This is a genomic window from Polaromonas sp. CF318, assembly GCF_000282655.1.
GTDB lineage: Bacteria > Pseudomonadota > Gammaproteobacteria > Burkholderiales > Burkholderiaceae_C > Polaromonas.
Map to the genome: position 1 here is coordinate 56,483 of NZ_AKIV01000064.1, position 40,482 is coordinate 96,964.

Below are 40,482 nucleotides of genomic sequence, written 5' to 3' on the forward strand. Positions count from 1 at the left end.
CGCCCACCGGCTGGCACATGATGTTCGGCCTCGGCCTTTTGATGTTCGCGCTTTTCGGCCACCTGTATTTCGGCCCCTTCCGCCGCCTCAAGCAGGCCGTGGCCGCGTCCGACTGGCCCGAAGGCGGGCGCCGTGTCGGGCAGATCGCCACCCTGGCCATGGCCAATCTCGCACTGGGCGCGCTGGCCATCGCCGCCGTCATTTTTCTCGCGTGAAGAAGGCGCGGCCCGAACCCCGAAAAAAAGCCGGCTGGCTGGAGCGCCTGAAGGCGTCGGTGCCGACCCGTGAGGCGCTGGCCGCCCATCCCTGGCTCAGGCCCGTGGCGCACCGCCTGCTGGACCCGCAGCTGTGGCGGCTGCAGCACGAAGCCGTGGCGCGCGGCGCGGCCATAGGCATCTTCTGGGCCTTTGCCCTGCCCTTCGCGCAAATCGTCGCGGCCGCCGCCCACAGCGTCTGGTGGCGCGCCAATATTCCCGTCGCCGTCGGCATCACTTTCATCACCAACCCCTTCACCGTGGGTTTCTGGCTCTGGCTGGCTTACCAGGCCGGCAGCCTGCTGCTGGACGCGCCGCCGCCGGTTCCCATGTCCGAAGGCGCGGGTGTCATCGGCTGGCTGGCTTCGTTTGGCGGGCCTGCCATACTGGGCATGGGCCTGTTCGCGGTGCTGGGCTCCACCACCGGCTACCTGCTGGTCAAGCTGGCCTGGCGTTTGCGCATCTGGTTCAAGCGCCGCCGCCGTTAAGCACCGGACCCTGGACAATCGGGTATTTACGCTTCTTTCTTTTTCTTCCTTCTTTCTTTGCTTCAAGCCACCATGACCACGCTTTCCCCCAGCCTTCCCGACACGCCCTGCTACCTCAACGGCGAATACACCCCCCTCAAGGACGCCAAGATCAGCGTGATGGACCGCGGCTTCATCTTCGGCGACGGCGTGTACGAAGTGGTGCCGGCCTACGGCGGCCGGCTGTTCCGTTTTGAGCAGCACATGGCGCGCCTGGAGCGCAGCCTGGCCGAGCTGCGCATCCCGAACCCGATGACGCGCACCGAGTGGCAGGCCGTGGCCCTGAAGCTGGTCGCGGCCCACGCGCAATCCACCGCCGCGCCGGCCGGCGGCGGCAACCAGCTGGTCTACATCCAGGTCAGCCGCGGCGTCGCCATGCGCGACCATCCCATGCTGCCCGGCCTCGCGCCCACCGTGTTCGTGATGGCCAACACCATGAAGCTGCCCAGCGCGCAGCAGCGCGAAGCCGGCGTGGCCTGTGTGACGGCCGACGACTTCCGCTGGGAAAAAGCCCACATCAAAAGCACCAGCCTGCTGGGCGCGGTGTTCGCGCGCCAGATCAGCGTCGACGCCGGCGCGGTGGAAACCGTGATGTTTCGCGGCGAGCACCTCAGCGAAGCCGCTTCGAGCAACGTCTGGATCGTCAAGGACGGCAAGGTGCTGGGCCCGCCCAAGGACAACCTGGTGCTGGAAGGCATACGCTTCGGCCTGATCGAGGAAATCTGCCGCGCCGCCGGCATCCCCTTTGAGCTGCGCCGCATCACGCGCGCCGAAGTGCTGGCGGCCGACGAGCTTTTGCTGTCCTCGGCCACCAAGGAAGTGCTGCCGGTCACCCTGCTGGACGGGCAGCCCGTGGGCCACGGGCTGGAAAAGGGCAAGCCCGGCCCCATTTATGCCAAGCTGTACGCTCAATACCAGCGCGCCAAACAGGCCTGAAAGGACCCCTTGCCATGACCACATCTCCCGACACCCCGAAAATCATCGGAGTCCCCGGCTCCGGGCCTGCGCGCCAGGAATCGCTGATCGAATACCCGTCACAGTTTCCCATCAAGGTCATGGGCCACAAGGTGGACGGGCTGGTCGCCGCCATCACCTCGGTGGCGCACCAGTTCGACCCGGCTTTCGACGCCTCCACCATAGAGCTGCGTGAAAGCAAGGGCGGCAAATACCTGGGCGTCACCGTCACTGTCACCGCCACCAGCCGCGAACAGCTCGATGAGCTCTACCGCACGCTGTCCACGCATCCCATGGTCAAGGTGGTCCTCTAGGCCACGATAACGCCGCAAATGCAGGCAGAACCACGCCACCTGGGCCGGGTCGACTACCTGCCCACCTACGAAGCCATGCAAGCCTTCACGGCCGCCCGCCACCCGGGCGCCGATGAGGGCGAGGCCGACCAGCTGTGGATTTGCGAGCACCCGCCGGTCTATACCCAGGGCCTGGCGGGCAAGCCCGACCATGTGCTCAATCCCGGTGCCATCCCGGTGGTGCAGACCAACCGCGGCGGCCAGGTGACCTACCACGGCCCCGGCCAGGTCGTGGCCTATCCGCTCATTGACTTGAAGCGCGCCGGCTACTACGTCAAGGAATACGTCTACCGCATCGAGGAATCGGTCATCAAGACCCTGGCGCACTTCGGCGTCACGGGCCACCGCGTGGCCGGCTCGCCCGGCATTTATGTGCGCCTGGACGACCCGGCCTCGCACGCCGCGCTGACCGGCCCGATGCACCCGGCCGACCCGTTTCGCGGCCTGGGCAAGATCGCGGCCCTGGGCATCAAGGTCAGCCGGCACTGCACCTACCACGGCGTGGCGCTCAATGTGGCCATGGACCTGGAACCCTTCTCGCGCATCAACCCTTGCGGCTACGTAGGACTGCAAACCACAGACCTTTCTACAATCGGGGTATCGGCAAGCTGGCAGGACGCCGCGGATGTGCTGGGCCGCAAGCTCGCCACCTACCTGGCGCCTTGAAGTTCCCTGAAGCGCAAAGCCACCCGCCGCCAACACGAAACACACCCATGAGCACACCCGACCCTCTCCAAGCCCTCGCCAACCCCGTGGTCCGCGAGGTCCAGGCCCTGGAAGGCTACAACCCGCTGGCCAAACAAAAGGCCGCGGCCAAGCTCTCGCGCATCCCCGTCAAGGTGGTGCAGGGCGAAATGCTCAAGAAGCCCGACTGGATCCGCGTCAAGGCCGGCAGCCCGACCACGCGTTTTTACGAGATCAAGCAGATCCTGCGCGAGAACAAGCTCAACACCGTCTGCGAGGAAGCCAGCTGCCCCAATATCGGCGAATGCTTCGGCAAGGGCACGGCCACCTTCATGATCATGGGCGACAAGTGCACGCGCCGCTGCCCGTTCTGCGACGTGGGCCACGGCCGGCCGGACCCGCTGGACGTCAACGAGCCGCTGAACCTGGCGAAAACCATCGCGGCCCTGAAGCTCAAATACGTAGTGATCACCAGCGTGGACCGCGACGACCTGCGCGACGGCGGCAGCGGCCATTTTGTCGAATGCATCCAGAAAATCCGCGAGCTCTCGCCCGCCACCACGATTGAAATCCTGGTGCCCGACTTCCGCGGCCGCGACGACCGCGCGCTCGAAATCCTCAAAGCCGCGCCGCCCGACGTGATGAACCACAACCTCGAAACCGCGCCGCGCCTCTATAAAGAAGCGCGCCCCGGCAGCGACTACGCCTTCAGCCTGAACCTGCTCAAGAAGTTCAAGGCCCTGCACCCCGATGTGCCGACCAAGAGCGGCATCATGGTGGGCCTGGGCGAGACCGACGAGGAAATCCTGCAGGTCATGCGCGACATGCGCGCCCACAACATCGACATGCTGACGATCGGCCAGTACCTCGCGCCGTCGACCAGCCACCTGCCGGTGCGCCGCTACGTGCACCCCGACACCTTCAAGATGTTCGAGCAAGAGGCCTACAAGATGGGCTTTACCCACGCCGCCGTGGGCGCCATGGTGCGCAGCAGCTACCACGCCGACCAGCAGGCCCACGCCGCCGGCGTGGCCGACAAGGCCGACGCGGCGGCTGCCGCCCTTTGATCCACGGAACATGAACGCGCCGCAAGGCTCCCTGTCGCTGCGCCGCTACGGCGCCTCGCACGGCAGCCATGCGCACCCGCATTTCCAGATCCTGCTGGGCCTGGACGGCGTGCTCGAACTTGAGGTGCAGGGGCGCGGACGCCGCATCGCGGCCGGCCAGGGCTGTGTGATCGCGCCCGGCGAGCACCATGACTTCGAATCGCGCGAAGGCAGCCGCTGCATCGTGCTGGACACCCCACACGCCGGCTGGGCGCGCTGCGCCGCCGACCCGGCCCATGCCGAACAGGCCCTGGCACTGGGCAACTACCTGGCCCACGCGCTGCAGCAACGCGGCAGTCTGGCCCAGCACTACGGTCCGGCCCTGCTGCTGGAATCGTGGCAGCCGCTGACGCAGCATGCGCCGCGCACCACGCGCTACCGCCGCCCCATCGACTGGGAACAGCTGGCCGCCTGGACGCAGCAGCGCCTGCACGAACCGCTCAGCGTGGCGCAGCTCGCCGCACAGGTATTTTTAAGCCCCACGCAGTTCGCCGCGCGCTGCCGGCGTGAAACCGGCCTCAGCGTGATGCACTGGCTGCGCCGGCAACGCCTGGAACTGGCCTTGCGGCTGCGCGACCGCGGCATGAGCGTGGCCGACACCGCGCTGCACTGCGGCTACCACTCGCCCTCGGCGCTGACGGCCGCGCTCAGGCGGCAGTCGAACGCTTCCCAAGCTCAATAACGATAGGGGTTGTTGGGCCGGCGGTCGTAGCGGTCGCTGACACCGTCGCCGTCACGGTCATAGCGCGGGCCAGGGCCGGGGCCGCCGCGGTAATGCGGCCCGTTGTCGTAAGGCACGGGATAGGCCACGCAGCCCGACAAGGCCAGAAAGCCCACCAGCGAGAGCAGGAGGATGGAAAGCTTTTTCATGAGGGTCTCCTTGAGGCCGCAGGCCTCGGTTTGTTGTCAGAACATCTGCACCTTCATTGAACGCGCCACCCGCACCCGGGAAGTGTCCGGCACACGCCCGCCAGGTGAAACTGGTTACCGGATGTAGGCATTCCTGTAGGACGGCAGGCGCACATGGCTCTGGCGCAGGCCCTTAAACGTCATTGCGCGCTGGAACAGCGTCGTTGCGCGACGATGCCCGGCGCGGCGGCTTTTATCCTCGCCGCATGCCTGCCAATCTTTATGCACTCGGCGCCATCGCCCTCTGGGCCTTGTTGGCCTCGCTCGGCGTGTCGCTCAAGCACGTGCCGCCCTTTTTGCTGACCGGCGCCGCGTTGCTGGTCGGCAGCACACTGGCCCTGCCCTTTGTGCTCAGGGACAGGCGGCAATGGCGCATCCCGCCCGCCACACTGGCCCTGGGCATCTACGGCCTTTTCGGTTTTCACTTCCTGCTCTTTATCGCGCTGCGCCACGCGCCCGCCGTCGAGGCCAACCTGGTCAACTACCTGTGGCCGCTGTTCATGGTGGTGCTGGCGCCGCTGTTTCTTCGCGGCGTGCGACTGCGCGGCGTGCATGTGGCCGCCGCCCTGCTGGGTTTTGCCGGCGCAGCCATCGCCATCCTGGGCGCGGCCGGCGGATCTTCTGCGGGCGGCTGGTCCTGGGGCTACCTGCCGGCGTTGGGCTCGGCCTTTATCTGGGCCAGCTACTCGCTGCTGACCCAGCGCGTGCCGGCTTTTCCCACGGCGGCCATAGGCCTGTTCGGCTTGGTGTCGGGCCTGCTCTCGCTGCTGTGCCACTGGGCGCTGGAGCCGGCGGCGATCCTGTCGGCGCAAGACTGGGGGCTGCTGGCCGTGATGGGCCTGGGCCCGCTGGGCGCGGCCTTTTTCCTCTGGGACAAAGCCCTCAAGCTCGGCGACGCCCGGCAGATAGGCATCCTGAGCTACCTCACGCCGCTGGGCTCCACCGCGCTGCTGATGGGGGTCAGCGGCCGCGCGCTGAGCTGGAGCATAGGCCTGGCCGCGGCGATGATCATAGGCGCGGCGGTGCTGGGCACGCGGGCGCGCTAGGGCGCGCCGCCAGCGCGCGGCTGCCGAGTGCCAGGGCCAGCGCGGCGGCGGCCAGCACGGCCGCGACCGCGAAGCTGATGCGCATGCCGCCGGCCACCGCGTCTGGGCTGGCCGCCGTGATGTCGCTGGCCGCCGAGGCCAACGCGAACACAGCACCCATGACGGAAGCCCCTGTGATCAAGCCCAGGTTGCGCGACAGATTGAGCAGGCCGGAGACCACGCCGCGCCGGTCCGTCGGCACATCCACCATGACCGCCGTGTTGTTGGCGGCCTGGAACAGCTGGTAACCCGGCGTCAGCACGGCGATGGCGGCGAGATAGCCCGCCAGGCCGAACAGCCCCGGCAGCACCGAAAGCGCCGCCGAGCCCGCCACCATGGCGGCCAGCCCCGCGGCCACCATGACCGACGCGCCCAGACGGTCGACCAGCCGGCCCGCCAGCACACCGCTCAGCGCGGAAATCACCGGACCCACCGACAGCACCAGCCCGACCATGGCCGTGCCCAGCCCCAGCGCGCGGGACAAATAGAAAGGCCCGACCACCAGCGTCGCCATCATCACCGTGGCGACCAGCACGTTCATCACGAGGCTCGCGCTCAGCACGCGGTCGCGGAACATCGCCAGCCGCAGCAGCGGCGATGCGACCCGCGACTGGGTGAGCACAAACAGGCCAGCACCCAGGGCCGCCGCCAGCAGCAGCGCGATATTGAGCGGACCGAAACTGCCGCGCCCCAGGGTCACGGCCAGTGCATAGGCCGCGAGCGCCAAAGCCAGCAGCAGCGTGCCCAGCGCATCAAAACCGGCCTTGCCGGTTTTTTTGGCACCGGCCGCGCGGTCCGGCGGCAGGTAGCGCCAGGCCAGGAACAGCGCCAGCAGCCCCAGCGGCAGGTTGACGAAAAACAGCGCCCGCCAGCCCAGGCCGGCGATCAGCACGCCGCCCAGAGAAGGGCCCAGGGCAGTGCCCACCGCCGACATGGTTCCCAGCAGTCCCATGGCGCTGCCGGTCCTGGCCTTGGGCACCGTCTCGCCGACAAAAGCCATGGTCAGCGCCATCATCACGGCGGCACCCAGGCCCTGCAGCGCGCGGGCCGCCACCAGCAGCCCCAGCGTGGGCGCGGCGGCGCACAGCAGCGAAGCCGTTGTGAACAGGCCAATGCCGGCCAGCAGCAGGCGCCGCCGCCCGAGCATGTCGCCCAGCCGCCCGGCGCCCACGATCAGGGTGGTGATGGCCAGCAGGTAGGCCAGCACTATCCACTGCACCTCCTGAAAAGACGCGTTGAAGGCCTGCGCCAGCGTGGGCAGGCCCACATTGGCGATGCTGGTGCCCAGTGCGGACAGCAGCATGGACAGCGACAGGCTGGCCAGCGCCCAGCGGACCGCGGGCGGCATGGGCGGCGATGCCGCGCCGGCACCGGGTTTTGCAGGGATTGGTTTGGACATGGACTCCGCTTTCTTATTTAGACAAGGCCCGAAACAGGGCTGTCCCAAGCGTAGGTTTTTGCCGGACATAGCGGAAGACGCAGCATTTGCACTTTATTCGTGCGTTTGACGCCATGCCAAGCGCAAATGCGCTATGGTGCGGGCATGTCCATGCCTGATTTCAACCTGCTGGTGGTCCTCGACGTGCTGCTCGCCGAAGGCAGCGTGGCCGGCGCGGCCCGGCGTTTGCGGCTCAGTCCCTCGGCCATGAGCCGGGCGCTGGCCCGCCTGCGCGAGACCACGGGCGACCCGCTGCTGGTCAGGGCCGGGCGCGGCCTGGTGCCTACACCCCGGGCCGTGGAACTGCGCGAGCAGGTCGGCCGGCTGGTGCAGGACGCGCAGGCCGTGCTGCGCCCCGCCGAGAAACTCGACCTCCCGCAGCTGGCGCGCACCTTCACCCTGCGCACGCGTGAAGGTTTTGTGGAGAACTTCGGACCCGCGCTGCTTGCCCGCTTGAGCCGGGAAGCGCCCGGCGTGCGCCTGTGTTTTGTGCAAAAACTCGACAAGGACAGCACGCCGCTGCGCGACGGCGACGTCGACCTCGAAACCGGCGTGATCGGCAAGGCCACCGCGCCCGAGCTGCGCGTGCAGGCCTTGTTTCGCGACCGCTTCATAGGCGTGGTGCGCCAGGGCCACCCGCTGGCCGAGGGCGAAATCACACCCGCGCGGTATGCGGCCGCCCGGCACATCGCCGTCTCGCGGCGCGGCCTGGGCGCCGAGCCGGTGGACGAAGCCCTGGCGCCGCTGGGCCTGCAAAGAGAGGTCGCCGCCATCGTCGGCAGTTTTTCGGCGGCGCTGGCCCTGGCCGGTGCATCCGATCTGGTCGCCAGCGTGCCCGAACGCCATACCGGCAAGCTGCGCGCCGGCATGCTGAGCTTTGCCCTGCCGGTGCCCACGCCCGAATTCACCGTGTCCTTGCTGTGGCATCCGCGGCTGGATGCCGACCCGGCGCACCGCTGGCTGCGCGGCTGTGTACGCGAGGTGTGCGCGGGACACGGCGCCGACGCCGAACGGACCCTATGATCAGGCCCATCAAAAACAACGAGTCCCCCATGGAAAAGATCAGCCACGGCGCAGGCCTGTTCACGCTCAAGGAATTCCTGACGTCGCAGGAATGCGCCGCCTACATCGGCGGCAGCGAGGAAACCGGCTATGAAGAGGCCGCCATCCAGACCGCCAATGGATCCGAAATAGCCAGGGAGATCAGGAACAACGACCGGATTGTTTTTGACGATCCGGCGCTCGCACAAACCCTGTTTGAACGCGCGCGGCCTTTCCTTCCGGACGTGCTCGACCAGTGGACCTTGTCAGGGTTCAACGAGCGCTTCCGGTTTTACCGCTATGTCCCCGGCCAGTATTTCAAATGGCACAAGGACGGGTTCTACTTCAAGAGCGACGACGAAGTCAGCTTGCTGACTTTCATCATCTACCTCAATGAGGACTATGAAGGCGGAAACACGGAGTTCCAATGGGAAATCATCAAACCGTCCGCCGGGATGGCGCTCGTCTTTCCCCACGCCATGAGGCACCAGGGTGCGCCGATTGCAAGCGGCACAAAGTACGTCCTGCGTACCGATGTGATGTACAGCAAGAGCAGGCCGCCTGCCGGCTGAGCCGAGGCTAACGCCACAGCACCTGCACCGCCAGCCCCGGCGCCGCATTGCGCACCTCCAGCGTCGCGCCGTGGGCCTGCGCCACCAGCCGGCACAGATACATGCCCAGGCCCACGCCGCCGGTGGCGCGCTGGCGCGCGCCGTCGGTGCGGAAAAAAGGCTCGGTCAGGTGCGCCAGCTGCGCCGGGTCCACGCCGGGGCCGAAGTCGCGCACCTCCAGCACCACACCGCCGCCGTCCCCGGCCTGTAGCGACAAACGCGGCGGCTGCGCCGCGCCGGCGCTGTAGCGCAGCGCGTTGTCCAGCAGGTTGCGCAGCAGCAGGCGAACGCGCATGCGGTCCAGCGCCAGCGCCGGCAAATCCGGCGCCAGGTCCAGCGCCACGGCGGCCGCCTGCGGCATGTCGGCCACCACCTCGCGCGCCAGCGCGGCCAGGTCCACGGTCTCGCGCTGCAGGGCCGCGTGCGGGCTGGCCAGGCGTTCGCTTTCGAGCAGGTCGCTGATCAGGTCGCGCATCTCGCCGAGGTCGCGCAGCAGCGCGTCGCGTTCACGCGGCGCACTGCCTTCGCCCTGCACCGGCAGCAGTTCGGCATTGAGGCGCGCGCGCGTCAGCGGCGAGCGCAGCTCGTGGCTCAGCGCCAGCAGCAGCCCGCGCTTGGCGTCCAGCATGGCCTTGATGTCGTGCGCCATGGTGTTGATGCGCGCGGCCAGGTCTCCGAGCTCATCGCGCCGGCGCAGCGGGATGGGCGTGTCGAACACCCCGCGGCCGAAGCGTTCGGCCCCGGCGCGTATGTCGTCCAGCGGGCGCAGCAGGCGCCGGACATAGGCATAGGCGCCCACCAGCAGGCACAGCAGCAGCGACAGGGTGATCCAGCCGAACATGCCGTGCGAGGGAATGGTGCCGGGGCCGAACACCACCTTGTGGCCGTCGGCGGTGGTACGGCTGAGCCATTCGCTGGCGCGGCCGCCGAAGAACTGCCGGTCCGGGTGCGACTGCCAGTTGACCTGCGGCCCCTCGATGCGTATCGAGATCGGCAGCCGCGCCGCCAGCGCCTGCGCGCGGCCCAGGTCGGGCGGCGAGCCCAGGTCGGCCACCAGCCTGTCCATGTAGTCGCTGACCAGGGGCCTGGCCGCGTCGCGCCAGCCGCTGGAAAACGCGCGCTGCATGCCACTCATGAAAACCGCGCCCATGGCCAGCGCCAACAGCAGGAAGACCGTGATCAGGCGCAGCCGCAGCGAATGCCCCCAGCGGCGGCGCCAGCGCTCGGGCCGCGAAGGGCGGCAGCGGTTTCGCCTCATGGCGCGCCCGGCTTGCCCACCGCCAGCGTGTAGCCGGCGTTGCGCAGCGTCTTGATGCAGTCCAGCGGCTCGAGTTTTTTGCGCAGCCGGCTCACCACGATGTCGACGGCGCGTGTGTACAGCTCGGCCTCGTGGCCGCGCAGGCGGTTGAGGATGTCGTCGCGGTTGAACACCTTGCCCGGGTCGGCCGCCAGCAGCGCCAGCAGTTCGAACTCGGTGCCGGTCAGCTCGACCTTCTCGCCCAGGCGCAGCACCTCGCGTGTCTCCAGGTTGATCGACAGGCCCTCGAATACACGGCGCGGCGCGGCCGGCGGCACGGCGCGCTGGCGCCGCAAAATGGTCTGCACGCGCGCCACCAGTTCGCGCGGCTCAAAAGGCTTGGGCAGGTAGTCGTCGGCGCCCAGCTCCAGGCCGACCACACGGTCCATCACGTCGCCGCGCGCGGTCAGCATGATGACCGGGATGTCGCTTTCCTTGCGGATCTCGCGGCACAGCGCGAAGCCGTCCATCTCGGGCAGCATGACGTCCAGGATGGCCGCGTCATACGCGCCGGCGCGCAGTTTGGCCAGGCCCTCGCCGGGGCGCAGGGCGCTGTCCAGCACAAAGTCAAAACGCGCGAAGTAGGCGGCCAGCGGCGCGGCCAGGTGCTCGTCGTCGTCGATCAGAAGAATGCGGGGCATGCGGCCATCATAGGGAGAAATCGCGGCCGCCCTCAGGCGGCGCGGCGCGCGAAGTACAGCCCCGCCAGCAGCAAGGCGACCAGCGCGAAGTGAAACACCAGGTCGGGTGCAGACTGCGGCCCTATGCCCACGGCGATGGTGAACAGGCCCACCAGCGTACCGAGCAAGGCGAAGGCCTGGCCCAGCAGCGCCAGCTTGCGCGTGCGCGCGGGCCGCACCAGGCTCAGGGCCCAGGCCGCCAGCAGCACGGCCGCAATCACCGCCTCGGCGATGCGGGCCTGGCCGTGGGTATGGCCTTGCAGCAGCAGCCCGGAATGCACCGCCGAGGCCGCGCCCAGCAGGCCAGCCTCCAGCAACAGAAAGCCGCGCAGCATGCGCCAGGCCCGGGCTGCCATCACCACGGGTCCTGCGGCCCCAGCCGGCCCAGGTGGGTATGGGCAAAGCCCGCGCCGTACTTGAGGCCGTAGCCAAGCAAGCGGTCAAAGCCTATGTGCGCGCACCAGACCAGCGCCGCCGCCAGCAGCAGCGGCGAGCCGCCCAGCACGCCCACGGCCAGCAGGCCGACAGCGCCCAGATAGGAATGCGCCGCGTTGTAGGCCAGCGCACCCCAGCGCGGCCCGGCCAGGTAAGCCAGGAAGGACAGGTCGGGCAGCAGGAACAGCGCCGCGAACCAGCCCCAGCCCGCGCCGAACTGGCCATAAGCCGCCACCGAGGCTGCCAGCACCATCAGCCCCTCGGCGCGCAACAGCAGGCGCACGCCGCCATTGGCGCTGCCGGGCGTCGCCGCCGCCTCGCGGCGCACCGGCCGCGCCACGCGGCCGGGCAAAAAGACCAGCGCCTCAGCCACGGTAGCCCCAGCGGCGGCCGCGCTCCATGAAGTCGCGCACTTTTTGCTGCTGCTCGGGGCGCAGGTTGTCGAAGAAATCGGCCGCGGCGGCGATGACCTCGGGGCTGCCGGACTGCAGGGCCGCGGTTTTTTCGTCGATCAGCTTTTTGGCGCCGGCCTGGTCCAGCTTGTTGCCGGCGAACAGGCCGCGAAAGGCCTCGCGCGGCTCGGTGGCGCCGCGCAGGGCGGTGCGCTGGGCCTGCAGCTTGTCGGCCAGCACGGCGAGCTTTTGCTTTTGCGCGGCATCGAGGTCCAGGCGCGAACCGATTTTCTCGACCATGCGGGCACGCGCTTCAGGCGAGCCCATGTCGCCATGCATGCCGGGGCCGCCGTGCGAACAGGCGCCCAGGCTGCCGACAATGAGCGCCCCGCCAAACAGGCCGAGCAGGAGTTTTTTGACGCGGTGTTTCATGAAGAGCCTTTGCGAAAGGTGTTGAGGTTCTTCATGGTGCCCGCGCCGGGCCCGGCGGTGTTTTCGCGCCGGTTGCGGCATGTTTCGCTTTGTTTCGGCCGGGGCGGCCATCCCCTAAGATAGGCAGCGGGAACCAGGGCCCAGGGCCCGGAGGAGGGATAGAACACATGGACCGTCGACAATTTCTGCAGCGCGCCGTCGCACCGGCCGCCGCGCTGGCCACCCTGGGCTGGCCGGCCTTTTCACAACCCTTGCCCGCGGGCGCCGCCGACCCGGCCGCGCGCGCCGCGTCCATCGAAGCCTGGCGGCAACGACTGCAGGCCATGCTCGACAAGGGCCGCCTGCCCATCATCGACATGGAAGCGACCTATGTGGCCGGCACCACCAACATTCCCCAGCTCATGGCCTGGATGGACGAGATCGACGTGGCGCAGATCGCCTTTGCGCCGGCGTTTTCGCCGGATTCCGAGCCCTCGCTTGAATTGCACCGCCAGTACCCCGGCTACTTCATCCCCACGACCAGCAGCGGCGAGTTCCCGCGCTGGTGGAACAACCCCGACGCCTTTGTGAGCAAGGTGGCCGGCGACCTCAGGAGCGGCCGCTACCACCTCATGGGGGAATACGAGTTTCGCCACTACCCCTCCCCCGAACAGGTTGAAGCCCGCAACTTCGCCCGCGACATCACCGTGCCGCTGGATGGGCCCGCGGGCCAGGCGCTGTTCCAGCTCAGCGAGGACACCGGCACGGCCTTCCAGATCCACTACGAGATCGAGGACACCCTGCTCCCGGTGCTGGAAGCCATGCTGGCGCGCTATCCCAAGGCGCAGGTCATCTGGTGCCACCTGGGCATGGTCCGCTACCCTGAGCGCGCCAAAACCTACAACCCCGCTTATGTGGCCTCGCTGATCACACGTTTTCCCGGCCTGCATTTCGACCTGGCGGTGCCGCGCCCCGAGAGCATCTACCGCCCCTCGGGCGCGCGCGACTCCACCCTCTTCCAGGGCGGGCGGCTGGGCAGCGAATGGCAGGCCTTGCTGGAGAAATTTCCCGAGCGCTTTCTGGCGGCCAGCGACTACCGGCCGCCGGTCGAATCCATGTACCGGACCGCCATGGGCCGGCAGCGCAACCTGATCCTGGCGCCGCTCAGCGAAGCCGCCCGCCACAAGATCGCCTATGGCAATGCCTGGCGGCTGGTGACCGGGAAGAACTGGGGCGCCTGAAGAATCAGGCGGACTGCAGCAGCACGGCGGGGTCCTCGCTGGCCAACACCTGTGCGGCCCAGGGCTGCAGCTTGGAGGCGTCGGCGCGCAGGATCTGCTGCTTGACCGCCAGGATTTGCGAGGGGTGCATGGAAAAGCTGCGCAGGCCCAGGCCCAGCAGCAGCCGCGTCATGCCCACGTCGCCGGCCATCTCGCCGCAGACGCTCACACCCTTGCCCTGGGCGTCGCATTCGGCAATGGTGTCGGCGATCAGGCGCAGCACCGCCGGGTGGCAGGGGTCGTACAGGTGCGAGACCGCCTCGTCGGCGCGGTCTATGGCCAGCGTGTACTGGATCAGGTCGTTGGTGCCTATCGACAAAAAGTCGAAGTACTTCAGGAAGAGCTTGAGCGTGAGCGCAGCCGCCGGGATTTCAATCATCGCGCCCAGGCGCACCGGGCCGTAGGGCGTGCCGTTGTTGTCCAGCGTCGCGCGCGCATGGTCTATCAGCGACATGGTCTGGCGGATTTCCGTGGCATGCGCCAGCATGGGCACCAGCAGGTTGACCTGGCCGTGCGCGGCCGCGCGCAGGATGGCGCGCAGCTGCGTGAGGAACATGGGCGGGTCCGCCAGGCTCCAGCGTATGGCGCGCAGGCCCAGCGCCGGGTTCAAATGGGTGTCCTGCGCCTTGGCATGGCGGTCCAGCGGCTTGTCCGAGCCTATGTCCACCGTGCGTATGGTCACCGGCAGGCCGTGCATGCCTTCAATCGCCTTGCGGTAGGCCTGGTACTGCTCTTCCTCGTCGGGCAGCTTGCCGCTGCGCCCCATGAACAGGAATTCGCTGCGGAACAAGCCGACGCCGACCGCGCCGGCCGTCACCGCGCCCAGGGTGTCCTCGGGCATTTCAATATTCGCCAGCAGCTCCACGCGCTGCCCGTCTATGGTCAGCGAGGGCGTGTTTTTCAGCCGGTTCAGGCGCTGGCGCTCAAGCTCGCCCTGGCGCTGCTTGAAGCCGTACTCGGCCAGGATGATGGGCGAGGGATCGACAATCAGCACGCCGGCGTCGCCGTCGATGATGACCCAGTCGTCCTGCTTGATCAGCTGGCTGGCGCTGCGCGCGCCCACCACCGCCGGGATGTCCATGCTGCGCGCCACGATGGCCGTGTGCGAGGTCTTGCCGCCCACGTCGGTGGCGAAACCGGCGAACAGGCTTTGCTTGAACTGCAGCATGTCGGCCGGCGACAGGTCGTGCGCCACCAGCACCAGCGGCACGTCGGTGGTGTCGTCCAGCAGCAGGTCCTGCTGCGAGAGCTTGCGGCCCGCGCCCGCCTGGGCGGCCGGCTGCACCGGCGAGGCCACGCCCTTCATGTGGCGCAGGATGCGCTCGACCACCTGCTCGAGGTCGGCCTTGCGCTCGCGCAGGTACTCGTCCTCCATGTCGTCGAACTGGCGCGCGATGATTTCGTACTGCGTGGTCAGCGCCCACTCGGCGTTGTAGTGGCGGTCGACGATCCAGTGCTTGACGCCGCTGATCAGCTGCTCGTCCTGCAGCAGCATCAGGTGCACGTCCAGCAGCGCGGCCAGCTCGTGCGGCGCGTCCTTGGGCAGGTCCTGCTGCAGGCGCGTAATTTCCTCCATCACCGCGTTGCGTGAAATCCGCACCCGCGTGATCTCGTCGGCCGTCTTGTCGTCCTCGATGAAATAGTGCGCCACGTCGGCGCGGCTGGACGCGACGAGCACGGCACGGCCTATCGCGATGCCTCGCGAAACAGCCAGACCGTGGACTGAGAAAGTCAAGACGTCACTCCCATTTCCCCAAGCGATGCGAAGCGAGCCGGATAAGGCAAGTTCGAGCCGCGGAACCGGCTTTGCCGGGCCGCAGGCGGGCGGCCCCCTCGGGGGGCAGCGCAGTACACGAAGTGACAAGCGTGGGGGCCATTCACTCGCCTTCCCCGAATTTGTCGGCGATGAGGGCCAGGATGGCCTCCATCGCCGCCTGCTCGTCGTTGCCGTTGGTCTCGACCTCGACGGTGCTGCCCAGGCCGGCGGCCAGCATCATGACGCCCATGATGCTTTTGGCATTGACGCGGCGCTCGCCCTTGCTCATCCAGACTTCGCAGCCGAAGCTGCCGGCGAGTTTGGTGAGTTTGGCGGAGGCGCGGGCGTGCAGGCCCAGCTTATTGCTGATGTTCGTGCTGGTCTTGATCATGGTTTCGGCGCACCTGGTTTTGCGGTGCGGTAATGGCGACCTGCATCACGCCCTGCGTGGCCCCGACGAGGGCGCGCGCCACCAGGGCGTCGAGCGACTCGTGCCGGTAGGACACGGTGCGCAGCAGCATGGGCAGGTTGATGCCGGTGATAAGTTTGGAATGAACGCCGTCGACTAACTTTTGCGCCACGTTGCAGGGCGTGGCCCCGAAGACGTCGGCCAGCACCAGCGCGTGCGAGGTGCCCAGCTGGGCCAGCATGATGCGGGCCTGGGCCAGGGTTTCCTCGGGCGGCATGTTCGGCTGCACGTCCAGCGCGGCGACGCCGGGCGCGTTGTCGGGGAACACATGCAGCACGCACTGGCGCAGGGCGGAGGCCAGCGGAGCGTGGGCGATGATGAAGATGCCGTTCATGGGTTTTCGGGTTCCACTGAATTATCGGCGCGCACACTGAGGAAATACCCATATGAGGCGATACAACAACACAATAACACCCCCATGGCCGCCTGGAAGCTTGCCAGCGTGCCCAGGCCCAGGGCGGCGAACACGTCGATCAGCAGGCCTATGCCCCACTGCACGACAAACACGCCGGCAAAAATCATGAGGTTGTAGGCCGACAGCGCCCGCCCCGCCAGCGAGGGCTTGAAGGCCATGCCCACCGCCGGCTGCGCCAGGCCCATCACGCTGCAGCCCATGCAGAACAGCGCCCAGCCCAGCCAGCCGGTGGACGCACCGGCCGCGATGTTGAAGGCCAGCACCGCGATGCTGACCGGCACGCCCCAGGTGATCAGTCGGGTCGCCGACCAGCCCTGGCGCGACAGCCAGGGATTGACCATGCCCCAGCTCCAGAAGGTCAGCAGCATGGTGGCATTGATATAGAAGAGGCCGGTGGCGGCCTCAAGCGGCGTGTAGCCCGCGACCTTGACCATCCAGGGGCCAGCCCACAAGGTCTGCACCGCGACCAGCCCGCCGTAGTTGAAGAAAGCCATGGGCGTCATCTTGCGGAAATAGCGGCTGCGCCAGATGGGCGCGTAGCCGGTCTCGCCTGGTACCGCGGGCGTTGCGGCATGGTTCAGTCTCCACGCCGGCGCCACCCAGGCGATGGCGGCCATAGACAGCACAATCATGGCCGCCAGTATCCAGAACAGCGGCCGCCAGCCCGTGACCGGCATCAGCCACTGCACCGGCAGGGTGGAGGCCAGCATGCCCAGCGAGCCCGTCATCAGCATCCAGGAATTGGCGCGCAAGACCGTGCCCGGCTCGAACCAGCGGCGGTAGCCCGTGAGCGGCGCCATCAGGCAGGCGCTCACGCCCATGCCCACCAGCACACGCGCCGCCAGCAGCCAGGCAAAGCTGGTCGCCAGCGAAAACGCCAGGCAACCCAGCACGGCAATGCTTAAAAAACTCAGGATCACGCGCTTGGGCCCATGGCGATCCAGCCAGGTGCCCAGCGGCAGCTGCGTGGCCGCAAAGCCCAGGAAATAACCGCCGGCCAGCAGGCCCAGGTCGCGCGCATGCAGCGAAAAATCCTGCGTCAGCACCGGCGACAAAGTGGCCGTGATGGCCCGCACCAGCGCCGAACAAAAGTAGGCCGCGGCAAAGGCCAGGAAGACGATGGCGCCGGTCCAGGCATCCAGCCGGCCGGGTTCGGACGGCGCGGCCGATACATTGCGCGCGGCGGACATGGAGGTTTCGGCGCCCGTCATTCGAACTTAAGGCTGGAGAAAAAGGTTTCGGCGAGTTCGGGCGTGATGCGGTCGGCATACAGCACCACCTGGAAGGCCTGCGCGCCCTGGGCAAAGTACGCCGCCTGCCCGCTGACCGCCGTGCCGTCGGCGCGCCGGCCCTGGGCCTTGACCAGGATGGCGGCCGCGCCGGGCATGGTGAGCGGCGAGACCTGCGCGGGCCCGGCCTTCATATTCGCCAGCGTCAGGCTTTGCCACTGCGCGAGCACCGGCCCGGCCTGGGCCGCATCGCCCAGCTGCGCCACCGCCACGGCAAAGGTCGCGCCGCCGGCATCGCAGCCCAGCATGGACAGCGGCGTCGCCGGCCCGCCCAGGGGCACGGTTTTTTGCGCCTTGTCGGGCTTGCAGGGCAGCAGCAGCGCCAGGCGTGTGCCCTCGGGCCGCACTTCGCGCCAGTTCAGGGTGGGGCTGCAGGCCGTCAGCAGGGCCATCGTCGTCAGGAAAAAGGCGGCGGCCAGCCGCGGCAAGAGGCGCGCGGCCCCCCCAAAAGTCATAAGCATGCCTTGGACTTTACAGGGATTCCCGCCTGGAGGCGGCGTTCTGCACCGCTTTGGCGCGCAAAAAGCATCCGGCCTTGCACCGAGCCGGGCACCTTGCTGGCTCATGGTCGGCCTATGCCCGGAACCCGTATCGAAGAAGTTCAGGACTTCGCGCCATGATGCGGCCCTGCCATCACGGCCATCTGAATCGGGCCCCGGCTTGGTAAGCTTGGTCATGGTCTATTTCAGAACACACACATTCATGGCGGCCATGCTGCTATGCGCCGCAAGCCCTGCCTGGGCTTTGGAACTGCAGAATCAAAACTTCAGCGACGATGAAATTTTCTCGGCTGTGGTGAACAGGTTCAAGAAACCGCTTCTGCATCGCTTCAACCCTGCCGCCGAGGGCGAACGAAAACCTTTGCTGGTGCTGGGCCCCGCACTGAAATTCGGCAAAAAAATGCAGTCTCAATCATTTACCCACCTGACGCAGCAGGAGCTGGTTGAGCAGCAACAGGCGGTTTTTATCTTGATAGAAAAATCAGGGCGGGATGCCGAGCGGAACACACTCTATGTGGAGTACGACATACTGAGCAATGCGTCTTATGGCGTGCTGAAGGTTTATCCCAAGGATGGCGTGCTGGTGGCTGAATCCCATGACAGCTACCGCTCATCCTCAGGTGCAAGGGCCACTTACGGCAAGCTCTACAAGGGTGTGGCTTGCCGCGACAACACCGAAATGGCCTATCGCTGGAACTACTACGAACGCAATGGCGCAAGCGGGCGTTGCCCTGAAGCGATGTTCACTGAGTTTACGGATTAGTTAAACCTCAGGCCAGGCTGCCAAGCTGAAGGACAACAAGCATGCCTTTCAAACGCCGTGAGTTTCTCGCCGCGATGTTTCCAGTCGCCACCCAGTTGACCGGGTGCGGGAGCCTGCAGCTTATTGCCGAATCGCCGTCAACAGTTCAGATTCACCCGCCACTGCTTGCCAGCGAAAGCGATTGGTCTTCCCTGCCTGATCGATGCAAAGCGGACCCCGATCTCGACCGTTTCAACGCAGCACTGCTGGCGCGCGCCCGCACCGACATCGCCCTGCCTCCGCTCGAGCACAAACTCGAAAACGGCCGCCTGCTGGGTGTTTCGCGCGAATTCATTCGCCGAAGCCTGCAGTGGGCTTTCGCGTACAGGGTGACAAGGGAGCGGGTTTTCCTGGACCGCGCCCGGCAGGAAATGCTCGCCGTCGCCGCATTCAGCGAATGGCCGGAGCATTATCTGGAGCTTGCCGAGACGATCACGGGCATGGCCATCTCCTACGGCTGGCTTTTCAACGACCTGTCGGCCGATGACCGTGCCGCCCTGCGCGCGGCGATTGTCGGCAAGGGCATTGCCCAGGCGCGTTACGGCCACAGAGCCTTCAGGTCCACCAACAACTGGAGCCAGGTGTGCATCGGCGGCATGGTCCTGGGAGCGCTGGCCGTAGAGGAAGATGAACCCGCACTCGCAGCCGACCTCCTCGCGGCGGCGCGTCAAGGCGTATTCATCGGGCTGAATGCCTACCGGCCGGACGGGGCCTACCCTGAAGGGCCGAACTACTGGAGCTATGGAACCAGCTTTACCGTGCTGCTGGCCGCCGCACTCCGTGGCCGCAAAGGCGGCGACTGGGGCTTGCTGGATGCGCCCGGCTTCAGGCGCAGTGCCGAGTTCTACACACACTCCATCGGCCCGTCCGGGAAGCACTTCGATTTTGCCGACAGCGTCGAGGGCCAGGAATTGCCATGCGCCATCGTCTACCTGGCCCGTGAACTGGACCAGCCCGCACTGTTGACGGCCAAGCGCGAGATGATCCGCAAGCAGCAGGGCCTGTCTGAACGCTTCGCGCCCCTCTCGGTGTTGTGGTGGCCCACAAAAACGGGTGGAAATCCCCTGCCTGCAAGCTTCTCGGCCCAGGGGGCGCAGCCGCTCGCCATCTGGCGCTCATCATGGTCCGATCCCAACGCGTGGTGGTTCGCCATCAAGGCGGGCGGGGCGGCGCACAGCCATGCGCACATGGATGCGGGCAGTTTCGTGCTCGAACTGGATGGCCTGCGCTGGGCCAAGGACCTCGGCATGCAGGACTACGGCAGCCTGGAATCCCGCGGCATTGACCTGTGGAACATGAAGGCGGACTCAACACGCTGGCAGGTCTTCAGGCTGTCTGCCCAGGCGCACAACACACTGACGCTGGACAGCCAGCCACACAGCGTCCGCGGCATGGCCACGCTGCGCATGCTTGCCGAACGCGAGGCCTTGATAGACCTGACCCCCGCGCTGTTGCCGGGCCAGGCCACGCAGGCCACCCGCCGCGCCCGTTTCCTGGATGATGCGGTGCAACTTGACGACGAGCTTCTCGGCGCCCGCGCCGGCAGCACCGTCCGATGGGCGATGGCCACCGAGGCCGAGGTCAGGGTGGAGGGCACGACCGCGTTTCTGACGCAACAGGGCAAACGCCTGGCAGTACAGTTTGAAGGCAGCGCAATCCAGCTGGGCGTGCTGGATATTTCCGCGCCCCGCCAGGACTTCGACCACCCGAATCCCAACGTTCGCCAGCTGGTGGTGTCCGGAAAGCCCGCGGCAGACGGCAGCTGGAAGCTCAGCGCCCGCTTTTCGCGGGGCTAGGCATCATGGGTCGCTCACTGGGCGGCACCAGCTTTGCCCTTGGGCGCCGCCTTACGGCCTTTTTGCACCGCTTTGGCGCACCAAGGGCCGCCACCTTTGCACCAAGCTGGGCACGTTGCTTGCTAATGGGGATGCATGTTCGAAGACGTGTACCTGCCCGCCATGCCGCCCCCGGCCAGGTCCCTGCCGCCCCACCTGCCGGGCGTTCCGGGCCTGCCGGGCACGAACCAGGCCGTCTGGCGCGACAGGCTGTCGCAGTTGCTCGAATCCACCGGCGAAGGCATCTTCGGCATCGACATGGACGGCCGCTGCACCTTTATCAACCGGGCCGGCGCCGAACAGCTGGGCTACGCGCCGGCCGAGGTGCTGGGCCGCAACATGCACGAGCTGGCCCACCACTCGCATGCCGGCGGCGACCACTACCCCGAGCAGCTGTGCCCCATCTTCAACGCCTTCCGCAAGGCCCTGCCCTGCCGCATCGACAGCGAATTGTTCTGGCGCAAGAACGGCAGTGCCTTCGCGGTCGAGTATTCCTCCTACCCCATCGTCGAAGGCGGCGTGGTGCAGGGCGCGGTGGTCACCTTTGTCGACATCTCGGCGCGCCGCCAGGCCGAGGACGCGCTGCGCCAGGCCCATGCGGTGCTGGAGCAGCGCGTGAGCGAGCGCACCCACGCCCTCTCGGAAGCGCTGCAGCACCTGCGCGAACTCACGGCCTACACCCACAGCGTGCGCGAGGAAGAGCGCACGCGCATCGCGCGCGAGGTGCACGACGAGCTCGGCAGCCTGCTGGTGGCGCTCAAGATGGACGTGGGCTGGCTGGACAAGCGCCTGGGCGAGCAGCAGCAGCGCGAGCCCGAAGCCGCCCAGGCCATGCGCGAGACCATGCGCTGCAAATGCCAGAACATGGGCCGGCTGATTGAAAGCGCCGTCGACAACGTCGGCCGCATCATCACCGACCTGCGCCCCAGCATCCTGGACCACCAGGGCCTGTGGGCCGCGCTGGACTGGCAGGCGCATGAGTTCGTGCAGTCGGCCGAGCTGGCGCTCGACTGGCGCATGGACGTGGCCGGCGCCGCGCCGCTGCCCGAGCCTTCGGCGATCGCCGTCTTCCGCATCTTCCAGGAAATGCTCAGCAACGTGGGCCGACACGCCGCGGCCAGCGAGGTCGCCATACACATACAGGCCGACGCGGCCGGCATCAGCATCGCGGTGCGGGACAACGGCCGCGGCGCCGAAGCCGCCGCCTTTGAAGCCGCCGATGCCTACGGCGTGATGGGCATGCGCGAGCGCGCCCGCCACCTGGGCGGCAGCCTGGAGATCAGCAGCGAGCCCGGCCGCGGCTGCCTGTTCCATTTGCGCATCGCGCTGCCGCCGGCAGCAGCCAACCCGCCATGAAGACACTCAGGATCCTGATCGGCGACGACCACCGCATCGTGCGCGAGGGCTTGAAGCAGGTGCTGGCCGACGCGCCCGAGATCGAGGTGGCGGCCGAGGCTGAAACCGGCCCCGAGGTCCTGCAGCGCGTGCAGGCCCTGGACGGCGACAAAGGCCTGGACGCGGTGCTGCTGGACATCGCCCTGCCCGACCGCGACGGCCTGGACGTGCTGCAGGCCCTGAAGAAACAATGGCCGCGCCTGCCGGTGCTGATGCTCAGCACCTACCCCGAAAAACAATACGCCGTGCGCTGCATCAAGCTGGGCGCGGCCGGCTACCTGAACAAAAGCGCGAATCCCGACGACATGATCGCCGCGGTGCGCAAGGTGGCCGGTGGCGGCATCTATGTCTCGGCGATCGCCGCCGAAGCCCTGGCCGGCGCCGTGGGCGGCGGCGCGGCCGGCAGCGGCACCGAATCGCTGTCGCACCGCGAGTACCAGGTGTTCCGCCTGCTCACGGCCGGCAAGTCCGTGGGCGAAATTGGTGCGCAGCTGAGCCTGGCGGCCAACACCGTGAGCACCTACCGCGCGCGCATCCTTGAAAAAACCGGCACCCGCAACGACGTGGAGCTCGCGCTGTACGCCGAGCGCCTGGCCAAAGCGCCGAATTTGTAGGGCTGGCCCTACAGCGCTTAGGGCGGGGCCCGGCGATTTGCGGCAGCGGCCTCACAGACCGCGTCCACAGGCCCGGGCCTTGCATGGAATCCCGCATCTTTGCCACAGGGGTTTCTCATGTCCAACCGTTTCGATGCCTATGATGCCGACCGTCCGCTGATGCTGCGCTGCGCCTGCGGCGAAAACCACGCGCCGGGTGAACACGACGGTGCCGCCGCCAGCCCGCAGCAGCTCTCGCAGGACTTCATGGAAGCCAGCCTGGTGAAAGCGCTGTTCCCGGTCGACAGCGTGCGCCGCGGCTTTCTGCGCGCGGTGGGCGCCAACACGGCGCGCGCGGCGATTGCCTCGGTGCTGCCGCTGGGCGCGCTGCAGGCCATGGCGCAGGAGCGCAGCCCGCTGGAAAAGAAGGCCTCAACGTGCAGCTCAACAAGACCGCCGGCTGGGCGCTGATACGCGACAAGATGATCAACAGGGAGCATGACGCCTCGCACTTCCTGTCGCCCATGCCGCTGGCCATGACCATGGGCCTGGGCTCCAACCAGGTCAACATGAACGTCGCCAGCATCCAGAACACCAACGGCCAGGCCATCACGCTGCACGTCAAGCACAAGGCCAACCGCGACCCGAAAAACTGGAAGGGCTTCAAGTTCGCCATCCCCTTCGAGTACAGCATGCACAACTTCCTGCTGCGCTACTACCTCGCCGAGAACGGCCTGAACCCCGACACCGACGTGCAGCTGCGCGTGGTGCCGCCGCCCGAGATGGTGGCCAACCTGCGCGCCGGCAACATCGACGGCTTCCTGGGCCCCGACCCCTTCAACCAGCGCGCGGTGTACGACGAGGTCGGCTTCATCCACATCCTGTCCAAGGAAATCTGGGACGGCCATCCCTGCTGCGCCTTTGGCGTGAGCGATGAGTTCATCAAGCAGAACCCCAACACCTTCGCGGCGCTGTACCGCGCGGTGCTGGGCGCCTCCTTCATGGCCAGCCAGCCCAAGGACCGCGACCTGATCGCCAAGGTCATCGCGCCCACGCAATACCTGAACCAGCCCGAGGCCGTGCTGCAGCAGGTGCTGACCGGCAAGTTCGCCGACGGCCTGGGCAATATCCGCAACGTGCCCGACCGCGCCAACTTCGACCCCGTGCCCTGGCAGAGCATGGCCGTGTGGATGCTCACGCAGATGAAGCGCTGGGGCTATGTGAAAGGCGAGGTCAACTACAGGCAGATCGCCGAGAAGGTCTTCATGCTGACCGACGCCAAGAAGCAGATGGCGCTGGCCGGCTTCAAGCCGCCCGAAGGCGCTTACAAAAAATTCAAGGTCATGGGCAAGGAGTTTGACCCGGCAAAGCCAGACGAGTACGTAAAAAGTTTTGCGATTAACAAGCTAGCCTGACATGTTCAAGTCCTTGAACCTCAGGGCGGGCCTGGTCTCGCTGCTCATCTTCCTGACCATTCTCGGCATCTGGTATGTGGCCACGCTGCCCGCTCCAGGAACGCCGGCCGCCAGCACGGCCGGCCTGAGCGCCGAGCAGATCGAATACCAGAAGATGATGGGCAAGGACCCGGGCAGCAGCAAGACCACGGGTTTCCCCACGCTGGGCCAGATGGGCACGGCTATCTGGAAGCAGGTCTCCAACCCGCTTTACGACAACGGCCCCAACGACAAGGGCATCCTGATCCAGCTGGGCCATTCGCTGGCGCGTGTGGGTTTAGGCTTTTTGCTGGCCTGCGCGGTCGCCGTGCCGCTGGGTTTTGTGATCGGCATGTCGCCGCTGCTGCGCCGCGCGTTTGACCCCTTTATCCAGGTGCTCAAGCCGATCTCGCCGCTGGCCTGGATGCCGCTGGCGCTTTACACCATCAAGGATTCGTCGATCTCGGGCATTTTTGTGATCTTTATCTGCTCGGTCTGGCCCATGCTGATCAACACCGCCTTTGGCGTGGCCTCGGTCAAACGCGAATGGCTTAATGTGGCCAGCACGCTGGAAGTCAAGCCCCTGCGCAAGGCCTTCCAGGTCATCCTGCCCGCGGCCGCGCCCACGATATTGACCGGCATGCGCATCTCCATGGGCATTGCCTGGCTGGTCATCGTGGCCGCCGAGATGCTGGTGGGCGGCACCGGCATAGGCTATTTCGTCTGGAACGAGTGGAACAACCTCTCGCTCACCAACGTGATCTTCGCCATCCTGGTCATAGGCATCGTCGGCATGCTGCTGGACCTGGCGTTTGCGCAGCTGCAGAAGGCGGTCACTTATGTGGAGTGAACCCATGACGCGTACCCCTGTCGCCACACCATCGAAAGAACACATGCAGGGATTTCTCAAGATCGAAGGGCTCAGCAAGACCTTCACGCCCGGCAGGCCGGTGTTTGCCGATGTGTCCTTCAGCATCAGCAAGGGCGAGTTTGTCTGCATCATCGGCCACTCGGGCTGCGGCAAGACCACCATCCTCAATGTGCTGGCCGGGCTGGACAGCGCGAGCGCCGGCCACGTGTTCATGGACCAGCGCGAGATAGGCGGCCCCAGCCTGGAGCGCGGCGTGGTCTTCCAGAGCCATGCGCTCATGCCCTGGCTCACGGTGCGCAAAAACATCGCCTTTGCCGTGATTTCGCGCTGGCCCGACTGGACTGCCGCGCAGGTCAACGCCCATGTCGAGAAATTCGTTGCCATGGTGGGCCTGTCGGCCGCCATCGACAAAAAGCCTTCGCAGCTTTCAGGCGGCATGAAGCAGCGCGTGGGCATCGCCCGCGCCTTTGCCATCCAGCCCAAGATGCTGCTGCTCGACGAGCCCTTTGGCGCGCTTGACGCGCTGACCCGCGGCACCATACAGGACGAACTCATGGCCATCGTGCGTGAGACGCAGCAGACCGTCTTCATGATCACCCACGACGTGGACGAGGCGATTTTGCTGGCCGACCGCATCCTCCTGATGAGCAACGGCACGGACAACGAGGGCGTTTACGCACCCGGCCGCATTGCCGAGGAAGTCATCAACCCCTTGCCCCGCGAACGCAGCCGCGCCGGCCTGCACCATCTGCCCGGCTACTACGACCTGCGCAACCACATCGTCGACTTCCTGGTCACGCGCGCCAAGGCGCATTGACCTACCGCCCTTTTCATTTCACTTTTCCAAAACCCCCTCAAACACAGGAGCCAAAAACCATGAACCGCAACGACATCACCGAAAAAATCATCACCGTCAAAGTCAGCAAAGGCATCACCTGGGAGTCCGTCGCCAAAAAGGTCGGCCTCAGCAAGGAATGGACCACCGCAGGCTGCCTGGGCCAGATGACCTTCGACGCCAAGCAGGCCAAAGTGATTGGCAAAATTTTTGGCCTCACGGCCGAAGAACAGAAATGGCTGCAAGTCGTGCCCTACAAAGGCTCGCTGCCCACACCCGTCCCCACCGACCCGCTGATCTACCGCTGGTATGAAATCGTGAGCGTCTACGGCACCACCATCAAGGAACTGATCCACGAAGAATTCGGCGACGGCATCATGAGTGCGATTGACTTCAGCATGGACATCGTGCGTGAGCCTGATCCCAAGGGGGACCGGGTCAATGTGGTGTTGTCAGGGAAGTTTTTGCCGTACAAGACTTATTGAGCTACCGACTGAGCCCACGACTTACGCGATATAGCGAGATAGCGAGATAGACGAGAAGGGTTACCTGGCACGGCGCGCCCTCAGCTCGCGCATTGACTGTGAAGCACGTGGATTTAGCGCCCAAGAAGCGTGGAACTCCAGCATTCCGCGCGTGGCGTATAGAGACAACTTGCTCCTGTTGTTCGGCAGAAGTTTTCCTGGAAGCCCCTCGTGCAAGAGTGAAGCTTTGACGTGCGGCGGCGCAATGACTACCCAGAAGTAGAAGCCGTATATCGCGACAAGACGAAGGGTTGCACCTGGAAGGGGATTTTCGGGCATGTCGACTCGAGCGCACCGTATAGAGATTGCTGGAATCTCCTTTACCGTCTCGCTTCCTGGCGACCAGTTTGGGTTCGGTGATGAATGAATTAGTTCGAGTCGAACCTGTATGCCTGTAGGCAATTCACCGCCATTGAGCACGAACTCGACGTGCCTAGAAAGCACCTCAACATCTGACTCGTTCATCCTTGCTGAGTTGTATGAAATTTTAAGGAGCCAACGCAAAAGCACTTCGTAGTCATAGATGAAAGTTCTGGGTTGTCGTCGAATGGCCGGGCGACTGAATTGAGCATCGAACAAGTCGCAGATGTATGCGTCAAGTGCGCTGAGTGGTCCGTTGTTACAAGCAGAACAAACGTCCTTGATCGTAAGTTCGGCGTCAACGAACTTTTCGAGCTTGCCAAGGTAACTTGTATTGATATCTTTAGCGCGCTTGATGATGCCAGCGGGCCAAATATGCTCCCTAGTGAGAGAGCCGGCCTTCTTGCAGTATGCGCAGACGCGCGAGGAGTTCATTTTTTCCTATCCGGCATATTTGGCAGTCAAAGCCGTCAATCTTGCCTCGTGAACCTCAGGCAAGCGCTTAGCGAGCCAGGTTAAGACTTGCCACTGCTTCATTTGCCCTAAGGACCAAACGACAAGTCCGAAACGGTCGTCGCCTTCAAATCGTTTCACGACTGCCTTCGCCTGGGCTACCGTCAGTTCGCGTCCAAGCTTGGCCAATACGTAGCAGTATGAGATGCCGTCAACGCTTTCAAGCTCTCCGACGGTTTCAGGCGCGATTTCCGCTAATCGAAGATATAGACGTGACCGCATCCACCCCTCCGACAAAGCTGGCATAAGGTCCCCTCGCATTGCAAGCAGACGCACTGGCGGAAGTAGCTTAACCAACAGCAATGCAGATTCGGGGTCTCGGTACATCTCCCATGTGGCTAAGAGTAGTTCGATCTGGACCCACCCCACTGCATTGGCCGCCTTGTAACCGCGACGTCGGACTACTACATAGCGGGACGAAAAGAATCCTGCCTGAATCCGCTCCTGCGCCTTGCGGGGCAAAGTTGGATGCAAGGAAGAAAGGCAATAACCAAGACCCTGCCTGGCACGGGAGTCCGCGGACGAAAGGTCCTGCAACAGAGTCTCTGTCAACTGGAGATGTTCCGCACATACCTTGTGTGCGACATCGCGCACGACTTTTTGGAGTAGCGCGTCTCGCAACTTAGAAGACTTTCCCGCCTCGAGACGAAGAAGATCGACAGCCTCATGAGGAGAGAGGCAATTAACACACGCACGGAAGAGGCCAAAATCATCGGTGACTGAAATGGCCACTGCAAGTCCACGCAGATACGAACCACGGCCACCCTGAGTGTTTTCCATACCGGCTACGCTTCCTCGGATACATAAGCGATGAAAGCTTTACCAATCTCCGTGGTGCGCGATTCCACCATGCCATTGCCGGTCATGTTGACGTTGAGAAATTGTCCTTGATGGATCAGTCCTCGCGCCTGAAGGTCACGAACGATTTGCTCGTAGACCTCGCGCCGACCGCGAACAACGGGGAGACAGTGTTCAACAACGGCCGATACGCTACCCATACCCCAACCGGGATACTGCATCTGATGCTGTTCCATCCAGCGAACAGGGCCGTTGAGTATTGCGAGCATTGCTATATGCAACGGGGTAAGTTCGTCAACAAATTGAAGAAACATTAACTGAAGCTGCTCGTCCGGTCCGTCCGGAAGCCCGGCATGAAGAATCGCACCTCTCAACGCACTGATCTTCTCATCTTGATGGTTGCGCAGCGCAATTGTTGTTGCTTGAATAGCAATAGTGATGAAAAGCTCGTTTTGCGATAGGTTTTCGGCAGAAAGGCCCTCCACTCGTTGCTCCAACTGCGAAACTACTTCGGCAAGTTGTTTGAACCATTTCTCTCTTCGCCGTTCGATAGGGGGAGCAAACAACGTCTCAAGTAGCACGGACAGTGGCCCTCCAGCGGTCGGTACGGCGCTCGCAATGCTTTTCACTATCGCATGGACGGTATCGCCTGTCGCTTTTTCTGGAAGTTTTTCCATCCCCACTCCTAAGTTGTCGCGTTGGATAAACCGCGCTGCTTCAGCCGTTAGCGCCTTCTATGCCGATGGCAATCGCCGCTGAGATGGGGCCAGATCTTTCCGAAAATAGGCTTCGCATGGTGTTCTGGTCTTCCGTATCGATGATTTTTCCTTCTTTGCAACCAAGAACCAGATCAGCTACGAAGTAATCAAGACACCAGCCTGCCATATGGCGATTGCGGCCCGCTAGTCCCTGCATATCTTGGAACGATGGAGTAAAAGTTGGTGACTTACCTACCATTTTCTGTGCAACTAGCGCTGCGGGTACCACTCGAGTTCCCGCGTTGCCTGCACCGATCAGCTTAGGCTTTGACGCCATGGGCGTTTGCACTTCGAAAGGAACTGCCCATGGGTTGTAGAACAGATAATGCACCGGAATATTTCGTGTTCTTTCGAACTCGGCAATTGCGCTGGCCTGATGACCCCCGGCCTGCAGAGACTTGTATTTGGATGACGGTGAAAAGCGAAATGTAGTTGGACTGGATAGCGCCACCGTGATCTCATCCGAAGGAAAAAGCCTACCGAATCCTATGTGGTAGTCATCGATGGAATCGGACGCTACCGTGTCACCGCCTAATGGGAAGAGACGCTTGGACTGCAAAAGAGCGACTTTCTTCGCACATACACGGCCACCGATCCGAACAAAGACGAGCAGACCAATATCTGCGACTTCCCATGAATGAAAGTGTCGTCGACCTCCCAAAAAATGAGTGTCGATACGAACAGTCCAGTTCGGGGCCACCAACGCTGGCGACGAGAATGCTGCGAGTTGATCGATAAGCGCCATGTCGAGAGCGGTTTCGTGAACATTCGGCACACGTGCAATTCGACGACTCAATTCTTTGTCGCACGCGCGAAATACCCTGCGAACATATGCGACAACCTCTTGGGGTAGTGGCGGGATCATGCTTTGCACTCTGACGTCAAAGGCAATGGGCACTTTGCGGCGCTGTTGTGCCTCATGTGAAGAACGCTTTCGCCTGCAAATCTCCCACGCGCACTGGTAGCCCTTTTGCTTTCGCCATACTTCTGACCAGACTTCTGTAGTCGCTCTTATTGCCCTTACAGAAAAATTGCACGTGGTTCAGTGCCTCTGAGTAAGCACTAAATATCTGGAGTTTTCCCCTGTTGGCCCCGGTTTCGTAGGGGTCACACGTATCGCACCACCAATGTGGGACTATGTTGTCCAGGTAGACGCTGAGACGAGTTGCTGTATTCGTGCAACTACGACCCCAGCACTTCGTGGTGTATGGTTTCTTATCGAATTTTTGGACGAGACGCTTAGCCTCACTTTTCATGGCGAGAAGGGGTCCCGTGGGAATTTGTCCGAGCAGCCAGTGAACATAGGCTGGCTCCTTCAGAACGACTTCCTCCATCGACTTGCCTTTGTGCATACCAACTAGAGCTTGCATCGCATCCTCCCGTATGTATAACTTGCACAGCAAAGCCTTCGTCAAATCTGGTAGCTACGGTTTTTAATTGGCCGTGCAACCTGTTGAAGCAGTCGGCCCTACCAGCTTGCGAGGAATACCCGAATCTACACAGCCGAAACCGACAAACAAATCCGTCAGCATTTGACAAAAAATTCTAGTCCTCTATTGAATTCGGCCCATCCTCCAATCGGAGGAGCGCATCGTCTTTTTTCACACGAGGCGTATCGATTCATTCAGCTTGCGGCACCACCAGCCGTCAGCCTCTGCCCTCTCCCAGAGGGAGAAGGCGTAACAGCCAAAGTCTTAGAAAGGCACAACCAGTTACCCGATTTCCTGCCCTCTTTCCCCGGGAGAGGGCGGGTGAGAGCTGGCGGCCTTCGTGAAGGCAAAATGCGCCTATGAACTCCCTATCCGGCATCAGCATCCTCGACCTCTCCCGCGTGCTCGCGGGCCCCTGGTGCACCCAGACCTTGGCCGACTTGGGGGCCGCCGTTTTTGAAGGATGCTCAGAGGGCGGGCACTGAAGTCGCTTACTTGGCCGCCCCTGTCTGATACGTCACTAGAGTTTCGTCGGATCGCCAAGTACTTTGTTAAGCCGCACCGCCTCTTTGACGAGGCGGCGCGACAAGGCGGCATTGACTTCGTCACCCTCGTGGAACACTCTCGTCGCCATTTCGTACTTGCCACCGGATTTGAGCAGCGGGTCCATCTCGCGCAGGCGTTGCCCTCGCCAGAAGCCGAACAGGACGCGGCTTTCCTCGGCGCGGATCAGCAGCACAGGCCCGTTCGACAGATAAACCAGATGGCCCCATTTGATGACCTCGTCCAGCGCGGCGCTACCCAGGACGGCTGCCCGCAGCTGTTCAACCACCGCACGCTGCCAGCCGGACAGGGCAGCGACATACGCGTCGGGGCTTGCAGCGGGAGTGGTTTTTTTCATCATGGCGAATGCCAACGCCGTGCGCTGGTCAGGTTTCGGATTGGCGGAGCCCGAACTTACGGAGCCTTCTTTGCAAACGGAAGATGAGCGAGATACACGATCGGCGCAAGCAGGAGCGCCGATATGACAATGATCAACACAAGTAGCTTCGTGCGCAAATACGCCTGAGGCTGAATGAGCCCGCTTTGAGCGGCTAGCTGAAACAGCTGGGCGCGGGCCTCCAGGGTTCCACAGGAGAGGACCTGCTCACCCTTGCGATACAGCGAAAGTTCTGTGCCTGTCTTGGCGTCACGCCATATGACAATCTTGAAGTACAGCGTGGGGTATACGCTCACTAAGGCTTTTTCAATAGCTGGGGCTGGTCGCAGCAGAAGCTGCGGACAGGGCTCCGAGCTCGCAACCGCGAAAGATGGTCCACTTGCAAGCAATCGCACTATCAGACCGATGAGTATGGCTCCCCAAAGAACAGAAACGACGATCCAGGTACGCACCCAAGTTGACTGATTTTTCTTCATGCAATCTCCCGAATTGATGCCGCTTGAGCTGCGGTATAAAAGTAGCGCCGCATGTGCAGTTTAAGCATTTCATACCCCGAAACTTCGACTGCCGTTGGCATTGACCGATCATCGGGGATCGGAACACACTACCTGCGGACATCTGCAGACTAATTTGCCCGATGCCACCAAGACACACTCATTTGCTCCCCAGTCAGCACAGAATATCAACATGAACTCCTTAAGCGGCATCCGCATCCTAGACCTCTCCCGTGTGCTCGCAGGCCCCTGGTGCACCCAGACCCTGGCCGACCTCGGGGCCGACGTGATCAAGATAGAACGGCCCGGTACGGGCGACGACACGCGGACCTGGGGGCCGCCCTTCTTGAAGGATGCGCAGGGGGCGGACACCGAGGCGGCTTATTACCTGGGCACCAACCGCAACAAGCGCTCGGTGACCTGCGACATTGCCCAGCCCGCGGGCCAGGCGCTGGTGCGTGAGCTGGCGGCCCATTGCGATGTGTTTGTGGAGAACTTCAAGGTCGGCGACATGGCACGTTATGGGCTGGACTATGCCTCGCTCAAAGCGATCAACCCGCGCCTCGTGTACTGCTCGGTCACGGGTTTTGGGCAGAACGGGCCTTATGCCGAGCGTGCGGGGTATGACTACGCGATCCAGGGCATGGGCGGGCTGATGAGCGTGACGGGCGAGCGCGACGACCTGGGCGGCGGGCCGCAGAAGGTGGGCGTGGCGGTGGCCGATTTGATGACGGGCATGTATGCGACGGTGGCAATTCTCGCCGCGCTGCGCCATGCCGAGAAAACCGGTGAAGGCCAGCAGGTGGACATGGCGCTGCTGGACACGCAGGTCGCCATGCTGGCCAACCTGGGCGCCAACTACCTGGTGAGCGGCAAGGCGCCGGGCCGGGCCGGCAATGCGCACCAGAACATCGTGCCGTATCAAGTGTTTGAAGTCGCACCCGCCGCTGACGGCAGCAAGGACCATTTGATCCTGGCCGTGGGCAACGACTCGCAGTATGCGAAGTTCTGCGCGGTGGCCAATATCCCGGAGCTGGCGACCAACCCGCTGTTTGCCACCAACCGCAACCGCGTGCAGAACCGCGGCCAGCTGGTGCCGATACTCGAAGCCGTGATGAAAACACGCAGCAAGGCCGACTGGCTGGCGGCGCTGGAGGCGGCGAAAGTGCCTTGCGGCGCGATCAACAACCTGGCCGAGGTGTTTGCCGACCCGCAGATCGCGGCGCGCGGCATGGTGACCGAATGGCGGCATCCGGTGAAGGACGACTTGAAGCTGGTCTCCAGCCCCATGCACCTGAGCGCAACGCCGGTGCGCACCGATTTGCCGCCGCCGCTGCTGGGCCAGCACACCGAACAGGTGCTGCGCGAGCTGCTGAACTATTCCGACGCGAAGCTGTCCGAGCTAAAGGGCGGCAAGACGATTTGAGTGCCACAGGAGAAAACCTCACATGATGATGATTCGACGCCGTGTCATCCAGGCCATGCTGGGCCTGCCCCTGGGCGTGGCCCTTCCGGGCCTGGGCCGTGCCGAGGGCATCCCCGACTTTGGCGTGCTGAAGGCCGCTTATGCCCAGCGCCTGAAGAAAATCCTGGCGGCCGGCGAGCTGCCTTATGTGGACATCGAGAGCTCCTGCAACCCGGGCAAGTTGGACATCGACTTCGTGGCGAAGAACATGGACAGGCTCAACATCGGCCTGATGGCGCTGTCGGCGGACATAGGCCAGGGCGAGTTCAAAAAAGGCGTGCGTTTCAACCCCCTGTCGGAGAAGCTGGTCGCGGCCTACCCGGACCGTTTCATCCCCGTGGGCAACGGCGGCCAGCCGCCGGCGCTGACGGAGGCGCCGACCGAGTTCATGGACGGGCAGGAGGCGGCCATTGCGAAACGGCAGATCATGTGCCTGGGCGAATACGAGTTCCGCCACTATCCCTCGCCGCGGCAGGTCAAGCACGGCGCGGGGGACGACCGTGACGTCAGTGTGCCGATCGACGGCCCCGTGGGGCACCGCGTCTTCGCACTCAGCGAAAAAACCGGGGTCGCCTTCCAGATCCACTATGAAATCGAGGACGGCCTGCTGGCGCCGCTGGAGGCCATGCTGGCGCAGTACCCCAAGGCCAGGGTGGTGTGGTGCCACCTGGCGCAGGTGCGCTACATCGAGCGGGCCACGCGCTACAACGCGGCCTATGTGGACGGCCTGATCAGGCGCTTTCCCAACCTGCATTTCGACACGGCGTTTGGCGATTCGGCCTCGGTCTATCCCTTGAGCAACCAGCGGCATGCGCGCGTCTGGGGCGGCGACGGCGGGCTGCTGCGTGAGTGGCGCGACCTGATTGCCGCGCACCCCAGGCGCTTTCTGTCGGCGCTGGACCTGGGCGGGGACCGGATGGACCGCATGGTGTCTTACGACCAGAAGCACCGGTATTTTCTGCAGCAGCTGCCGGAGGACGTGCGGCACCTGGTTGCGTACCGGAACGCCTGGTCGCTGCTCTTCGGCGAGGAATTTGCCTGAAAAGGCCACAGAAAGAGGTGATGCGATGAAACACAATTTTGTTCTGGTGCACGGCGCATGGCATGGCGGCTGGTGCTGGCGGCGTGTGGCGCAGGTGCTGCAGCTGGACCACCACAAGGCCTTTGCCGTCACGCTGACGGGCCTGGGCGAGCGGGCGCACCTGCTTTCGCCGGCGATCAGCCTGGATACCCACATCAATGACGTGATCAACCTGATTGAAGCGGAAGAGCTGCACGAGGTGACGCTGGCGGTGCATTCCTACGCGGGCATGATAGGCACGGCGGTGGCCGACCGCATGGGCGGGCGGCTCAAGCACCTGGTGTACGTGGATGCGGTGGTGCCGCAGCCGGGCGAAAGCTGGAGCAGCACGCACGATGCCGCCACGCAGCAAAAGCGCATGGCGGGGGCGCAAGCCTCGCCGCATTTCAGCTTTGCGCCGCCGGACCCGGAGGTTTTTGGCCTGCAGGGCGCCGACCATGACTGGGTGCAACGCCGGCAGACGCCGCACCCGGGCAACACCTACCAGGCACCGCTGGATTTTGATGTGAAGCGCGTGGCGGCCGTGCCGCGCACCTTTGTGAGCTGCACCGCGCCGGCACTGGCGACCATCACGCCCAGCCGGCTGCGCGCCCGCGACCCGCAATTCTGGGGCGGCGCCTGGCTGCCGAATTCGCGTGTGCTGGAGCTGGCCACCGGCCACGACCCCATGGTGACCGAGCCTGCGGCGCTGGCGCGCATCCTGCTGGAGTGCGCCGAATGAAGACGGTGGTGGGCCGCCGCGGCTTCACGGCCGCGCTGGCGAGCGGCCTGGCCTGGCCGCTGCAGGCCCAGGCCAAGGACAGCGCCCTGCCCGTGCCGGCCTCGCTGCCCGAAGCAGCCGGGCTGGCCGCCGCGCGCGGCGAGCCGCTGGTGCTGCTGGTCACCCTGCCCGGCTGCCCCTATTGCGAGCTGGTGCGGCGCAACTACCTGCTGCCCGCGCGCAAGGAAAGCGGCCTGCAGGCCTGGCAGCTTGACATCACCGACATCCGCACGCCGCTGACGGGCTTTGACGGCAAGCCGACCACCGCGGCCGCGCAGACCAAAGCCTGGAAGGCGACCTTCACGCCGACCGTGCTGTTCCTGGGCCCGCAGGGGCAGGCGCTGGCCGAGCCGCTGGTGGGCGCGGCCATCCCGGATTTTTACGGCGCCTACCTGGACGAGCGCCTGGTGCTGGCGCGCCGGGCCGTCGTGGCGCTGCGCTAAAGGCGGTTCAGGCCATGACGGACGCCGAGTCGCTGCAGGCCGCCATCCACGAGGAGGTGGCGCTGCGGGCCTACGACCCGCACTGGCCCGCGATGTTTGAGGCTGAGCGGGAGCGGCTGCTGGCGCTGTTTCCCAATGACTTCATGGCGATTGAACATATGGGCAGCACGGCGGTGCCGGGGCTGGCGGCCAAGCCGGTGATCGACATCCTGGGCGGCGTGGCCTCCATGGCGGCGGCCAGGGCGCTGGTGGCGCCGCTGTGCGCACAGGGCTACACGGCTTCGGCGGAATTCAACGCGACGCTGGCGGACCGCCAGTGGCTGATGCGCTGGGCCGACGGGCACCGCACCCACCACCTGCACCTGGTGGTGCACGGCGGCCCGGTATGGGCGCAGCGCCTGCGTTTTCGCGATGCGCTGCGCGCCGATGCCGCGCTGGCCTGGCACTATGCGGCGCTCAAGGCCGAGCTGGCGGCCAAGTACCCGGCCGACCGCGAGGCCTATACCGAGGCCAAGGCAGCCTTTGTGCGGTCGGTGTGCGAAGGCTGAGTCCCTGGCATGCGCCCTGGCTACTATTAAGCCGCCAAATCAAGCCGCTGGAGCTGTACTAATACCCCCTGAACCCTTGGCAAACAAGGCTTCGGTGGTAAATTCAAGCCGTTCAAGCAGGAGAGCGCTGCCGCAAGGCAGCCACCGAAGGCGCAAACTTCCATAATCGCTCAGGTCCCGTACTGCCCGGAAACACACAGCCGTCTGGAGAGACGCCGCATGCAAGGTGCGGCGCACCGAAGGAGCAAAGCCCCAGCGTAAGCCGCGGCTGAATCTCTCAGGTAACAGGGACAGTGGAAGCGGCCGCAAGCATCTGATGGCTTGGCGGTTGCCATGATTCTTCCCGGATTCAAGCACCCCCGAGCCATGGCGCTTGCGCAACTGCCATTTCTGCTTGAGAAGGAATCGCCATGAAAGTCATGGTTTTGGGTGCGGGTGTCACGGGGGTCACGACGGCCTGGTATCTGGCGCAGCGCGGACACGAAGTCACGGTCATAGAACGGCGCGGCGCGGCCGCGATGGAAACCAGTTTTGCCAACGGCGGGCAGATTTCCGTCAGCCATGCGGAGCCCTGGGCCAACCCGGGGGCGCCGCTCAAGGTGCTGCAGTGGCTGGCGCGCGAGGACGCGCCGCTGTTGTTCCGGCTGCGCGCGGATGTGAACCAGTGGCTGTGGGGCCTGGAGTTTCTGCGCAACTGCACGCCGGCGCGCACCGCGCAGAACATACGGCAGATCGTGAACCTGGGCATGTACAGCCGCGGCGCGCTGCAAAAACTCCGGGCCGAACTGGGCCTGCAGTATGACGCGAAGACCCGGGGCATTCTGCACTTCTACACCAGCCAGGCCGAGTACGACGCCGCGCAGGAACCGGCGCGCATCATGCGCGAGCATGGCTGCGAGCTCGACATGAAAAGCGCCGACGAGTGTGTGGCCATAGAACCCGCGCTGGCGCAGTGCCGCGCCAGCATCGTGGGCGGCAGCATGACGCCCAGCGACGAGTCGGGCGACGCCCAGGCCTTCACGGCGGCGCTGGCGGCGCGCTGCGAACAGGCCGGGGTGAAGTTTCTCTACAACACCAACATCCTCGATGTGCAGGCCGGCGGCGGCCAGCTGGACGGTGTGCAGGTCGCCAGGGGCAGCGGCGAAGCTGGCGGACGCATTGAAACCCTCAAGGCCGATGCCTATGTGATGTGCCTGGGTGCCTTCAGCGCGCCCTGGGCCAGGCGGCTGGGGCAAAGCCTGCGCATCTACCCGGCCAAGGGCTATTCGGTGACGCTGCCGGTGATCAACGAGGCGGCGTCTTACCAGGTGAGCCTGACGGACGACGAGTACAAGCTGGTGTTCTCCCGTTTCGGCAATCGCCTGCGCATTGCCGGCACGGCGGAGCTCAACGGCTACAACACCGAGCTGAACCTGGTGCGCTGCCAGGCCATCGTGCGCCGCGTGAAGCAGCTCTTCCCGGAGATGACGGACGGTGAAGGCGCGCAGTTCTGGACCGGCCTGCGCCCGGCCACGCCCAGCAACGTGCCTTACATCGGCAAAAGCAAAACGTCCAATCTGTTCCTCAACACGGGCCACGGCACGCTGGGCTGGACGCATGCCTGCGGCTCGGGCGCGGCGATTGCCGACATCGTGAGCGGACGCGTGCCGGAAGTGGATTTTGCGTTTACCGGCATGCCGGCGCGGGGGCATGGCATGGTATTGCCGGGCATGGTGAAAGCCTGAGGACGGGCGCCCGTGCAGCATGGGAGCGGACACGGTAATATCGCCCTCCGTTCACCAGCCCCATGCCGCCATGACATCAGCCACGAACACGCCGCCCGACGGCCTTCCCACCTACCGCCTGCTGACCGGCCCGGATGACGCGAGCTTTTGCCATCGCGTGAGCGAAGCCCTGGCTTTGGGTTACGCGCTTTACGGCTCGCCGGCCGCGACCTTTAACGGCGAGCGCGTGATCGTGGCGCAGGCGCTGCTCTGGCCATCGGCACAAAGGAGCTCCCAATGAGCGCTCTCGCGCCGCTGAACCCCGCGACCCTGCAAGCGATGGCGGATTTCCCGCGCCAGCTGGAGCTGTTTTACGCGGCCGTTCCTGAAAGCCACCGCAACTGGATACCTTCGTCCTGGGACGGCATCCCCAGCGAGACCTTCCCGGCGCTGGGCCAGGTCTGCCACGTACGGGACATCGAGATCGATGGCTACCATGTGCGCATCCAGCGCACGCTCGCCGAGGACAAGCCGGTGCTGGTATCGCTGGACGGCTATGCGCTGGAGCGGGAGCGCGGCTATGCGACAGCCGACGCGCGGGAAGCCCTGGCGGCTTTTCGCGCGGCGCGCGCCAAGACCATGGAGATGCTTGCGGGCCTCACGCCGCAGGCACTGGAACGCAGGGCGGAGTTCGAAGGTTATGGCGCGCTGACCCTGCGCAGCCTGGTGCACTACCTGTGCAGCCACGACCAGCAGCACCTGGCCGGCCTGCAGTGGCTGCTCGGCAAGATGGATGCGTCTCGCGCCGCAAGCGCCTCGAACCTGCCTGCTTAGAACCGCCAGCCCAGCCCCACGCCGAACAGCATCGGGTCGGCCTTGAAGGTGCCGAGTTTGGCGCCACCCGCGGACACATCGGTGCGGATGTAGACCTTCTTCAGGTCGAGGTTCAGGGACAGCTGCTTGCCCAGGGGAATGTCCACGCCGACCTGCAGCGCCGGGCCCCAGCTGCTGCGCTTGATGTCCACGCCGGGCGGCAGGCTGACCGCGCTGAAGCGGGTGTAGTTGACGCCCGCGCCGACATAGGGCTTGAAGGCGCCCGAACCCAGGGGGTCGAAATGGTATTGCGCCGTCAGCGTGGGCGGCAGGTGCTTGAAGCTGCCGATGGCGGTGCCGGCTGCCGACAGGGTGTGTTTTTGCGGAACCGTCAGCACCAGTTCGACCGCAACCTTGGGTGTGAAGAAGTAGCTGATGTCCAACTCGGGCATCCACTTGTTGTTGATGGTCAGCCCGAGCCCGGTGCTGTCGCCGTTGGCGCTGTCCAGGTGAACCGCGCGGGCGCGAACCAGCCAGGGGCCTTCAGCGGTTTGGGCAAAAGCGGCGCCCGATAAAAGAGTGCAGAGGGCAGCGGCGGCGATGACTTGTTTTTTCATGGGTTAGCGGCAGAAGAAACGGGAACATTCCCGCCATTGATTGAAGCCGCAAGGCCCTGCCGACGACTTGATCTGGCGCAGATGCAGCCCAGCCGCCCACGCAATCAGCGCGAAGTTTGCGATAGGTCAAACAGGCCGGCCTGCAATGGCGGCTCGCTCGGGCGGATCGAAGCGGCCTGCACCGCCCCGTTGTGCGTTATTTGTAACGGCGGCCTAGCAGGAAAGGCGTTTGGCGCGCTACCTTGGCGCCCTCTTTTTCGACAAAAAAACCACGGACTACCCGGGGTATTCCCGCTGCTTGTCGCTTTAATGTCCGCCCGTTTGTAAGTAAAAGTTAGTTTGGCCGCACACTGGGGGCACGGCCCTGCGGCCGTGCTTGCCGTGGGATGCGGTTCATCAATGACTAGGGGCGATCAAATGATGGTTTTATTGCGTAATGTGGCGGTGCTGTCGGGCGTGGCGCTGGCTCTGGGTTCTGCCGTGGCACAAACCGAAACCCCGCCCTCGAAAAAAACCAAGGCCGCGGCCGCGCCGGCGGTTGAAAAATTCACCGGTCCGCGCGAAAAAATGGTGGTGGCCATGCCCAAGACCTACGGCAAGACCGAGACCATGGCCCTGTGGGGCGACTACTTCAGCCACCTGTCGCGCTGCGCCAATGTGGAGCTGCAAAATGCCCAGGGCGACTCGCTGGAGCGCACCAGCAACGTCGACATCCTGGGCGAAAAAGAATTGATCGAAAGCCTGTCGACCGGCAAGGCCCAGTTGGGCCAGGTGAACCCGGGGCTGGCCGCGCAAATGGTGACGGCCGGGCAGGCCCCGCCCTTCGCGGTGCCGGGCAACAAGGCCACCGGCCTGCGCAATTCCTACAAACTGATCCTGATCACCCGCATCGACAGCCCTTACAGGGAACCGAAGGACCTGATCGGCAAGAAGATCGCGCACACCACGCCAACCTCCAATTCAGGCAACCTGGCGCCGCGCGCGCTGTTTCCGGCCCTGGGCCTGACGCCGGACAAGGACTACGAGGTGGTGTTCTCCAATGGGCATGAGCGCTCGGTGACGGGCGTGATGCACGGCTTCTTTCCGGCCGCGGCCGTGGCCAGCGACCTCTACCAGCGCATGGTCGTCAAGGGCGACGTCAAGGGATCGAGCATACGCACGATCTGGGAGAGCCCGCCCTTCATGACGGAAACCTGGACCATGAACAAGGACGTGTCGCCCGAGTTGCAGGCCAGGGTCAAGAAGTGCTCGTTCAGCTACAGCTTCTCGCCCACGCTGAAGAAGCAGCTGCCCGGCAACGACACCTTCCTGCCGATCAACTTCGACCGCGACTTCGCGACGGTGATGCAGGTCTACCGGTCCAGTCAAAAGAAGTAAGGCCCCCACGGTCGCTCACTTCGTGTAGCTCCCTGCCCCCCGAGGGGGCCGCCCGCCTGCGGTCTGGCAAAGCCAGTCCCGCGGCTCATGCTGGGTTTAAGAGTTCATTGAGTGCAACGGACGGGGCCCGTGCAAGCAGGGGCTGCGGAACCGGCTTTGCCGGGCCGCTAGCGCCGCCCCCTTGAGGGGGGAACAGGCTACACGCCAG

General features: G+C 64.8%; 46 protein-coding genes, 2 pseudogenes and 1 riboswitch (1 of these 49 running past the window's edge). Of the genes and pseudogenes, 29 read left to right on the plus strand and 19 right to left on the minus strand.

Going from position 1 to position 40,482, the window contains the following annotated elements; genetic code table 11:
• From PMI15_RS12280 to PMI15_RS12310, 7 genes are all read left to right on the plus strand, one after another.
• Positions 1 to 215: the end of a DUF4149 domain-containing protein gene (locus PMI15_RS12280; RefSeq protein ID WP_007868975.1), read on the plus strand. It extends 232 nt beyond the left edge of the window; only the last 215 of its 447 coding nucleotides appear in the window; the start codon falls outside the window, past its left edge; its stop codon occupies positions 213 to 215.
• Positions 212 to 742 (plus strand): DUF2062 domain-containing protein, encoded by a 531-nt coding sequence (locus PMI15_RS12285; RefSeq protein WP_007868977.1) that lies wholly within the window; start codon positions 212 to 214, stop codon positions 740 to 742. Before PMI15_RS12280 ends, PMI15_RS12285 begins: the two co-directional genes overlap by 4 nt.
• A 72-nt stretch (positions 743 to 814) precedes the next feature.
• Positions 815 to 1,717 (plus strand): D-amino acid aminotransferase, encoded by a 903-nt coding sequence (locus PMI15_RS12290; protein WP_007868979.1) that lies wholly within the window; start codon positions 815 to 817, stop codon positions 1,715 to 1,717.
• A 14-nt stretch (positions 1,718 to 1,731) separates the two neighbouring features.
• Positions 1,732 to 2,049 carry a YbeD family protein gene (locus PMI15_RS12295; RefSeq protein ID WP_007868980.1) on the plus strand — a complete coding sequence of 106 codons (318 nt, stop codon included), beginning with the start codon at positions 1,732 to 1,734 and terminating at the stop codon, positions 2,047 to 2,049.
• Positions 2,050 to 2,067: 18 nt separating this feature from the next.
• Positions 2,068 to 2,754 carry a lipoyl(octanoyl) transferase LipB gene (gene lipB, locus PMI15_RS12300; RefSeq protein ID WP_007868983.1) on the plus strand — a complete coding sequence of 229 codons (687 nt, stop codon included), beginning with the start codon at positions 2,068 to 2,070 and terminating at the stop codon, positions 2,752 to 2,754.
• A 47-nt stretch (positions 2,755 to 2,801) separates the two neighbouring features.
• The gene (gene lipA / locus PMI15_RS12305) at positions 2,802 to 3,839 is read left to right on the plus strand and encodes a lipoyl synthase (protein WP_007868986.1); all 1,038 of its coding nucleotides are present in this window, start codon (positions 2,802 to 2,804) and stop codon (positions 3,837 to 3,839) included.
• A 10-nt stretch (positions 3,840 to 3,849) separates the two neighbouring features.
• Positions 3,850 to 4,560, plus strand: coding sequence for an AraC family transcriptional regulator (locus PMI15_RS12310; RefSeq protein WP_007868988.1), 711 nt, complete (start codon positions 3,850 to 3,852; stop codon positions 4,558 to 4,560).
• Here the strand turns inward: PMI15_RS12310 and PMI15_RS12315 are convergent.
• On the minus strand, positions 4,554 to 4,748 hold the full coding sequence (locus tag PMI15_RS12315; RefSeq protein WP_007868991.1) for a hypothetical protein: 195 nt from the start codon (positions 4,746 to 4,748) through the stop codon (positions 4,554 to 4,556). The two genes, PMI15_RS12310 and PMI15_RS12315, sit on opposite strands and share 7 nt — an antisense overlap.
• A gap of 245 nt (positions 4,749 to 4,993) precedes the next feature.
• Here PMI15_RS12315 and PMI15_RS12320 point away from each other — a divergent pair, with 245 nt between their 5' ends.
• On the plus strand, positions 4,994 to 5,833 hold the full coding sequence (locus tag PMI15_RS12320) for a DMT family transporter (protein ID WP_036838769.1): 840 nt from the start codon (positions 4,994 to 4,996) through the stop codon (positions 5,831 to 5,833).
• On the opposite strand, the gene PMI15_RS12325 is transcribed toward PMI15_RS12320, so the two are convergent.
• On the minus strand, positions 5,796 to 7,271 hold the full coding sequence (locus tag PMI15_RS12325) for an MFS transporter (RefSeq protein WP_007868996.1): 1,476 nt from the start codon (positions 7,269 to 7,271) through the stop codon (positions 5,796 to 5,798). The two genes, PMI15_RS12320 and PMI15_RS12325, sit on opposite strands and share 38 nt — an antisense overlap.
• 144 nt (positions 7,272 to 7,415) lie before the next feature.
• On the opposite strand from PMI15_RS12325, the gene PMI15_RS12330 reads away from it, so the two are divergent.
• Together PMI15_RS12330 and PMI15_RS12335 are read left to right on the plus strand one after the other, a co-directional pair.
• Positions 7,416 to 8,333, plus strand: coding sequence for a LysR family transcriptional regulator (locus PMI15_RS12330; RefSeq protein ID WP_036838774.1), 918 nt, complete (start codon positions 7,416 to 7,418; stop codon positions 8,331 to 8,333).
• A gap of 29 nt (positions 8,334 to 8,362) precedes the next feature.
• Entirely contained in the window at positions 8,363 to 8,923 is a 561-nt protein-coding gene (locus PMI15_RS12335) for a 2OG-Fe(II) oxygenase (RefSeq protein WP_036838776.1), read from the plus strand.
• Between the two features lie 7 nt (positions 8,924 to 8,930).
• Here PMI15_RS12335 and PMI15_RS12340 read toward each other — a convergent pair whose 3' ends face one another.
• From PMI15_RS12340 to PMI15_RS12360, 5 genes are read right to left on the minus strand one after another with little or no spacing between them, the layout of a single operon-like run.
• On the minus strand, positions 8,931 to 10,220 hold the full coding sequence (locus PMI15_RS12340; RefSeq protein WP_007869004.1) for a cell wall metabolism sensor histidine kinase WalK: 1,290 nt from the start codon (positions 10,218 to 10,220) through the stop codon (positions 8,931 to 8,933).
• Positions 10,217 to 10,900 (minus strand): response regulator transcription factor, encoded by a 684-nt coding sequence (locus tag PMI15_RS12345; protein WP_007869006.1) that lies wholly within the window; start codon positions 10,898 to 10,900, stop codon positions 10,217 to 10,219. The genes PMI15_RS12340 and PMI15_RS12345 overlap by 4 nt, the downstream gene beginning before the upstream one ends.
• Before the next feature lie 32 nt (positions 10,901 to 10,932).
• Entirely contained in the window at positions 10,933 to 11,295 is a 363-nt protein-coding gene (locus PMI15_RS12350) for a hypothetical protein (protein WP_007869010.1), read from the minus strand.
• Positions 11,295 to 11,747 carry a DUF4260 domain-containing protein gene (locus PMI15_RS12355; protein ID WP_007869012.1) on the minus strand — a complete coding sequence of 151 codons (453 nt, stop codon included), beginning with the start codon at positions 11,745 to 11,747 and terminating at the stop codon, positions 11,295 to 11,297. The genes PMI15_RS12350 and PMI15_RS12355 overlap by 1 nt, the downstream gene beginning before the upstream one ends.
• Positions 11,740 to 12,198, minus strand: coding sequence for a Spy/CpxP family protein refolding chaperone (locus PMI15_RS12360; RefSeq protein WP_007869014.1), 459 nt, complete (start codon positions 12,196 to 12,198; stop codon positions 11,740 to 11,742). Before PMI15_RS12360 ends, PMI15_RS12355 begins: the two co-directional genes overlap by 8 nt.
• Before the next feature lie 167 nt (positions 12,199 to 12,365).
• On the opposite strand from PMI15_RS12360, the gene PMI15_RS12365 reads away from it, so the two are divergent.
• Positions 12,366 to 13,418 (plus strand): amidohydrolase family protein, encoded by a 1,053-nt coding sequence (locus tag PMI15_RS12365; protein WP_007869016.1) that lies wholly within the window; start codon positions 12,366 to 12,368, stop codon positions 13,416 to 13,418.
• Between the two features lie 4 nt (positions 13,419 to 13,422).
• Here the strand turns inward: PMI15_RS12365 and ptsP are convergent, their stop codons facing one another.
• From ptsP to PMI15_RS12390, 5 genes are all read right to left on the minus strand, one after another.
• On the minus strand, positions 13,423 to 15,192 hold the full coding sequence (gene ptsP, locus PMI15_RS12370; RefSeq protein ID WP_036838724.1) for a phosphoenolpyruvate--protein phosphotransferase: 1,770 nt from the start codon (positions 15,190 to 15,192) through the stop codon (positions 13,423 to 13,425).
• Between the two features lie 142 nt (positions 15,193 to 15,334).
• Positions 15,335 to 15,604, minus strand: a complete 270-nt coding sequence (locus tag PMI15_RS12375) for an HPr family phosphocarrier protein (protein ID WP_007869021.1) — start codon at positions 15,602 to 15,604, stop codon at positions 15,335 to 15,337.
• Entirely contained in the window at positions 15,573 to 16,016 is a 444-nt protein-coding gene (locus PMI15_RS12380) for a PTS sugar transporter subunit IIA (RefSeq protein ID WP_007869023.1), read from the minus strand. Before PMI15_RS12380 ends, PMI15_RS12375 begins: the two co-directional genes overlap by 32 nt.
• A complete protein-coding gene (locus PMI15_RS12385; protein ID WP_007869025.1) occupies positions 16,013 to 17,308 on the minus strand; it encodes an MFS transporter in 1,296 nt (431 codons plus the stop codon). The genes PMI15_RS12380 and PMI15_RS12385 overlap by 4 nt, the downstream gene beginning before the upstream one ends.
• Positions 17,305 to 17,847, minus strand: a complete 543-nt coding sequence (locus tag PMI15_RS12390) for a hypothetical protein (RefSeq protein ID WP_036838727.1) — start codon at positions 17,845 to 17,847, stop codon at positions 17,305 to 17,307. The genes PMI15_RS12385 and PMI15_RS12390 overlap by 4 nt, the downstream gene beginning before the upstream one ends.
• 241 nt (positions 17,848 to 18,088) lie before the next feature.
• On the opposite strand from PMI15_RS12390, the gene PMI15_RS12395 reads away from it, so the two are divergent.
• The 8 genes and pseudogenes from PMI15_RS12395 to cynS all read left to right on the plus strand — a co-directional run bounded on the left by PMI15_RS12395 (position 18,089) and on the right by cynS (position 26,135).
• Positions 18,089 to 18,649, plus strand: a complete 561-nt coding sequence (locus tag PMI15_RS12395) for a hypothetical protein (RefSeq protein ID WP_007869030.1) — start codon at positions 18,089 to 18,091, stop codon at positions 18,647 to 18,649.
• 41 nt (positions 18,650 to 18,690) lie between these two features.
• A complete protein-coding gene (locus tag PMI15_RS12400) occupies positions 18,691 to 20,484 on the plus strand; it encodes a heparinase II/III family protein (RefSeq protein WP_007869032.1) in 1,794 nt (597 codons plus the stop codon).
• 135 nt (positions 20,485 to 20,619) lie between these two features.
• On the plus strand, positions 20,620 to 21,879 hold the full coding sequence (locus PMI15_RS12405; protein ID WP_007869035.1) for a PAS domain-containing sensor histidine kinase: 1,260 nt from the start codon (positions 20,620 to 20,622) through the stop codon (positions 21,877 to 21,879).
• Positions 21,876 to 22,532 (plus strand): response regulator transcription factor, encoded by a 657-nt coding sequence (locus PMI15_RS12410; RefSeq protein WP_007869036.1) that lies wholly within the window; start codon positions 21,876 to 21,878, stop codon positions 22,530 to 22,532. The genes PMI15_RS12405 and PMI15_RS12410 overlap by 4 nt, the downstream gene beginning before the upstream one ends.
• A gap of 117 nt (positions 22,533 to 22,649) precedes the next feature.
• A pseudogene (locus tag PMI15_RS12415) lies at positions 22,650 to 23,926 on the plus strand (CmpA/NrtA family ABC transporter substrate-binding protein).
• Position 23,927: 1 nt separating this feature from the next.
• Complete coding sequence (gene ntrB / locus PMI15_RS12420) at positions 23,928 to 24,794, plus strand: nitrate ABC transporter permease (RefSeq protein ID WP_007869041.1); 867 nt, start codon at positions 23,928 to 23,930, stop codon at positions 24,792 to 24,794.
• The gene (locus tag PMI15_RS12425; protein WP_036838733.1) at positions 24,784 to 25,632 is read left to right on the plus strand and encodes an ABC transporter ATP-binding protein; all 849 of its coding nucleotides are present in this window, start codon (positions 24,784 to 24,786) and stop codon (positions 25,630 to 25,632) included. Before ntrB ends, PMI15_RS12425 begins: the two co-directional genes overlap by 11 nt.
• A 59-nt stretch (positions 25,633 to 25,691) precedes the next feature.
• Positions 25,692 to 26,135, plus strand: a complete 444-nt coding sequence (cynS, locus tag PMI15_RS12430) for a cyanase (RefSeq protein WP_007869045.1) — start codon at positions 25,692 to 25,694, stop codon at positions 26,133 to 26,135.
• 60 nt (positions 26,136 to 26,195) lie between these two features.
• Here the strand turns inward: cynS and PMI15_RS24785 are convergent, their stop codons facing one another.
• From PMI15_RS24785 to PMI15_RS24795, 4 genes are read right to left on the minus strand one after another with little or no spacing between them, the layout of a single operon-like run.
• On the minus strand, positions 26,196 to 26,969 hold the full coding sequence (locus PMI15_RS24785) for a hypothetical protein (protein WP_007869047.1): 774 nt from the start codon (positions 26,967 to 26,969) through the stop codon (positions 26,196 to 26,198).
• Between the two features lie 6 nt (positions 26,970 to 26,975).
• Positions 26,976 to 27,827, minus strand: coding sequence for a hypothetical protein (locus PMI15_RS24790; RefSeq protein WP_007869048.1), 852 nt, complete (start codon positions 27,825 to 27,827; stop codon positions 26,976 to 26,978).
• 5 nt (positions 27,828 to 27,832) lie between these two features.
• Positions 27,833 to 28,522, minus strand: coding sequence for a hypothetical protein (locus PMI15_RS12440; RefSeq protein WP_007869049.1), 690 nt, complete (start codon positions 28,520 to 28,522; stop codon positions 27,833 to 27,835).
• A gap of 40 nt (positions 28,523 to 28,562) precedes the next feature.
• Positions 28,563 to 29,468 carry a hypothetical protein gene (locus PMI15_RS24795; protein WP_007869050.1) on the minus strand — a complete coding sequence of 302 codons (906 nt, stop codon included), beginning with the start codon at positions 29,466 to 29,468 and terminating at the stop codon, positions 28,563 to 28,565.
• A gap of 924 nt (positions 29,469 to 30,392) precedes the next feature.
• On the opposite strand from PMI15_RS24795, the pseudogene PMI15_RS24800 reads away from it, so the two are divergent.
• Positions 30,393 to 30,494, plus strand: a pseudogene (locus PMI15_RS24800) (CoA transferase); the annotation flags it as partial.
• Positions 30,495 to 30,553: 59 nt separating this feature from the next.
• Here the strand turns inward: PMI15_RS24800 and PMI15_RS12445 are convergent.
• Entirely contained in the window at positions 30,554 to 30,937 is a 384-nt protein-coding gene (locus tag PMI15_RS12445) for a DUF1801 domain-containing protein (protein WP_007869051.1), read from the minus strand.
• Between the two features lie 53 nt (positions 30,938 to 30,990).
• The gene (locus PMI15_RS24805) at positions 30,991 to 31,449 is read right to left on the minus strand and encodes a hypothetical protein (RefSeq protein ID WP_157214606.1); all 459 of its coding nucleotides are present in this window, start codon (positions 31,447 to 31,449) and stop codon (positions 30,991 to 30,993) included.
• Positions 31,450 to 31,660: 211 nt separating this feature from the next.
• Between PMI15_RS24805 and PMI15_RS12455 the strand changes: the two genes are divergently transcribed.
• From PMI15_RS12455 to PMI15_RS12490, 8 genes are all read left to right on the plus strand, one after another.
• Positions 31,661 to 32,893, plus strand: coding sequence for a CaiB/BaiF CoA-transferase family protein (locus PMI15_RS12455; RefSeq protein ID WP_007869053.1), 1,233 nt, complete (start codon positions 31,661 to 31,663; stop codon positions 32,891 to 32,893).
• A 22-nt stretch (positions 32,894 to 32,915) separates the two neighbouring features.
• Positions 32,916 to 33,974 carry a hypothetical protein gene (locus PMI15_RS12460; RefSeq protein WP_007869056.1) on the plus strand — a complete coding sequence of 353 codons (1,059 nt, stop codon included), beginning with the start codon at positions 32,916 to 32,918 and terminating at the stop codon, positions 33,972 to 33,974.
• A 25-nt stretch (positions 33,975 to 33,999) separates the two neighbouring features.
• Entirely contained in the window at positions 34,000 to 34,734 is a 735-nt protein-coding gene (locus PMI15_RS12465; RefSeq protein WP_007869065.1) for an alpha/beta fold hydrolase, read from the plus strand.
• Complete coding sequence (locus PMI15_RS12470; RefSeq protein WP_007869072.1) at positions 34,731 to 35,216, plus strand: hypothetical protein; 486 nt, start codon at positions 34,731 to 34,733, stop codon at positions 35,214 to 35,216. The genes PMI15_RS12465 and PMI15_RS12470 overlap by 4 nt, the downstream gene beginning before the upstream one ends.
• 14 nt (positions 35,217 to 35,230) lie before the next feature.
• Complete coding sequence (locus PMI15_RS12475; RefSeq protein WP_007869074.1) at positions 35,231 to 35,764, plus strand: GrpB family protein; 534 nt, start codon at positions 35,231 to 35,233, stop codon at positions 35,762 to 35,764.
• A gap of 194 nt (positions 35,765 to 35,958) precedes the next feature.
• Positions 35,959 to 36,067, plus strand: a riboswitch (glycine riboswitch).
• A gap of 107 nt (positions 36,068 to 36,174) precedes the next feature.
• Positions 36,175 to 37,488, plus strand: a complete 1,314-nt coding sequence (locus PMI15_RS12480; RefSeq protein ID WP_007869078.1) for a D-amino acid dehydrogenase — start codon at positions 36,175 to 36,177, stop codon at positions 37,486 to 37,488.
• Positions 37,489 to 37,558: 70 nt separating this feature from the next.
• The gene (locus tag PMI15_RS12485; RefSeq protein WP_007869082.1) at positions 37,559 to 37,768 is read left to right on the plus strand and encodes a DUF1737 domain-containing protein; all 210 of its coding nucleotides are present in this window, start codon (positions 37,559 to 37,561) and stop codon (positions 37,766 to 37,768) included.
• A 14-nt stretch (positions 37,769 to 37,782) separates the two neighbouring features.
• On the plus strand, positions 37,783 to 38,301 hold the full coding sequence (locus PMI15_RS12490) for a DinB family protein (protein ID WP_036838782.1): 519 nt from the start codon (positions 37,783 to 37,785) through the stop codon (positions 38,299 to 38,301).
• On the opposite strand, the gene PMI15_RS12495 is transcribed toward PMI15_RS12490, so the two are convergent.
• A complete protein-coding gene (locus PMI15_RS12495) occupies positions 38,298 to 38,897 on the minus strand; it encodes an OmpW family protein (protein ID WP_007869086.1) in 600 nt (199 codons plus the stop codon). The two genes, PMI15_RS12490 and PMI15_RS12495, sit on opposite strands and share 4 nt — an antisense overlap.
• A gap of 417 nt (positions 38,898 to 39,314) precedes the next feature.
• Between PMI15_RS12495 and phnD the strand changes: the two genes are divergently transcribed.
• Positions 39,315 to 40,274: a phosphate/phosphite/phosphonate ABC transporter substrate-binding protein gene (gene phnD, locus PMI15_RS12500; protein ID WP_007869097.1), complete on the plus strand. Its 960-nt coding sequence runs from the start codon at positions 39,315 to 39,317 to the stop codon at positions 40,272 to 40,274.
• Positions 40,275 to 40,482: the final 208 nt, after the last annotated feature.

What these genes read in the sequence shown, in the direction of transcription:
- PMI15_RS12380 (WP_007869023.1), bottom strand. Translation starts at nt 16,016, where the DNA reads ATGAACGGCATCTTCATCATCGCCCACGCTCCGCTGGCCTCCGCCCTG.
- lipA (WP_007868986.1), top strand. Translation starts at nt 2,802, where the DNA reads ATGAGCACACCCGACCCTCTCCAAGCCCTCGCCAACCCCGTGGTCCGC.
- PMI15_RS12495 (WP_007869086.1), bottom strand. Translation starts at nt 38,897, where the DNA reads ATGAAAAAACAAGTCATCGCCGCCGCTGCCCTCTGCACTCTTTTATCG.
- PMI15_RS12345 (WP_007869006.1), bottom strand. Translation starts at nt 10,900, where the DNA reads ATGCCCCGCATTCTTCTGATCGACGACGACGAGCACCTGGCCGCGCCG.
- PMI15_RS12475 (WP_007869074.1), top strand. Translation starts at nt 35,231, where the DNA reads ATGACGGACGCCGAGTCGCTGCAGGCCGCCATCCACGAGGAGGTGGCG.
- PMI15_RS12405 (WP_007869035.1), top strand. Translation starts at nt 20,620, where the DNA reads ATGTTCGAAGACGTGTACCTGCCCGCCATGCCGCCCCCGGCCAGGTCC.
- PMI15_RS24790 (WP_007869048.1), bottom strand. Translation starts at nt 27,827, where the DNA reads ATGGAAAACACTCAGGGTGGCCGTGGTTCGTATCTGCGTGGACTTGCA.
- PMI15_RS12465 (WP_007869065.1), top strand. Translation starts at nt 34,000, where the DNA reads ATGAAACACAATTTTGTTCTGGTGCACGGCGCATGGCATGGCGGCTGG.
- PMI15_RS24785 (WP_007869047.1), bottom strand. Translation starts at nt 26,969, where the DNA reads ATGAACTCCTCGCGCGTCTGCGCATACTGCAAGAAGGCCGGCTCTCTC.
- PMI15_RS12290 (WP_007868979.1), top strand. Translation starts at nt 815, where the DNA reads ATGACCACGCTTTCCCCCAGCCTTCCCGACACGCCCTGCTACCTCAAC.
- PMI15_RS12425 (WP_036838733.1), top strand. Translation starts at nt 24,784, where the DNA reads ATGTGGAGTGAACCCATGACGCGTACCCCTGTCGCCACACCATCGAAA.
- PMI15_RS12325 (WP_007868996.1), bottom strand. Translation starts at nt 7,271, where the DNA reads ATGTCCAAACCAATCCCTGCAAAACCCGGTGCCGGCGCGGCATCGCCG.
- PMI15_RS12470 (WP_007869072.1), top strand. Translation starts at nt 34,731, where the DNA reads ATGAAGACGGTGGTGGGCCGCCGCGGCTTCACGGCCGCGCTGGCGAGC.
- PMI15_RS12445 (WP_007869051.1), bottom strand. Translation starts at nt 30,937, where the DNA reads ATGATGAAAAAAACCACTCCCGCTGCAAGCCCCGACGCGTATGTCGCT.
- PMI15_RS12365 (WP_007869016.1), top strand. Translation starts at nt 12,366, where the DNA reads ATGGACCGTCGACAATTTCTGCAGCGCGCCGTCGCACCGGCCGCCGCG.
- cynS (WP_007869045.1), top strand. Translation starts at nt 25,692, where the DNA reads ATGAACCGCAACGACATCACCGAAAAAATCATCACCGTCAAAGTCAGC.
- PMI15_RS24805 (WP_157214606.1), bottom strand. Translation starts at nt 31,449, where the DNA reads ATGAAGAAAAATCAGTCAACTTGGGTGCGTACCTGGATCGTCGTTTCT.
- ntrB (WP_007869041.1), top strand. Translation starts at nt 23,928, where the DNA reads ATGTTCAAGTCCTTGAACCTCAGGGCGGGCCTGGTCTCGCTGCTCATC.
- PMI15_RS12335 (WP_036838776.1), top strand. Translation starts at nt 8,363, where the DNA reads ATGGAAAAGATCAGCCACGGCGCAGGCCTGTTCACGCTCAAGGAATTC.
- PMI15_RS12480 (WP_007869078.1), top strand. Translation starts at nt 36,175, where the DNA reads ATGAAAGTCATGGTTTTGGGTGCGGGTGTCACGGGGGTCACGACGGCC.
- PMI15_RS24795 (WP_007869050.1), bottom strand. Translation starts at nt 29,468, where the DNA reads ATGATCCCGCCACTACCCCAAGAGGTTGTCGCATATGTTCGCAGGGTA.
- PMI15_RS12395 (WP_007869030.1), top strand. Translation starts at nt 18,089, where the DNA reads ATGGCGGCCATGCTGCTATGCGCCGCAAGCCCTGCCTGGGCTTTGGAA.
- PMI15_RS12455 (WP_007869053.1), top strand. Translation starts at nt 31,661, where the DNA reads ATGAACTCCTTAAGCGGCATCCGCATCCTAGACCTCTCCCGTGTGCTC.
- PMI15_RS12390 (WP_036838727.1), bottom strand. Translation starts at nt 17,847, where the DNA reads ATGCTTATGACTTTTGGGGGGGCCGCGCGCCTCTTGCCGCGGCTGGCC.
- PMI15_RS12460 (WP_007869056.1), top strand. Translation starts at nt 32,916, where the DNA reads ATGATGATGATTCGACGCCGTGTCATCCAGGCCATGCTGGGCCTGCCC.
- PMI15_RS12330 (WP_036838774.1), top strand. Translation starts at nt 7,416, where the DNA reads ATGTCCATGCCTGATTTCAACCTGCTGGTGGTCCTCGACGTGCTGCTC.
- PMI15_RS12375 (WP_007869021.1), bottom strand. Translation starts at nt 15,604, where the DNA reads ATGATCAAGACCAGCACGAACATCAGCAATAAGCTGGGCCTGCACGCC.
- PMI15_RS12350 (WP_007869010.1), bottom strand. Translation starts at nt 11,295, where the DNA reads ATGGCAGCCCGGGCCTGGCGCATGCTGCGCGGCTTTCTGTTGCTGGAG.
- PMI15_RS12310 (WP_007868988.1), top strand. Translation starts at nt 3,850, where the DNA reads ATGAACGCGCCGCAAGGCTCCCTGTCGCTGCGCCGCTACGGCGCCTCG.
- PMI15_RS12485 (WP_007869082.1), top strand. Translation starts at nt 37,559, where the DNA reads ATGACATCAGCCACGAACACGCCGCCCGACGGCCTTCCCACCTACCGC.
- PMI15_RS12315 (WP_007868991.1), bottom strand. Translation starts at nt 4,748, where the DNA reads ATGAAAAAGCTTTCCATCCTCCTGCTCTCGCTGGTGGGCTTTCTGGCC.
- PMI15_RS12295 (WP_007868980.1), top strand. Translation starts at nt 1,732, where the DNA reads ATGACCACATCTCCCGACACCCCGAAAATCATCGGAGTCCCCGGCTCC.
- PMI15_RS12385 (WP_007869025.1), bottom strand. Translation starts at nt 17,308, where the DNA reads ATGACGGGCGCCGAAACCTCCATGTCCGCCGCGCGCAATGTATCGGCC.
- phnD (WP_007869097.1), top strand. Translation starts at nt 39,315, where the DNA reads ATGATGGTTTTATTGCGTAATGTGGCGGTGCTGTCGGGCGTGGCGCTG.
- PMI15_RS12320 (WP_036838769.1), top strand. Translation starts at nt 4,994, where the DNA reads ATGCCTGCCAATCTTTATGCACTCGGCGCCATCGCCCTCTGGGCCTTG.
- PMI15_RS12360 (WP_007869014.1), bottom strand. Translation starts at nt 12,198, where the DNA reads ATGAAACACCGCGTCAAAAAACTCCTGCTCGGCCTGTTTGGCGGGGCG.
- PMI15_RS12410 (WP_007869036.1), top strand. Translation starts at nt 21,876, where the DNA reads ATGAAGACACTCAGGATCCTGATCGGCGACGACCACCGCATCGTGCGC.
- lipB (WP_007868983.1), top strand. Translation starts at nt 2,068, where the DNA reads ATGCAGGCAGAACCACGCCACCTGGGCCGGGTCGACTACCTGCCCACC.
- PMI15_RS12400 (WP_007869032.1), top strand. Translation starts at nt 18,691, where the DNA reads ATGCCTTTCAAACGCCGTGAGTTTCTCGCCGCGATGTTTCCAGTCGCC.
- PMI15_RS12340 (WP_007869004.1), bottom strand. Translation starts at nt 10,220, where the DNA reads ATGAGGCGAAACCGCTGCCGCCCTTCGCGGCCCGAGCGCTGGCGCCGC.
- PMI15_RS12440 (WP_007869049.1), bottom strand. Translation starts at nt 28,522, where the DNA reads ATGGAAAAACTTCCAGAAAAAGCGACAGGCGATACCGTCCATGCGATA.